At 62.7% G+C, this 55,233-nt stretch carries 54 protein-coding genes (1 of these 54 only partly in view); 23 read left to right on the plus strand and 31 right to left on the minus strand.

Annotation, left to right across the window (positions count from 1 at the left end; translation table 11 throughout):
* Positions 1–97 precede the first annotated feature (97 nt).
* From dapE to ACF8GF_RS23515, 3 genes are read left to right on the plus strand one after another with little or no spacing between them, the layout of a single operon-like run.
* Entirely contained in the window at positions 98–1,249 is a 1,152-nt protein-coding gene (gene dapE / locus ACF8GF_RS23505) for a succinyl-diaminopimelate desuccinylase (protein WP_176682747.1), read from the plus strand.
* Positions 1,249–2,061, plus strand: coding sequence for a putative RNA methyltransferase (locus ACF8GF_RS23510; protein ID WP_003252259.1), 813 nt, complete (start codon positions 1,249–1,251; stop codon positions 2,059–2,061). Before dapE ends, ACF8GF_RS23510 begins: the two co-directional genes overlap by 1 nt.
* Positions 2,062–2,077: 16 nt before the next feature.
* Entirely contained in the window at positions 2,078–2,455 is a 378-nt protein-coding gene (locus ACF8GF_RS23515; protein WP_176682746.1) for a hypothetical protein, read from the plus strand.
* A gap of 122 nt (positions 2,456–2,577) precedes the next feature.
* Here ACF8GF_RS23515 and ACF8GF_RS23520 read toward each other — a convergent pair whose 3' ends face one another.
* A complete protein-coding gene (locus ACF8GF_RS23520) occupies positions 2,578–2,787 on the minus strand; it encodes a cold-shock protein (protein ID WP_003252255.1) in 210 nt (69 codons plus the stop codon).
* 233 nt (positions 2,788–3,020) lie between these two features.
* On the opposite strand from ACF8GF_RS23520, the gene plsB reads away from it, so the two are divergent.
* From plsB to ACF8GF_RS23535, 3 genes are all read left to right on the plus strand, one after another.
* Positions 3,021–5,507, plus strand: coding sequence for a glycerol-3-phosphate 1-O-acyltransferase PlsB (plsB, locus tag ACF8GF_RS23525; RefSeq protein ID WP_392488378.1), 2,487 nt, complete (start codon positions 3,021–3,023; stop codon positions 5,505–5,507).
* A 76-nt stretch (positions 5,508–5,583) separates the two neighbouring features.
* Positions 5,584–5,982, plus strand: a complete 399-nt coding sequence (locus ACF8GF_RS23530) for a YbaY family lipoprotein (protein WP_103462968.1) — start codon at positions 5,584–5,586, stop codon at positions 5,980–5,982.
* A gap of 33 nt (positions 5,983–6,015) precedes the next feature.
* Positions 6,016–6,702, plus strand: coding sequence for a DUF4197 domain-containing protein (locus ACF8GF_RS23535; RefSeq protein WP_274147774.1), 687 nt, complete (start codon positions 6,016–6,018; stop codon positions 6,700–6,702).
* Between the two features lie 273 nt (positions 6,703–6,975).
* Here ACF8GF_RS23535 and ACF8GF_RS23540 read toward each other — a convergent pair whose 3' ends face one another.
* Together ACF8GF_RS23540 and ACF8GF_RS23545 are read right to left on the minus strand one after the other, a co-directional pair.
* The gene (locus ACF8GF_RS23540) at positions 6,976–10,041 is read right to left on the minus strand and encodes an efflux RND transporter permease subunit (protein ID WP_176682742.1); all 3,066 of its coding nucleotides are present in this window, start codon (positions 10,039–10,041) and stop codon (positions 6,976–6,978) included.
* Positions 10,042–10,047: 6 nt separating this feature from the next.
* Positions 10,048–11,148, minus strand: coding sequence for an efflux RND transporter periplasmic adaptor subunit (locus ACF8GF_RS23545; protein ID WP_209963930.1), 1,101 nt, complete (start codon positions 11,146–11,148; stop codon positions 10,048–10,050).
* 175 nt (positions 11,149–11,323) lie between these two features.
* Between ACF8GF_RS23545 and ACF8GF_RS23550 the strand changes: the two genes are divergently transcribed.
* Together ACF8GF_RS23550 and ACF8GF_RS23555 are read left to right on the plus strand one after the other, a co-directional pair.
* Complete coding sequence (locus ACF8GF_RS23550; RefSeq protein ID WP_176682740.1) at positions 11,324–11,989, plus strand: TetR/AcrR family transcriptional regulator; 666 nt, start codon at positions 11,324–11,326, stop codon at positions 11,987–11,989.
* Between the two features lie 288 nt (positions 11,990–12,277).
* Positions 12,278–13,168, plus strand: coding sequence for an RHS repeat-associated core domain-containing protein (locus tag ACF8GF_RS23555; RefSeq protein WP_176682739.1), 891 nt, complete (start codon positions 12,278–12,280; stop codon positions 13,166–13,168).
* Here the strand turns inward: ACF8GF_RS23555 and ACF8GF_RS23560 are convergent.
* Positions 13,165–13,941 (minus strand): class I SAM-dependent methyltransferase, encoded by a 777-nt coding sequence (locus ACF8GF_RS23560; RefSeq protein WP_176682738.1) that lies wholly within the window; start codon positions 13,939–13,941, stop codon positions 13,165–13,167. The genes ACF8GF_RS23555 and ACF8GF_RS23560 overlap by 4 nt on opposite strands.
* A 104-nt stretch (positions 13,942–14,045) precedes the next feature.
* On the opposite strand from ACF8GF_RS23560, the gene ACF8GF_RS23565 reads away from it, so the two are divergent.
* Entirely contained in the window at positions 14,046–14,666 is a 621-nt protein-coding gene (locus ACF8GF_RS23565; RefSeq protein WP_176682737.1) for an energy transducer TonB, read from the plus strand.
* A 2-nt stretch (positions 14,667–14,668) separates the two neighbouring features.
* Here the strand turns inward: ACF8GF_RS23565 and ACF8GF_RS23570 are convergent, their stop codons facing one another.
* From ACF8GF_RS23570 to ppc, 7 genes are all read right to left on the minus strand, one after another.
* Positions 14,669–15,358: an extensin family protein gene (locus ACF8GF_RS23570; protein ID WP_176682736.1), complete on the minus strand. Its 690-nt coding sequence runs from the start codon at positions 15,356–15,358 to the stop codon at positions 14,669–14,671.
* Positions 15,358–16,188, minus strand: a complete 831-nt coding sequence (locus tag ACF8GF_RS23575; protein ID WP_392488379.1) for an oxaloacetate decarboxylase — start codon at positions 16,186–16,188, stop codon at positions 15,358–15,360. The genes ACF8GF_RS23570 and ACF8GF_RS23575 overlap by 1 nt, the downstream gene beginning before the upstream one ends.
* Positions 16,189–16,216: 28 nt before the next feature.
* Positions 16,217–17,086 carry a DUF72 domain-containing protein gene (locus ACF8GF_RS23580; RefSeq protein WP_176682734.1) on the minus strand — a complete coding sequence of 290 codons (870 nt, stop codon included), beginning with the start codon at positions 17,084–17,086 and terminating at the stop codon, positions 16,217–16,219.
* A 3-nt stretch (positions 17,087–17,089) separates the two neighbouring features.
* On the minus strand, positions 17,090–17,380 hold the full coding sequence (locus tag ACF8GF_RS23585) for a hypothetical protein (RefSeq protein WP_392460520.1): 291 nt from the start codon (positions 17,378–17,380) through the stop codon (positions 17,090–17,092).
* Positions 17,381–17,511: 131 nt separating this feature from the next.
* On the minus strand, positions 17,512–18,186 hold the full coding sequence (tsaB, locus tag ACF8GF_RS23590; protein WP_209963907.1) for a tRNA (adenosine(37)-N6)-threonylcarbamoyltransferase complex dimerization subunit type 1 TsaB: 675 nt from the start codon (positions 18,184–18,186) through the stop codon (positions 17,512–17,514).
* Between the two features lie 140 nt (positions 18,187–18,326).
* Positions 18,327–18,977: an adenylate kinase gene (gene adk, locus ACF8GF_RS23595; RefSeq protein ID WP_004575467.1), complete on the minus strand. Its 651-nt coding sequence runs from the start codon at positions 18,975–18,977 to the stop codon at positions 18,327–18,329.
* 257 nt (positions 18,978–19,234) lie between these two features.
* Positions 19,235–21,862, minus strand: coding sequence for a phosphoenolpyruvate carboxylase (gene ppc, locus ACF8GF_RS23600; RefSeq protein WP_392488380.1), 2,628 nt, complete (start codon positions 21,860–21,862; stop codon positions 19,235–19,237).
* Positions 21,863–22,123: 261 nt separating this feature from the next.
* On the opposite strand from ppc, the gene ACF8GF_RS23605 reads away from it, so the two are divergent.
* The 3 genes from ACF8GF_RS23605 (at position 22,124) to ACF8GF_RS23615 (ending at position 24,000) form a co-directional block, all read left to right on the plus strand.
* The gene (locus ACF8GF_RS23605) at positions 22,124–22,468 is read left to right on the plus strand and encodes a pilin assembly protein (protein ID WP_176682732.1); all 345 of its coding nucleotides are present in this window, start codon (positions 22,124–22,126) and stop codon (positions 22,466–22,468) included.
* Between the two features lie 276 nt (positions 22,469–22,744).
* On the plus strand, positions 22,745–23,158 hold the full coding sequence (locus ACF8GF_RS23610) for a DUF4398 domain-containing protein (RefSeq protein WP_020190164.1): 414 nt from the start codon (positions 22,745–22,747) through the stop codon (positions 23,156–23,158).
* 50 nt (positions 23,159–23,208) lie between these two features.
* The gene (locus tag ACF8GF_RS23615; protein WP_176682731.1) at positions 23,209–24,000 is read left to right on the plus strand and encodes an OmpA family protein; all 792 of its coding nucleotides are present in this window, start codon (positions 23,209–23,211) and stop codon (positions 23,998–24,000) included.
* Positions 24,001–24,177: 177 nt separating this feature from the next.
* Here the strand turns inward: ACF8GF_RS23615 and ACF8GF_RS23620 are convergent, their stop codons facing one another.
* The 15 genes from ACF8GF_RS23620 to ACF8GF_RS23690 form a co-directional block, all read right to left on the minus strand.
* The gene (locus ACF8GF_RS23620) at positions 24,178–24,504 is read right to left on the minus strand and encodes a hypothetical protein (protein ID WP_003252219.1); all 327 of its coding nucleotides are present in this window, start codon (positions 24,502–24,504) and stop codon (positions 24,178–24,180) included.
* A complete protein-coding gene (locus tag ACF8GF_RS23625) occupies positions 24,501–25,424 on the minus strand; it encodes an alpha/beta hydrolase (protein WP_274147765.1) in 924 nt (307 codons plus the stop codon). The genes ACF8GF_RS23620 and ACF8GF_RS23625 overlap by 4 nt, the downstream gene beginning before the upstream one ends.
* The gene (locus ACF8GF_RS23630; RefSeq protein WP_028698370.1) at positions 25,396–26,673 is read right to left on the minus strand and encodes a flavohemoglobin expression-modulating QEGLA motif protein; all 1,278 of its coding nucleotides are present in this window, start codon (positions 26,671–26,673) and stop codon (positions 25,396–25,398) included. The genes ACF8GF_RS23625 and ACF8GF_RS23630 overlap by 29 nt, the downstream gene beginning before the upstream one ends.
* Positions 26,674–26,808: 135 nt before the next feature.
* Positions 26,809–27,357 carry a hypothetical protein gene (locus ACF8GF_RS23635; protein ID WP_014592169.1) on the minus strand — a complete coding sequence of 183 codons (549 nt, stop codon included), beginning with the start codon at positions 27,355–27,357 and terminating at the stop codon, positions 26,809–26,811.
* A 30-nt stretch (positions 27,358–27,387) separates the two neighbouring features.
* Complete coding sequence (locus ACF8GF_RS23640) at positions 27,388–28,092, minus strand: TetR/AcrR family transcriptional regulator (protein ID WP_209963896.1); 705 nt, start codon at positions 28,090–28,092, stop codon at positions 27,388–27,390.
* Positions 28,093–28,282: 190 nt separating this feature from the next.
* Complete coding sequence (gene lysS / locus ACF8GF_RS23645; RefSeq protein ID WP_209963893.1) at positions 28,283–29,785, minus strand: lysine--tRNA ligase; 1,503 nt, start codon at positions 29,783–29,785, stop codon at positions 28,283–28,285.
* 93 nt (positions 29,786–29,878) lie between these two features.
* A protein-coding gene (gene prfB, locus ACF8GF_RS23650) for a peptide chain release factor 2 (RefSeq protein ID WP_061405587.1) occupies positions 29,879–30,974 on the minus strand; the annotation gives its coding sequence in 2 pieces (ribosomal slippage) (positions 29,879–30,901 and positions 30,903–30,974; 1,095 coding nt in all).
* A gap of 144 nt (positions 30,975–31,118) precedes the next feature.
* Positions 31,119–32,123, minus strand: a complete 1,005-nt coding sequence (wspR, locus tag ACF8GF_RS23655) for a Wsp signal transduction system regulator diguanylate cyclase WspR (protein ID WP_176682728.1) — start codon at positions 32,121–32,123, stop codon at positions 31,119–31,121.
* Between the two features lie 51 nt (positions 32,124–32,174).
* A complete protein-coding gene (wspF, locus tag ACF8GF_RS23660) occupies positions 32,175–33,188 on the minus strand; it encodes a Wsp signal transduction system protein-glutamate methylesterase WspF (protein ID WP_176682727.1) in 1,014 nt (337 codons plus the stop codon).
* Positions 33,185–35,482 (minus strand): hybrid sensor histidine kinase/response regulator, encoded by a 2,298-nt coding sequence (locus ACF8GF_RS23665; protein ID WP_392488381.1) that lies wholly within the window; start codon positions 35,480–35,482, stop codon positions 33,185–33,187. The genes wspF and ACF8GF_RS23665 overlap by 4 nt, the downstream gene beginning before the upstream one ends.
* The gene (locus tag ACF8GF_RS23670; protein WP_209963886.1) at positions 35,479–36,144 is read right to left on the minus strand and encodes a chemotaxis protein CheW; all 666 of its coding nucleotides are present in this window, start codon (positions 36,142–36,144) and stop codon (positions 35,479–35,481) included. Before ACF8GF_RS23670 ends, ACF8GF_RS23665 begins: the two co-directional genes overlap by 4 nt.
* On the minus strand, positions 36,141–37,415 hold the full coding sequence (locus ACF8GF_RS23675; RefSeq protein WP_176682724.1) for a protein-glutamate O-methyltransferase CheR: 1,275 nt from the start codon (positions 37,413–37,415) through the stop codon (positions 36,141–36,143). Before ACF8GF_RS23675 ends, ACF8GF_RS23670 begins: the two co-directional genes overlap by 4 nt.
* The gene (locus ACF8GF_RS23680; protein ID WP_176682723.1) at positions 37,412–37,915 is read right to left on the minus strand and encodes a chemotaxis protein CheW; all 504 of its coding nucleotides are present in this window, start codon (positions 37,913–37,915) and stop codon (positions 37,412–37,414) included. The genes ACF8GF_RS23675 and ACF8GF_RS23680 overlap by 4 nt, the downstream gene beginning before the upstream one ends.
* A 5-nt stretch (positions 37,916–37,920) precedes the next feature.
* Positions 37,921–39,543, minus strand: coding sequence for a methyl-accepting chemotaxis protein (locus ACF8GF_RS23685; protein WP_176682722.1), 1,623 nt, complete (start codon positions 39,541–39,543; stop codon positions 37,921–37,923).
* A 170-nt stretch (positions 39,544–39,713) separates the two neighbouring features.
* Positions 39,714–40,397, minus strand: coding sequence for a tellurite resistance TerB family protein (locus tag ACF8GF_RS23690; protein ID WP_176682721.1), 684 nt, complete (start codon positions 40,395–40,397; stop codon positions 39,714–39,716).
* Positions 40,398–40,613: 216 nt separating this feature from the next.
* On the opposite strand from ACF8GF_RS23690, the gene ydcS reads away from it, so the two are divergent.
* The 7 genes from ydcS (at position 40,614) to ACF8GF_RS23725 (ending at position 46,810) form a co-directional block, all read left to right on the plus strand.
* Positions 40,614–41,765 carry a putative ABC transporter substrate-binding protein YdcS gene (gene ydcS, locus ACF8GF_RS23695; RefSeq protein ID WP_176682720.1) on the plus strand — a complete coding sequence of 384 codons (1,152 nt, stop codon included), beginning with the start codon at positions 40,614–40,616 and terminating at the stop codon, positions 41,763–41,765.
* 150 nt (positions 41,766–41,915) lie between these two features.
* The gene (locus tag ACF8GF_RS23700) at positions 41,916–42,947 is read left to right on the plus strand and encodes an ABC transporter ATP-binding protein (RefSeq protein WP_176682719.1); all 1,032 of its coding nucleotides are present in this window, start codon (positions 41,916–41,918) and stop codon (positions 42,945–42,947) included.
* Between the two features lies 1 nt (position 42,948).
* Entirely contained in the window at positions 42,949–43,860 is a 912-nt protein-coding gene (locus tag ACF8GF_RS23705) for an ABC transporter permease (protein WP_021784211.1), read from the plus strand.
* On the plus strand, positions 43,850–44,656 hold the full coding sequence (locus ACF8GF_RS23710) for an ABC transporter permease (protein ID WP_176682718.1): 807 nt from the start codon (positions 43,850–43,852) through the stop codon (positions 44,654–44,656). Before ACF8GF_RS23705 ends, ACF8GF_RS23710 begins: the two co-directional genes overlap by 11 nt.
* Positions 44,657–44,673: 17 nt before the next feature.
* A complete protein-coding gene (locus ACF8GF_RS23715) occupies positions 44,674–46,098 on the plus strand; it encodes a gamma-aminobutyraldehyde dehydrogenase (protein ID WP_392488382.1) in 1,425 nt (474 codons plus the stop codon).
* Between the two features lie 128 nt (positions 46,099–46,226).
* A complete protein-coding gene (locus ACF8GF_RS23720) occupies positions 46,227–46,481 on the plus strand; it encodes a type II toxin-antitoxin system HicA family toxin (RefSeq protein ID WP_209963865.1) in 255 nt (84 codons plus the stop codon).
* Positions 46,478–46,810 carry a type II toxin-antitoxin system HicB family antitoxin gene (locus tag ACF8GF_RS23725; protein WP_176682715.1) on the plus strand — a complete coding sequence of 111 codons (333 nt, stop codon included), beginning with the start codon at positions 46,478–46,480 and terminating at the stop codon, positions 46,808–46,810. The genes ACF8GF_RS23720 and ACF8GF_RS23725 overlap by 4 nt, the downstream gene beginning before the upstream one ends.
* Positions 46,811–46,930: 120 nt before the next feature.
* On the opposite strand, the gene ACF8GF_RS23730 is transcribed toward ACF8GF_RS23725, so the two are convergent.
* Positions 46,931–48,037 carry an NADH:flavin oxidoreductase/NADH oxidase gene (locus ACF8GF_RS23730; RefSeq protein ID WP_392460527.1) on the minus strand — a complete coding sequence of 369 codons (1,107 nt, stop codon included), beginning with the start codon at positions 48,035–48,037 and terminating at the stop codon, positions 46,931–46,933.
* Between the two features lie 445 nt (positions 48,038–48,482).
* Here ACF8GF_RS23730 and ACF8GF_RS23735 point away from each other — a divergent pair, with 445 nt between their 5' ends.
* Entirely contained in the window at positions 48,483–48,743 is a 261-nt protein-coding gene (locus tag ACF8GF_RS23735) for a DUF3077 domain-containing protein (RefSeq protein ID WP_176682713.1), read from the plus strand.
* 766 nt (positions 48,744–49,509) lie between these two features.
* Positions 49,510–50,067 (plus strand): hypothetical protein, encoded by a 558-nt coding sequence (locus ACF8GF_RS23740; protein ID WP_392488383.1) that lies wholly within the window; start codon positions 49,510–49,512, stop codon positions 50,065–50,067.
* 95 nt (positions 50,068–50,162) lie between these two features.
* On the opposite strand, the gene recJ is transcribed toward ACF8GF_RS23740, so the two are convergent.
* A complete protein-coding gene (gene recJ / locus ACF8GF_RS23745) occupies positions 50,163–51,872 on the minus strand; it encodes a single-stranded-DNA-specific exonuclease RecJ (RefSeq protein WP_020192999.1) in 1,710 nt (569 codons plus the stop codon).
* 8 nt (positions 51,873–51,880) lie between these two features.
* On the minus strand, positions 51,881–52,423 hold the full coding sequence (locus tag ACF8GF_RS23750) for a YaeQ family protein (protein ID WP_003252169.1): 543 nt from the start codon (positions 52,421–52,423) through the stop codon (positions 51,881–51,883).
* A 130-nt stretch (positions 52,424–52,553) separates the two neighbouring features.
* Between ACF8GF_RS23750 and ACF8GF_RS23755 the strand changes: the two genes are divergently transcribed.
* Together ACF8GF_RS23755 and ACF8GF_RS23760 are read left to right on the plus strand one after the other, a co-directional pair.
* A complete protein-coding gene (locus ACF8GF_RS23755; RefSeq protein WP_010952569.1) occupies positions 52,554–53,753 on the plus strand; it encodes a CaiB/BaiF CoA-transferase family protein in 1,200 nt (399 codons plus the stop codon).
* A 19-nt stretch (positions 53,754–53,772) separates the two neighbouring features.
* Positions 53,773–54,648 carry a TIGR02285 family protein gene (locus ACF8GF_RS23760; protein ID WP_392460530.1) on the plus strand — a complete coding sequence of 292 codons (876 nt, stop codon included), beginning with the start codon at positions 53,773–53,775 and terminating at the stop codon, positions 54,646–54,648.
* A gap of 188 nt (positions 54,649–54,836) precedes the next feature.
* Here the strand turns inward: ACF8GF_RS23760 and ACF8GF_RS23765 are convergent, their stop codons facing one another.
* Positions 54,837–55,118: a DUF3509 domain-containing protein gene (locus tag ACF8GF_RS23765; protein ID WP_176682709.1), complete on the minus strand. Its 282-nt coding sequence runs from the start codon at positions 55,116–55,118 to the stop codon at positions 54,837–54,839.
* Between the two features lie 79 nt (positions 55,119–55,197).
* Positions 55,198–55,233 carry the final stretch of a response regulator gene (locus tag ACF8GF_RS23770; protein ID WP_121162130.1) on the minus strand. It continues 384 nt past the right edge of the window, so only the last 36 of its 420 coding nucleotides appear in the window; the start codon falls outside the window, past its right edge; its stop codon occupies positions 55,198–55,200.

Consider the following 55,233-nt stretch of genomic DNA (forward strand, 5'->3'; position numbering starts at 1 on the left):
TCGCGATAGGGCCGCAAAGCGGCCCCATTGGCCCTTCGGTTTGATATAAGATAACGCCCCTCAGATTTCCCAGCCTTGCCTTGCCCCGGAGTTCCCCATGACGGCCCCTGCCGAGCTCTCGCCTACCCTTCAACTGGCCTGCGACCTGATCCGTCGTCCCTCGGTCACCCCCGTCGATGCCGATTGCCAGGCGCAGATGATGAACCGTCTGGGCGCCGTTGGTTTCCAGCTGGAGCCGATGCGCATCGAAGACGTCGACAACTTCTGGGCCACCCACGGCAACCAGGAAGGCCCGGTGCTGTGCTTTGCCGGCCACACCGACGTGGTGCCCACCGGCCCGGTCCAGCAATGGCAGCATGAACCGTTCGAGGCGCTGATCGACGCCGACGGCATGCTCTGCGGTCGTGGCGCCGCCGACATGAAGGGCAGCCTGGCGTCCATGGTCATCGCCAGCGAGCGCTTTGTGCAGGACTACCCGGACCATCGCGGCAAGGTCGCGTTTCTGATCACCAGCGACGAGGAAGGCCCGGCCCACCACGGCACCAAGGCGGTGGTCGAGCGCCTGAAAGCGCGCAACGAGCGCCTGGACTGGTGCATCGTCGGCGAACCGTCCAGCACCACCTTGCTGGGTGACGTGGTCAAGAACGGCCGCCGTGGTTCACTGGGCGCCAAGCTGACCATACGCGGCAAGCAGGGCCATGTGGCCTATCCGCACCTGGCGCGCAACCCGATCCACCTGGCCGCCCCGGCCCTGGCGGAACTGGCTGCCGAGCACTGGGACGAAGGCAACGCGTTTTTCCCGCCAACCAGCTTCCAAATCTCCAACGTCAATTCCGGCACCGGCGCCACCAACGTGGTCCCGGGCGAGCTGACCGCGCTGTTCAACTTCCGCTTCTCTACCGAGTCCACCGTCGAAGGCCTGCAGGCCCGAGTGTCGGCGATTCTCGACAAGCATGAACTGGACTGGTCGGTCGATTGGGCACTGTCGGGCCTGCCATTCCTGACCGAACCAGGCGAGCTGCTCGACGCCGTGGCGGCCAGCATCAAGGGCGTCACCGGTCGCGAAACCCAGCCCTCCACCAGCGGCGGCACCTCCGATGGCCGTTTCATCGCAACCATGGGCACCCAGGTAGTCGAACTCGGCCCGGTCAACGCCACCATCCACCAGGTTGACGAGCGGATCCTTGCCAGCGACCTCGATCTGCTGACCGAAATCTACTACCAGACCCTGGTCCGGTTGCTCGCCTGATGCTTGCCTGCCCGCTTTGCCAGGCGCCGCTGAGCCGGCTCGACAATGGTGTGGTGTGCCCGGCTGGCCACCGCTTCGACCGCGCCCGCCAGGGTTACCTGAACCTGCTGCCGGTGCAGCACAAGAACAGCCGCGACCCCGGTGACAACCAGGCCATGGTCGAAGCACGCCGCGACTTTCTCGACGCCGGCCATTACGCGCCAGTCGCCCGCCGCCTGGCCGAGCTGGCCGCCGAGCGCCAGCCTGGCGCCTGGCTGGACATCGGCTGCGGCGAGGGTTACTACACCGCACAGATCGCCCAGGCCTTGCCGGCCGCCGACGGCTATGCGCTGGACATCTCCCGCGAAGCGGTCAAGCGTGCCTGCCGCCGAGCACCGGCGGTCACCTGGATGGTCGCCAGCATGGCCCGCGTACCGCTGACCGACGCCAGCTGCCAGTTCATCGCCAGCGTTTTCAGCCCGCTGGACTGGGCCGAGGCCAAGCGTTTGCTCAGCCCCGGCGGCGGCCTGATGCGGGTCGGCCCGACCAGCGGCCATCTGATGGAACTGCGTGAAGTGCTCTACGATGAAGTACGCCCTTACGCCGACGACAAGCACCTGGCCCTGGTCCCTGAAGGCATGGCCCATGCCCACAGCGAAACCCTCGAGTTCCGCCTGAGCCTGGCCGCGCCCAAGGCCCGCGCCGACCTGCTGGCCATGACCCCACACGGCTGGCGCGCCAGCGCCGAAAAACGTGCCCGGGTGATCGACCAGCCCGAGCCGTTCGAGGTCACGGTTTCCATGCGTTATGACTATTTCGTGCGCCAAGACTGAGCACACCGGAGCCCTTATGCGTCAACCTGATATCGAGATCTACCTGAAGGACGCCGACGTCGACCACAAGCAGATTGCCGAGTGGCTTGCCCAGGCAATCGGCCCGTGCACTGAATGGAAGCAGAAAGGCCAGACCTTCAAATGCCATGCCGGTAACATTCCGGTCACTTGGTTACCCAAGGCTGTAGGGAAATGGAACAGCCTGTACCTGGAAAGCGACCAGACGCCGTGGGCCGATGACGTTGCCTGCGCCAGGGCTGCATTTGCCGCGCTGGGTGTGGAAGTGCGCTGTGCGCCGGGTGGCTGGGTTGAGGAAGACGGGGAAGAAGATGCCGACCGCTGGGTCCGCATCAGCGCCGACGGTGAGGAGGAAATCACCTGGCGTACATCATGAAACGGCAGCCTTGCTCGTTTCTGTAGGAGCGGGTTTACCCGCGAACACGGGCCATGCCCGTGGCAGCCACCGTGGTGGCTGCTTCGCGGGCAAGCCCGCTCCTACGGCTTGAAACCAGAGGCTCAGAGGCCCACTACGTCTTCGGCTTGCAGGCCTTTCTGGCCCTGCACGCAGGCGTACTCCACCCGCTGCCCTTCGACCAGGGTACGATGCCCCTCACCGCGAATCGCCCGATAGTGGACGAACACATCTGCACCACCTTCGCGCTGAATGAAGCCGTAACCCTTGGCATCGTTGAACCACTTTACATTCCCAGTCTCACGAGACGACATCTGAACTACTCCGGATTTTTATTGTGAAGATCGCCTTGCAGGCATGAGGTCACCTGCCCCATGCCAACGCCGCTTGCCGAAATATCCTGCAAGTGGCAGGCCGAGTATATGACACAGAACAAAAAAAATTGATGACGGCCCCGCTGTTGGCCGAATTTTGCTGAACTTACGCCGATACGGCAGACTAAATAGCAGGATACTCACCTGATAATCACACCCAGGGCACACACCCCATGACCCGTTCCCCCCTGCGCCGCCTGATCTTCGGCGGCCTGCGTCGCCTGTTGTACCTGTGGGTGCGCTCCGAGACCATCAACCAGTCTTCCATGACCCTCAACCTGGACCGCAGTCGGCCGGTGTTCTATGCGCTGCCCTCGCCCGCGCTCACCGACCTGGCCGTGCTCGACCACGAGTGCACCAAGGCGGGGCTGCCGCGCCCGGTGCTGCCGGTAGCCGTCGGCCCACTGCAGGAACCCGCCGCGTTCTTCTACCTGACCCCCGACCCGGACTGGCTCGGCCGGCAGGACAAAAGTGGCGCCCCGCCCACGCTCGAGCGCCTGGTGGCTGCCGTCAGCCAGCATGCCGAAGAAGATGCGCAGATCATTCCTGTCAGCGTGTTCTGGGGCCAGACCCCGGCCAGCGAGTCCAGCCCCTGGAAGCTGCTGTTCGCCGACAGCTGGGCGGTAACCGGGCGCCTGCGCCGGCTGCTGACCGTACTGATCCTCGGGCGCAAGACCCGGGTACAATTCTCCGCGCCAATCCACCTGCGCGAACTGGTGCAGCACAACAAAGGCCACGAGCGCACCGTGCGCATGGCCCAGCGCCTGATGCGCGTGCACTTTCGCAACCTCAAGACTGCTGTCATCGGCCCGGACATCTCGCACCGACGCACCCTGGTCAAAGGCCTGGTCCATGCTCCGCAAGTGCGCCAGGCGATTGCCGACGAAGCGCAGCGCGAGAACCTGCCGCTGGCCAAAGCCGAGGCCCAGGCACTGCGCTACGGCAACGAGATAGCCTCGGACTACACTTACACCGCCATCCGCTTCCTCGAAGTGGTGCTCAGCTGGTTCTGGAACAAGATCTACGACGGCATCAAGGTCAACCACATCGAACAGGTACAGGGTATCGCCCCTGGCCATGAAGTGATCTACGTGCCGTGCCACCGCAGCCACATCGACTACCTGCTGCTGTCGTACCTGCTGTTCCGCAACGGCCTCACCCCGCCGCACGTGGCGGCGGGCATCAACCTCAACATGCCGGTGGTGGGTAACCTGCTACGCCGTGGTGGCGCCTTCTTCATGCGCCGCACGTTCAAGGGCAACCCGCTTTACACGGCAGTGTTCAACGAGTACCTGCACACGCTGTACACCAAGGGTTTCCCGGTCGAGTACTTCGTCGAAGGCGGCCGCTCGCGCACCGGGCGCATGTTGCAGCCGCGCACCGGGATGCTGGCCATTACCCTGCGCAGCTTCCTGCGTTCGTCGCGTACACCAATCGTGTTCGTGCCGGTGTACATCGGCTACGAGCGCGTGCTCGAAGGCCGTACCTACCTGGGCGAACTGCGCGGCGCCAGCAAGAAGAAGGAGTCGGTGTTCGACATCTTCAAGGTGTTCGGCGCACTCAAGCAGCGCTTTGGCCAGGTCTACGTCAACTTCGGCGAACCCATCCGCCTGGCTGGTTTCCTCGACCAGCAGCAGCCCGGCTGGCGTGACCAGGATCACGGTCCGCAGTACCGTCCGGACTGGCTCAACGCTACCACCGCTCGCCTGGGAGAAACCGTGGCCCGTCACCTCAACGAGGCAGCCGCCATCAACCCGGTCAACCTGGTGGCCCTGGCACTGCTGTCCACCAGCCGCCTTGCCCTGGACGAACGCGCCCTGACCCGCGTACTCGACCTGTACCTGGCGCTCCTGCGCCAAGTGCCCTACTCGCCGCACACCACCCTGCCCGAGGGCGACGGCCAGGCATTGATCGAACATGTACGCAGCATGAACCTGGTGGCCGAGCAGAAGGACGCCCTGGGCCGCATCCTCTATCTGGATGAAGGCAATGCGGTACTGATGACCTATTACCGCAACAACGTGCTGCACATCTTCGCCCTGCCGGCGCTGCTGGCCAGCTTCTTCCTCAGCAGTTCACGCATGAGCCGCCAACTGCTGGGCCAGTATGTGCACGCGCTTTACCCCTACCTGCAGGCCGAACTGTTCCTGCGCTGGACACCAGAACAGCTGGACGAGGTCATCGACCAATGGCTGGTCGCGTTGGTGGAACAGGGCCTGCTGCGCCAGGACAACGACCTGTACGTGCGCCCGGCGCCCAGCTCGAGGCAGTTCGTTTTGCTGACCCTGCTTGCCCGCACCATCACCCAGACCCTGCAGCGCTTCTACATGGCCACCTCGCTGCTGATCAACAGCGGGCAGAACAGCCTGAGCGCCGAAGCGCTGGAAGACTTGTGCGTGATGATGGCCCAGCGCCTGTCGATCCTGCATGGCCTGAACGCGCCGGAGTTCTTCGACAAGACGCTGTTCCGCCACTTCATCCAGACCCTGCTTCAGCAAGGCGTGCTGCACGCCGACGCGCAAGGCAAGCTGGGTTATCACGACAAGCTCGGCGAGCTGGCCGAGGGCGTGGCCAAGCGTGTGCTGTCGGCCGAGCTGCGCCTGTCGATCCGCCAGGTGGCCCTGCACCGTGACGATGGGCTGGAAACTTCGGCACTCTAACGGTTCATCGGTCGGGAAAATCCGCTAAAGTCCCTGGGGTTGGCCACAAGCCAGCTCCAAGGACACCGGAGATTCCATGAAAAAGCTCTTTATGCTGTGTTGCGCATCCCTGCTTGCAGCCTGTTCCAGCCAAACCCCACACAGCCAGGCCAGCCTGGACGGTGAAGTCTTCTACCTGCAGCGCATTGCCCTGCCGCCTGCCGCCACCCTGAGCGTGGAACTGCAGGATGTGTCGCTGATGGACGCCCCTGCCGTAACCCTGGCGCGCCAGGCCGGCCCGGTCAAAGGCAACGTACCACTGCCGTTCCATCTCACCTATGACCCCGCGCAGGTCAAGCCTGGCCACCGCTATGCGGTGAGCGCGCGCATCGAGCTGAATGGCAAGTTGCTGTTCATCAATACCGAACACCACGCTGTCGCGCTCGATGGCAGTGACCCGCAATCTGTACGCATCAAGGTAGACCAGGTTCGCTGATACCCGTACTCATCCGTTTACAAGGAAAGCTTCATGATCCGCACTTCCCTGCGCTTCACCACCCTGTGCGCCGGCCTGCTGCTGTCGGCCAGTGCCCTGGCCCTGTCGCTCGGCGACCTCAGCCAGAAAGACGCCACCGGCGGCCTGAAGGACGCCCTGACCCAAGGTGCGCAACTGGCCGTCAAGCAACTGAGTGCCCCAGGCGGCTTCAGCAACAACCCGGACGTGCGCATCGAGCTGCCAGGCAACCTGGGCAAAGCTGCCAAGGCGATGAAAATGTTCGGCAAGGGTGAACAGGTCGAAGCCCTGGAAACCAGCATGAACAAGGCCGCCGAGGCTGCCGTGCCGCAGGCCCAGGCGATTTTGGTGGATGCCGTGAAGAACATGAGCGTGACCGATGCCAAGGGCATCCTCAGCGGCGGTGACGACTCGGCCACCCAGTACCTGAACAAGAGCAGCCGCGAGCAGATCCGCGCCAAGTTCCTGCCAATCGTCAAGCAGGCCACCGACAAGGTCGGCGTGGCCCAGCAGTACAATGCCTTCGCTGCCCAGGCCAAAGGCCTGGGGCTGGTCAAGGATGACGCCAATATCGAGAACTACGTGACCGAGAAGGCGCTGGATGGCCTGTTCGAGATGATCGGCAAACAGGAGCAGAGCATTCGCCAGAACCCGGCAGCCGCGGCTACCAGCCTGGCCAAGAAGGTCTTCGGCGCGCTGTAGGAGCGGGTTCACCCGCGAAAGGGCCGGGCCTGCTGGCCAATTTTCACCAGCCGTTCACCGTTGCTGCCGCTACCGTATTCGCGGGTAAAACCGCTCCTACAATGATCGAAAAGCCTGCGCGGTCCTCTGTAGGAGCGGGTTCACCCGCGAAAGGGCCGGGCCTGCTGGCCAATTTTCACCAGCCGCTCACCGTTGCTGCCGCCACCGTATTCGCGGGTAAACCCGCTCCTACACGGCGGCGGGGTTGGACACAGGCCGTTGTAGGAGCGGCCTTCAGCCCTTCTTCACCCTGAACCACGCCGCATACAACGCCGGTAGGAACAGCAGTGTAAGCACCGTGGCCACGATCAGCCCACCCATGATCGCCACCGCCATCGGTCCATAGAACACACTACGTGACAACGGGATCATGGCCAGCACCGCCGCCAGCGCGGTCAGCACGATCGGCCGGAAGCGCCGCACCGTAGCCTCGATGATCGCCTGCCAGCGCTCCATCCCCGCTGCGATGTCCTGCTCGATCTGGTCCACCAGGATCACCGAGTTGCGCATGATCATCCCCGCCAAGGCAATGGTGCCGAGCATGGCGACAAAGCCGAACGGCTGGCGGAACACCAGCAGGAACAGGGTCACACCAATCAGCCCCAGCGGCGCGGTGAGGAACACCATCACCGTGCGCGAGAAACTGCGCAGCTGGATCATCAGCAAGCTCAGCACTACCACGACGAACAGTGGCATGCCGGCATTCACCGATTTCTGCCCCCGTTCGGAGTCCTCCACCGTGCCGCCCACCTCCAGCAGGTAGCCATCGGGCAGCTTGGCGCGGATGTCCTGCAGGGTCGGCAGAATCTGTTTCACCAGCGTCGCCGGCTGCTCCTGGTCGTAGATATCGGCACGCACGGTCACCGTCGGCAAGCGGTTGCGGTGCCAGATAATGCCTTCTTCAAAGCCGTACTCCAGGGTCGCCACCTGCGACAGCGCCACGCTCTGGCCATTGTCGGTGGGCAACGCCAGGCTACCCAGGTTGCCCAGCTCACTGCGTTCCTGGGGGGTGCCGCGCAGCAGGATCTCGATCAGCTCGTTGTCCTCTCGGTACTGGCTGACCGTGGTGCCGATCAGCGAGCTTTGCAGGAAGCTCGCCAGGTGCGCGGTGCTCACACCCAGCGCCCGGGCGCGGTCCTGGTCGATTTCGAGGAACACCGCCTTGCTGGGTTCCTCCCAGTCCAGATGCACGTTCACCACATGCGGGTTCTCGCGTACTTTGTCAGCCACTTCACGGGCCAGTGCACGGGCCTTCTCGATATGCTCGCCAGTGACCCGGAACTGCACCGGGTAGCCCACGGGCGGGCCGTTTTCCAGGCGCGTGACCCGGGCACGCAGGTCGGGGAACTGCTGGTCCACAGTGCTGATCAGCCAACTGCGCAGGCGCTCGCGGTCTTCCATCGACTTGGCCAGCACCACGAACTGGGCAAAGCTGGCTGCCGGCAGTTGCTGGTCCAACGGCAGGTAGAAGCGCGGCGAACCGGTGCCCACATAGGCCACGTAGTTGTCGATACCGTCCTGCTGCTTGAGCAGCGCCTCCAGCTGCTTGACCCGCTCGGCGGTATTGGCCAGCGAGGCGCCTTCGGCCAGCTTCAGGTCAACCATCAGCTCCGGGCGCCCGGAAGCAGGGAAGAACTGCTGGGGTACGAAGCGGAACAGCAGGATGCTGCCGACAAAGGCAGCGATGGTCAGCAGGATTACCGTCTTGCGCCGCCGTACGCACCACTCCACCAGCCGTCGCACGCGCTGGTAGAACGGGGTGGCGTATGGGTCTGGCGCATGGCCGTCCTTGCCATGGCGCGCGGCATGCAGCTTGGCCAGGTCGGGTAACAGGCGCTCGCCCAGGTAAGGCACGAACACCACGGCCACCACCCACGAGGTCAGCAGAGCGATGGTTACCACCTGGAAGATCGACCGGGTGTATTCGCCCGTGCTGGAGGCCGCGGTGGCAATCGGCAGAAAACCTGCTGCCGTGATCAGCGTGCCGGTAAGCATCGGGAAGGCCGTACTAGTCCAGGCATAGCTGGCCGCCTTGAGCCGGTCGTAGCCCTGCTCCATCTTGATCGCCATCATCTCCACGGCAATGATCGCGTCATCCACCAGCAAGCCCAGGGCCAGCACCAGTGCGCCGAGGGAAATCTTGTGCAGGCCGATGCCGAAGTAATGCATGGCGGCAAAGGTCATGGCCAACACCAGCGGAATGGCCAGCGCCACCACCAGGCCGGTGCGCAGGCCCAGCGAGAAGAAGCTCACCAGCAGCACAATGACCAGCGCCTCGACCAGCACCTGGACGAACTCCCCCACGCCAGCCTTCACCGCCGCCGGTTGATCCGAGACCTTGCGCAGCTCCATGCCGGCCGGCAGGCTGTGCGCCAGGCGCTCGAACTCGCCTTCCAGGGCCTTGCCCAGCACCAGGATGTCACCACCGTCTTTCATCGACACTGCCAGGCCAATGGCATCCTCGCCCATGAAGCGCATGCGTGGTGCGGGTGGGTCGTTGAAGCCACGGTGCACCTCGGCGACATCGCCAATCCGGAAGGTGCGATCACCCACGCGAATGGGGAACTGGCGGATCTGCTCGACGCTGTCGAAACGCCCGCTCACCCGCAGATGCAGGCGCTCGCTGGGCGTCTCGAAGAAACCGGCGGTGCTCACCGCGTTCTGCTCTTGCAACGCCTTCTGCACAGCTTCCAGGGGCACCCCGAGGGTCGCCAGCTTGAGGTTGGACAGCTCGATCCAGACTTTCTCGTCCTGCAGGCCGATCAGCTCGACCTTGCCCACATCCTTGACCCGCTGCAGCTGGATCTGGATACGGTCGGCGTAGTCCTTGAGCAGCGCATAATCGAAACCCTCACCAGTCAGCGCATAGATATTGCCGAAGGTAGTGCCGAACTCGTCATTGAAGAACGGGCCCTGGATCTCCGGTGGCAAGGTATGACGAATGTCCGCAACCTTCTTGCGGATCTGGTACCACAGCTCAGGGATGTCTTGGGAATGCAGCGAGTCGCGGGCCATGAAAGTGACCTGCGATTCACCGGGGCGAGAGAACGAGACAATCTTTTCGTACTCGCCGGTTTCCATCAGCTTCTTCTCGATGCGCTCGGTCACCTGGCGCGACACTTCTTCGGCGCTGGCGCCTGGCCACAGGGTGCGGATGACCATGGCCTTGAAGGTGAATGGCGGGTCCTCGCTCTGGCCAAGCTTGGTGTACGACATGGCGCCAATGGCGGCCAGCAGGATCATCAGGAACAGGACGATCTGGCGGTTGCGCAGCGCCCAGGCAGAAAGGTTGAAACCCATCGGGACTTACTCCTTGGCCGCCAGGTTCACTACACGGTTGCTGCGGTCCACGGGGCGTACCTCCTGGCCCTCGCGCAGTACATGGCCACCAGCGGCAACCACCCAGTCACCTGGGTCCAGGCCTTCGAGCACCGGCACACTGTCGCTGCCATATGCCCCCAGCCGCACGGTCGCCCGCTCCAGGCGGCTTTCCTTGTTCACCCGCCAGACATAGGCCTGACCGTTTTCCGCAGTCACTGCCGACAGCGGTACCGACAGCGGGATCAGCCCATCCTTGGCGATGAACACCCGGGCGCTCTGGCCCAACTCAGCCGGAACGGCGGCCGTGGTAAAGGCGACGCGCGCCGCGAACGTGCGCGAGCGCGGGTCGGCAGCCGGTGACAGCTCGCGAATGCGCCCCTGGAAACGTGCCTGCGGGTGCGACCACAGCTCCACGCTCACCGGTTGACCCACAGCGAAGCGAGCGAACTGCTGTTCCGGCAGGCCGATGACCACTTCTCGCTCGCCATCGGCGGCGAGGGTAAACACGGTCTGCCCGGCGGCGACCACCTGGCCCACTTCAACCTGGCGCTTGGCGATCACCCCGGCCTGCGGCGCACGCAATACGGCATATTCGGCCTGGTTGCCAGCCACATCGAACTCGGCTTTGGCCTGCTTCAGACGGGCAAGGCCTGCGCGGTAGAGGTTTTCGGCATTGTCGTACAGGGAATGGCTGACCATCTGCCGCTCCAGCAGCTTCTGGTAGCGGTCGCGCTCGGCGCGCACCAGCGACAGATTGGCCTGCGCAGCGGCCACCCGGGCGCGGTTGGCTTCCAGCTGCAGATGCACGTCCTGCGGGTCCAGTTCGGCCAGCGGCTGGTCGGCCTTGACCCGCTGCCCTTCCTCGACCAAACGGTTGCTGACCTTGCCGCCAATGCGGAAGGCCAGCTCCGGTTCGAAACGCGCACGCACCTCACCGGGGTAACTGTCGGCAGCGGCTTCGGCCGGCTGTGGCTGAACCACCAGTGCCGGGCGCGGTGCTGCGGGTGGGGCGGCTTCCTGGCCACACGCCGCCAGAAGCAGGGCAGCAGCGGCGGGCAGAGCGATGGACAAGGCATGGCGCAACATGATGAATCCTTTCGCGGAGTGCACATTTAATATTTGTACTGACGGGTATATTAAGTCAGCGAAAGGATGGCGGGAAGGGTGTGCGCTGGTTTTTCAAGCGTGCGGTGAGCAGGTAATGCAGCCTGGCTTTCGCCGGATGGCGCCTGACCCGTTAAGATGGTGATCCTTCAACCAGATGCAGACCACAATGTCCAACGACGCACCCATCGGCCCGGGCCGGCCCAAGGACCTGGCCAAGCGCGAGGCGATCCTCGAAGCGGCCAAGACGCTGTTCCTCAGCCTTGGCTACGCCAACACCAGCATGGATGCGGTCGCTGCGGCGGCAGGTGTTTCAAAGCTCACCGTGTACAGCCACTTCACCGACAAGCAGACCCTGTTCTGCTCGGCGGTCATGGCCACCTGCCAGATCCAGTTGCCTGACCTGCTGTTCGAGTATCCCGAGGGGGTACCGGTGGAAGAAGTGCTGCTGACCATTGCCCGCAACTTCCAGGCGCTTATCAGCAGTGACGAAGCGATCAAGCTCAGCCGCCTGATCATGGCCCAGGGCAGCCTGGACCCGAGTTTTGGCGAGTACTTCTACGAGGCCGGGCCCAAGCGCGTGCTGGCCGGGATGGAAGCCCTGCTGCGCGGGGCCCACGAGCGCGGGCTGCTGCGCATCGACAACCCATTGAGGGCGGCGGAGCACTTCTTCTGCCTGGTCAAGGGGGCGCCAGATTACCGCTTGCTGCTGGGTTGTGCGGGGCCGCTGGAGGGGGATGAGGCCGAGGCGCATGTGCGAGAGGTGGTAGCAGTATTCTTGCGGGCTTTCCACCCTGAAAACACCTATCACGTCCCCCTGTAGGAGCGGGTTTACCCGCGAAAGGGCCGGGTCTGCCGGCCAATTTCTACCAGCCGTTCACCGTTGCTGCCGCCACCATATTCGCGGGTAAACCCGCTCCTACACACTGATCGATGTTGGACACAGGCCATTATAGGGGGCCTTGTGTCGCGATAGAGGCGCACAACGGGCCATATTCGCCAATCAGCCGAACCTGTTTAACCAATGCGCCTACCTAGCATTTCTGCCAGTAGCCAAACAGAAAAACTCCCGGTAGGTTCATATCTAACTCATTAACATGAACGCATCACCATGCCAGCGCACACACTGATTTTTTTCTATAAGGATAATAAGCTTTCAACCTGGCATACAGGGAGTACTCACCAGACATTGCTCAGCGCCAATAACCGGAATCTAAGCGAATCGACAAATACCCCTCCACAAGTACGTCTATTGGCCACCGACGCACAAGAATCAACAGTCAGCATTGGCTCGAAAAGCCAGAGGAACATTAACTACAGCCCTTACGGCAATGACAATTGCCCGCCTACCAACCCCTTACTATCTCGATTCACAGGCCAGAGCTGGTTACCCTCTGCCATAGGTTACTTGCTAGGTAATGGTCACCGTCTGTTCAATTCAAGACTGATGCGCTTTCACAGTGCGGACAGCTTTTCCCCGTTCGGAAAAGGTGGTCTCAATGCCTATGCCTATTGCGGTAACGACCCCATCAACAGAGTGGACCCTAGCGGCAGATTTTTCGGAAGGCTGTACAAAAAGCTCAATGGTGGCTATTCATACAAGAAGCTTGCTCCACGTCTGGATGAGCGCAGACCTAACCTATCTAGAAATGAATACAATAAGCTCTCAAAATCCATCAGCAAGCGCCAACTCAGATCTGAAAAAAAACTAGAACTTGGACTTAAATATGACGCTCCTCATATAACGGAAAATGCGCTCCAAGAATTAAGCACGCTTGATCGGCAACACGCAACATTGAAAAAGTTGTCAGCTGACCAGAACGGTCGTTTTAACTTTACACTTACTCAAGAGCTACATGGTGAAATTCCAGTCTACTCCGGCCCTAGCCGTAAAACCGCTGAAGATATACTTGGCGGCCCTTCAACCATTGACCCTTCAATCCCGGAAGACTTTGTAGACCAAGAGTTGAAAGAACGCCTGAGGCGCCTGCGTGGAGACTAGGCCTTCAACGCCTTCTTCGGATAAATGTCATAGCGGCTCGACTTACCCTCAAGGCTATGGCTCGGCTTCGGCCCGTCGATGGTCGGCGCCTTGCGCGGGCGCTTCACCACCACCCGGTGGCTGGCCAGCGCCAGGGCGGCTTCGAGCAGGGCCGGGGCATCCAGGTCATCGCCCACCAAAGGCCGGAACACGCGCATTTCCTTTTTCACCAGGGCGCTCTTGTCGCGGTGCGGGAACATCGGGTCGAGGTAGATCACCTGCGGCGCCTCCCCTTCCCAGGCGCGCATGCGCTCGATGGCGTTGCCGGTCAGCAGGCGCATGCGCCCGACAATCGGGCCCACTTCTTCGTCCGCTCGCGCCCGCGCCAGGCCGTCCTCCAGCAGCGCGGCAATGAGCGGCTGGCGCTCGATCAGGGTCATCTGGCAGCCAAGGCTGGCCAGCACGAACGCGTCCTTGCCCAGCCCCGCCGTGGCATCCAGCACCTGCGGCCGGATACCTTGGGCAATGCCCACGGCCTTGGCGATCATCTGCCCGTTGCCACCGCCAAACTGGCGGCGATGCGCAGCCTGGCCTTCGACGAAGTCCACGCGCACCGGCCCGGGCGCCTGCGGGCCCAGTTGCTGAATCTGCAAGCCGTCGGCGCCCACCTGCACAGCGAAGCCGGCGGTATCGTCCTGCAGCGGCAGGCCCAGGCGTTCAGCCCACGCCCTGGCCTGTTGCGCATACTCAGCTGTCATTGCCTCGACCCTGATACCCGTGCCTTGCTCTTCCATCGTTCACACCCGAAAAATCAAACCAAGCCCTTAATGAATCGGCAACCACGGCCGATACAGGCAATATCCCGCTATTCTGCCAGAGCACAGCGCGCACGACTGCCATGTCAGATACTCTTCCCATCGGCTTGACCTATTTGTCGCCTGTCGGCAACTACAGTCAGCACAACACCCAGGCACTCGGGGGCGTCAGCCACCTGTGGCAGGATTTCTTTGCCCGGGCCATGGCCGAGCAGCAGGAAGAGCCCGTAGACGGCGTCAGCCAGTCGTTCGTGCAGTACGATCAGGACAGCGGCGAACCCATCGGCGGGGCCCGTGCCCTGGCCCTGATCGACGCCCAGCGCGCCTGCCCGGTGCAAGACACCGTGGTGGCACCGCCCGAGCCGCTTTTCCTGCCCAAGGCCGAGCTCGAGGCCAAGCTGCTGCCACCCGCGCCCGAGCCGTTCAGCGCCATTGAACTGATCGAGCAGCAGCGTCAGCTCGACATCAACAACAGCTGGCTGCGTCCGGTGGTAATGAGCCAGGGCCAGCCCATTGCCGAGCCTGGCCCGGGCCCCACACCACGGTCATTGTTCCTGCCCATTGCCGAGTTCGAGACCAACCTGCTGGACCCGGCGCCCGAACCGTTCGACGAAGCCACCCTGGCCAAGCAGCAGAATGACCTGGAGTTCGACATCCACTGGGCGCGCCCAGTGGTGCTGAACAACGTGCGCGCGTACGCCTGAAGCTAACGACAGATCTGCCAGCGCCCCATGTCCAGATGGAAGTGGTTGCGGTGCGCAGCGTTGTAGTCCGGCCCCAGTACCGTGCTGAAGCTCTCGCAAGCTGCCCGCTGCACCCGGTGCAGGAATTCCGCCTTCTGTCCACCTGCCTGCCAGTCACGCGCCAGAATAATGCGCCGGCCGTCCTTCAGGCGAAATCCGCTGATGTCCAGCGCATTGGCCGTGGCGTGCTGGCTCAATCGGCCCTGCTTGCGATGGTAGACATTGCGGCAGGCAAAGCTGCCCAGGTGATCGACCTGCGTCACCGATTGCCCAAACACTTCCTGCGCCGCCGGCTGCAAGCCATGGTTCTCGAACAGTGCATAGGCCACCGCCAGCGGGCAACTGGCCAGAAAGCTGCTGCTCAGCCGCGCCTGGCCGCCCTCGATGCGCCAGACGTTCTGCAGCGGGCAGTTGGCCGACGCCGGGCTGTCGGCTTGTGCCCGGTAACGCAGGTGGCTGGTTTCCAGCGCCTGCCGGCACAGCGCCGGGTCATTGCGCAGGCGCGACAGTTTGTAGGGGGTCAGCAGGTTGGGCGGCTGGCTTACGTCCAGCGGTGCCCAGGGGTTCCACATGGCAGGCAGGCGCCAGCCGAAGTGCCAGGCCAGGCCGGCCACCGTCAGCAGGCCGGCCAATATCGCCAGCAATGCCCGCATCAGCGGCGGAACAGGTCGTTCAGTTGGGCAAACGGCATGGCCTGCTCACCGTAGCCGAACGTGCCCTCATCGCGAATTTCCAGCGCGGCTCGGTGAAAGGCCCCGAGTGCAGCACGGGCCAGCGAGGAGCCCACACTGATGCGACGCACGCCCAGGTCCTGCAACTGGTTGACGTTGAGCTGCACGCCCGCCATGCCCATCAGCACATTCACAGGGCGCGGTGCGACTGCCTGCACCACGGCACGGACTTCCTCCACAGTGCGCAGCCCGGGGGCGTAGAGCACGTCGGCACCGGCTTCGGCATAGGCTTGCAGGCGCAGGATGGTGTCATCGAGGTCCATGCGCCCGTGCAGCAGGTTTTCTGCCCGGGCGCACAAGGTGAACGGGAATGGCAGGCTTCGCACAGCCTGCACAGCGGCGCGCACGCGCTCCACGGCCAGCCCGAAGTCATAGATGGGCGCATCACTGCGGCCACTGGCATCTTCGATGGAGCCGCCTACCAGGCCGACTTCGGCGGCACGCAGAATGGTCTGGGCACAGTCTTCGGGCAAATCGCCAAAGCCGTTTTCCAGATCGGCGGCCACCGGCAGCGCGGTGGCATCGACGATCTCGCCGGCATTGTCCAGCGTATCGTCCAGGCTCAAGGCGCCTTCGGCGTCTGGCCGGCCCAGGCTGAAGGCCAGGCCTGCACTGGTAGTGGCCAGTGCCTCGAAACCCAGGCCGGCGAGCAACTTGGCGGAGCCGGCATCCCACGGGTTGGGGATGACGAACGCGCCGTCGCGCTCGTGTAAAGCCTTGAAGGCCTCAGCTCGCAGGGTTTGCACATCCATGGTTCAACCTCCGGCAGTCAGGGAAAGGTCAGAGTAGCCCTAATTGTTCGACCTCAGGGGCGCGCGGCAATTCCGGCAAAGGTGCCAGGCCCGGCAGCCGTGCCATCAGCCGCTGATGGAAACACTGGGCCAGCGCCGCAGCCAGGCGATTGTCCGAGGTGTGCAGGAAGATATAGGGATTGCGGCCTTCTTCGATCCAGGCGGCGACTTTTTCTACCCAAGGGCTGAGGAAGGTGTGGTTGGCCTCCAGTTCCGGATGGCCGATGAAGCGAACCTGAGGGTGCTGGCTGAAGGCTGCCGGACGCGGTGGCACCCTGGGCTTCTTCGACTGCGCATGCAGCACGGCAGGGTCGCGCGAGGTGCAACTGAACAGCGCGCGCGGGTCGAGGCAGATGCGCTCCACGCCGCGTTCGTGCAGCAGGCGATTGAGCAGGCGTTCTTCCTCACCCTTGGCAAAAAAGGCCTGGTTGCGCACTTCCACGGCCACGGGCACGGCGATCTGATCGAGGAAGTGACAAAGCTCACCCAGGCGCGCCGGGCCAAACTGGGCCGGCAACTGCAGCCAGTAGGGTGACACGCGCTGGCCCAGCGGGGCCATCAGCCGGGTGAAGTCGAAGGCAGGCTCAAGCTGGTCACGCAGGTCGCCCTCATGGCTGACATCCCGCGGAAACTTGGCAGTGAAGCGAAAGTGCTCGGGCATGACTTGCGCCCAGCGGGCAATGGTACCGGGCGCGGGACGTGCATAGAAAGTGGTGTTGCCTTCGACGGCGTTGAACACCTGGCTGTAGAAGCCAAGCATTTGATTACTGCTGGCGTCGGCGGGGTACAGGTAGTCGCGCCAGGCGTTTTCGCTCCACGACGGACAACCGAGAAAGTAAGGCAGTGGTGACGGATTCATCCATCAAATGTACAGGTCGAGCCCCAGTACTTCCATTTCCCAGTCGGTAAAACCGGCAGTGCTCAGGTAACTGGCCAGTGCGGTGGCGGTGCGGCGGTCACGGGCACGAGGGAAAACCATGTCCTGCTGGCGGGCTGGCAGGCCACCGCCAGGGCGGCGGGCGGTGGTTTCCTGCGGGGCGGCTTCTGCCTCCTCGATCACCTCGGCATCGTCGATGGCCTGGTCACGCACCGCTGCTTTGCGCGAGGTGCGCTTGAGCGGGTAGGACTGCGATGAGAAACCGTCGATACGCATGGCATGAGCACTCAGGACCAATGATGGCAATTTAGCAGCATCAGGGTTCCGTCGCTAATGCTTGAGTGATAACTGGACCACAGATCGCGCAAAAGGTTTTAGCGTGTTCGGCGATAACCGACGAACAGCACTCAGTGCTTCTTGGGCGTGGCTACATTATCGCGCAGATAAACCGGCTGCGCCTGCTCGGCGACGATTGCCTCGCCACGCGCCCAGGCGAAGGTGGCCAGGCTGAGGACGTCCAGGGCATTGGGCAAGGCGCCAGGGTTGCTCGCGGCCACCTGAACCGCCAGGCGCTCGGCATAGCCCCATCCGGTACCGGCACCGAACCACTCGCCATTGCTGCCTGCCGGCAGCGCCACCTGCTCGGGCGGCAACACGGCTTCACGGCCGACCAGGCGCATTTCGCCCGCCGTGGCCTGGTAGCAACCCCAGTACACTTCATCCATGCGTGCATCAATGGCCGCTGCCACCTGCTGCACGCCATGCTCGCGCAATGCACCCTGGGCCAGTGCGGCCAGGTTGGACACCGGCAGCACCGGGCGTTCGAGGGCAAAGGCCAGGCCTTGCACCACACCGATGGCAATACGCACGCCAGTGAACGCGCCCGGGCCACGGCCAAAGGCAATGGCATCCAGCGCATTCAGTGCCACGCCAGCGTCAGCCAGCAGGTGCTTGATCATCGGCAGCAGCTTCTGGGCATGCATGCGCGGGATCACCTCGTAGTGGCTGGTTACCTTGCCGTCATGCAGCAGCGCGACGGAACAGGCTTCGGTGGCGGTATCCAGGGCCAGCAGGGTGGTCATCGAACGGGTATCCAGGTGCGAATGAAAAAGAGCGGCAGTATAGAGCAGCAGCGGCGTTGTGTCCCGAGGGGGCCGCTGTGCGGCCTACAAACGACAACGGCCCGCAAGCGGGCCGTTGTCGAGGTGCGTCAGGCGCCGGTTCAGCTCAGGGCTGCCAGGACCTTGGCGGTGATGGCTTCAACCGAGCCGACACCTTCAATGTGGCTGTACTTCGGCTTGCCGCCATTGGCAGCCGACAGCTTCTGGTAGAAATCCACCAGCGGCTTGGTCTGGCTGTGGTAGACCGACAGGCGATGGCGAACGGTTTCTTCTTTGTCGTCGTCACGCTGGATCAGGTCTTCACCGGTCTCGTCGTCCTTGCCTTCCACTTTCGGCGGGTTGTACTGAATGTGGTAGGTACGGCCCGAGGCCAGGTGCACGCGGCGGCCCGCCATGCGGCCGACGATTTCTTCGTCGTCCACGGCAATTTCAACCACGGCATCAATGTCGACACCGGCAGCGACCATGGCTTCGGCTTGCGGGATGGTGCGTGGGAAGCCGTCGAACAGGCAACCGTTGGCGCAATCAGGCTGAGCGATGCGCTCCTTCACCAGGCTGATGATCAACTCGTCGGAGACCAGTTGGCCGGCATCCATGACTTTCTTCAGCTCCAGGCCCAGCGGGGTACCGGCCTTGACGGCGGCACGCAGCATGTCACCGGTGGAGATCTGTGGAATACCGAACTTCTCGGTGATGAACTTTGCCTGAGTACCTTTACCGGCCCCGGGAGCTCCCAGCAGAATTACGCGCATCTTGTGCTCCTCAAATTTTTTTATGAAATTCAATGGATTCGGCAACCAGGGCCAAGTCCGGAAAATCGGGTATGACCATAAATCGGTCAGAAGGCTGCTCAAGATACACAGCGCCCGGCAGCCAGACAAGCGTCCCAAAGTTGCAGGAATGCGCCACTTGCGACTGACCGGGCAGGCGGTTGCGCCCGGCGCAACCACCCTCCCCGTCATTGTGCCGGGCCTGTATGACACTCGCCAGACATGACCCGGGCTTGCCCTTAGCCAGTGTTGCGCAGCCCGGCAGCAATACCCGCCACGGTCACCAGCAAGGCCTGCTCCAACGGGCTGTCCAGAGCGGCTTCGCGGCTGCGCGAGCGGGCCAGCAACTCTGCCTGCAGGCGGTGCAACGGGTCCAGATAGGTATTGCGCAGGCTAATGAATTCCAGTGTCTCGGGGCTGTGCGCCAGTAGCACCGGCTGCCCGGTCAGGCCCAACACCACCTGGCATGACTGCGACAATAGGTCGCGCAGGTGCGCACCTAAAGGGAGCAAGTGCGGTTGCACCAGACGTTCGTCGTAGGCCTCGGCAATTTGCGCATCGGCCTTGGCCAGCACCATTTCCAGCATGTCGATGCGGGTGCGGAAGAACGGCCATTGCTCTCGCATCTGCGCCAGCAACTCACCCTGTCCCCGGGCCAAGGCATTCGTCAGCGCGGTTTCCCAGCCCAGCCAGGCCGGCAGCATCAGCCGGGTCTGGGTCCAGCCGAAGATCCACGGGATGGCGCGCAGGCTTTCGATGCCCCCGGCGCGACGCTTGGCCGGGCGGCTGCCCAGCGGCAGGCGCCCCAGCTCCTGTTCTGGCGTCGACTGGCGGAAGTACTCGACGAAATCGGGATTATCCCGCACCACGCCGCGGTAGGCCTGGACACCATCGGCAGCCAACTGGTCCATCACCTCACGCCAGGCCGGCTGCGGGGGCGGCGGTGGCAACAGCGTGGCTTCAAGCACGGCAGCCAGGTACAGGTTGAGGTTTTGCTCGGCGATGCCCGGCAAGCCGAACTTGAAGCGAATCATTTCACCCTGCTCGGTGGTGCGGAAACGCCCCGCTACCGAACCCGGTGGCTGCGACAGGATCGCGGCATGGGCCGGGCCACCGCCTCGCCCGACCGTACCGCCACGGCCGTGGAACAGCAGCAGCTCGACCTGATGCTCGGCACAGATACGCACCAGGTTTTCCTGAGCCCGGTACTGCGCCCAGGCAGCAGCCGTGGTGCCGGCGTCCTTGGCCGAATCGGAGTAACCAATCATCACTTCCTGCGGGCCGCGCAGGCCCGCACGGTAGCCCGGCAGGCCAAGCAGGCGCTGCATGACCGGGCCGGCGTTGTCGAGGTCGGCCAGGGTCTCGAACAGTGGCACCACACGCATGGGGCGGGTCAGGCCGGCTTCCTTGAGCAACAGCTGCACCGCCAGTACATCCGAGGCGGCCCCCGCCATGGAGATGACGTAAGACCCCAGCGAGGCGGCCGGTGCAGCGGCCACTTCCCTGCAGGTCGCCAGCACTTCGGCGGTGTCCGCTTGCGGCTTGAAATGCGCAGGTAGCAGGGGCCGGCGGTTTTTCAGCTCGGCCTGGAGGAACGCGATGCGCTGCTCCTCATCCCAGTCGGCGTAACGCCCCAGGCCCAGGTAATCGGTAATCTCGGTCAGCGCATCACGGTGACGGGCAGCGTCCTGGCGCACGTCCAGGCGGCCCAGGAACAGGCCGAAGGTGACCGCACGACGCAAGCAATCAAGCAGCGGGCCTTCGGCGATAACGCCCATGCCGCATTCATGCAGTGACTGGTAGCACAGCTCCAGCGGCGCGATCAGCTCGCGGTTGTCCACCAGCACGTCGGCACCGGCCGGTTGGTTGCTGGTCAAGGCCGACTGCGCCCAAGCGCGTGTCGCACGCAGGCGGTCACGCAGTCGCTTGAGCACTGCGCGGTAGGGTTCGGCACTGTCGCCGACCTGTTTGTGCAGGGCGTCGCTGGCCTGCTGCATGGACAACTCGGCGGCCAGTGCATCGATGTCGCGCAGGAACAGGTCGGCGGCCATCCAGCGCGCCAGCAGCAGCACTTCGCGGGTGACGGCAGCCGTCACATTGGGGTTGCCATCACGGTCGCCACCCATCCACGAGGCAAAGCGGATCGGCGCGGCCTCCAGCGGCAGGCGCAGGCCAGTGGCATCCAGCAGGGCCTTGTCGACCTTGCGCAGGTGGCTGGGGATGGCGTGCCACAGTGAATGCTCGATCACTGCGAAACCCCACTTGGCTTCGTCTACCGGCGTAGGCCGAGTACGGCGGATTTCTTCGGTGTGCCAGGCCTCGGCGATCAGCCGACGCAGGCGTTCGCGCACTTGCTGGCGTTCTGCCGGGGTCAGGTCACGATGGTCCTGTGCGGCCAGTTGGCCGGCGATCGCGTCGTACTTCTGGATCAGCGTGCGGCGGGCCACTTCGGTGGGGTGTGCGGTGAGCACCAGCTGGATATCGAGCTTGGCCAGTTGCCGGGCCAGGGCGTCGTTGCTGTGGCCGGCCTGCTTCAGACGCCCCAGCAGCTCGGGCAGTACCCGCGCTTCGAAAGGTTCGGGTTGGTCAGCGTCGCGGCGGCGGATCAACTGGTACTGCTCGGCCATGTTGGCCAGGTTGAGGAACTGGTTGAAGGCCCTCGCTACAGGCAGCAGGTCTTCTTCGGCCAGGTCCGCCAGGGTTGAACTCAGTTGCTCACCAGGGCCGCGGCGGTCGGCCTTGGCACTGTGGCGGATGTCCTCGATTTTCTGCAGGAACGCATCGCCATGCTGCTGGCGAATGGTTTCGCCAAGCAGTTCACCCAACACATGGACATCTTCACGCAAACGCACATCGATATCGGTCATTGGCGCTCTCTCCGTTGCATCCCTATCAGCCTCAGCGCGCCCTGTGCAAGCGCGGGTTAACCCGTGAACAACCCAAGGCGGTGCCTGGCACCGGCGTTGCCGGTGTTCGCGGGTAAACCCGCTCCTACAGGGGGGGCGGTATCCCCCAAGAGTGCCCACAGCCGGGCGACGATGGCAAGCCGTGATCAGCCAAACCAAACTAAAGTGAAAGCACAGCACTCCCATGCAGTGCAGCCTTTCCAGGCGTCAACAGAGGTCATCATGAAAATCCGTGAACTCGCCCAGCACTGGGAACAGAATGCCGCCGGTACCCTTAGCCGTACCGGCCATGTCCTGCACCTGGACCTGGAGTCAGAAGCGCGCCTGGCCGCGCTGATCGACATGTACCCCAAGCGCACCGCTGAAGAACTGCTCGGCGAACTGGTCGCAGCCGCCCTTGAAGAATTGGAGGCCAGCTTCCCCTATGTGCAGGGGCGCCAGGTCATCGCTACCGACGAAGAAGGCGACCCGCTGTACGAGGACGTCGGTCCTACGCCGCGCTTTCTCTCCCTGTCCCGCCAGCACCTGCACAACTTGAGCAACGCTACAGTCGACAGCGAAAAATAATCCTGCGCTCCTGCGTTCCGGGCCTGCTGAAGGCCCGGAATACAGCTCCAGCCTGAGAAAGTTCCAGGCAAATCGCACTGACCGATCAGTCAGAAATAGTTATCCGATTACAGCGTTTTTTTCTGAACTATTCGAAAAACGTCCGAGTCGGAGCCAATAGCCATCACGCTAAAACCCTGCACACTGCCCTCGTGCACCGTTGAGCTGAAGCGCGCGGTTTTGTCAGGGATTGAGCGATGGACTGCTACGGACATCGTCGTTATCAGGAGTGATCCAATGGAGCTGACCACCATGAAGACCCGCACTAGCAAACTGTCATCCACTCATGTGCGCGGGTTCAAGCTGGCCGCGCTGGCACTGGGCAGTAGCCTGGTCCTGGCCGGCTGTGCGGGCAATCCGCCCACCGAGCAGTATGCCGTTACCCAGTCCGCCGTGAACTCCGCCGTCAGCGCCGGCGGTACAGAGTTCGCCGCCGTGGAAATGAAAGCGGCTCAGGACAAGTTCAAGCAAGCCGAAATCGCCATGCACGACAAGAAGTACGACGAGGCCAAGCGCCTGGCCCAACAGGCCGAGTGGGATGCCCGCCTCGCCGAACGCAAGGCCCAGGCAGCCAAAGCCCAGAAGGCCGTGCAGGATGCCCGCCAGGGCGTTCAGGACGTACGTGAGGAAGGCCTGCGCAGCGTTCAGTGAGCCCTGCCCCGCCAACCTTAGCCTTCGCACACGATCAAAGGATGAACACTATGCGCAAACACGTCATGATTCCCGCCCTGCTGGCCCTGAGCGTCGGTCTTGCTGCCTGCTCGCACGATCCGAATGCCAATCTGGAAGCGGCCCGCACCAACTTCTCTTCGCTGCAGAGCAACCCGCAAGCGAGCAAGGTCGCGGCACTGGAGACCAAGGACGCCCAGGACTGGCTGAACAAGGCCGACAAGGCGTACATGGACCGTGAAGACGAGAAGAAAGTCGACCAACTGGCCTACCTGACCAACCAGCGCGTCGAAGTGGCCAAGCAGACCATTGCCCTGCGCACCGCCGAAGCCGAGCTGAAGAACGCCTCGGCCCAGCGCGCCCAGGCCAAACTGGATGCCCGCGACGCGCAGATCGCCAAGCTGCAGGACAGCCTCAACGCCAAGCAGACCGACCGCGGAACGCTGGTGACCTTCGGCGATGTACTGTTCGACTTCAACAAGGCCGAACTCAAGAGCAGCGCTTACCCGAACATCACCAAGCTGGCGCGGTTCCTACAGGAAAACCCGGAACGCAAGGTGATCGTCGAGGGCTACACCGACAGCGTCGGCTCGGCCAACTACAACCAGACACTGTCCGAGCGCCGCGCCAACAGCGTGCGCATGGCACTGGTACGTGCCGGGGTAGATCCGGCGCGAATCGTTTCCCAGGGCTATGGCAAGGCGTACCCGGTAGCGGACAACTCGAGCAACTCGGGCCGTGCGCAGAACCGTCGGGTGGAGGTGACCATCTCCAACGACAACCAGCCGGTGGCACCGCGCTCGGTGAGCCAGGCTCAGCAGTAAGGCTGGTTAGCTGAAATGACAAGCCCCGCGATTGATGCGGGGCTTTCTTTTGCCTGTTCTGGCCTCTTCGCGGGCAAGCCCGCTCCCACAGGTACGGCGCCAGTCTCGAGTTTTGCGCGACCCTGTGGGAGCGGGCGTGCCCGCGAAGAGGCGAGTTCAGGCAGCAGGGATAATGGCTCACTGCACCTGCTGTGGTGTTTCCTCGCCCATGCAGCGCACCGCACGCTTACGGTTGTCCACCAGCACGCCGGTCAGGCCTTTTTGCTGGGTGTCGAACAGCACCAGCACGCCATCGACGCACTGGGCCACTTGCGGCGCCGGGTCCAGCGATACCTTGTAGTCCTCGCCGGGGATGGTCTTGAGCATGGTGAAATCCTGCAGCAGCAGGGCATCTTCGGGCTTGGCGAAATGCAGGTAACCGTAGTACCACAAGGCCCCCACCGTCACGATGATGCTGCCGACGCCGGTCAGGATCAGCGGGATGGCGTTGCGTTCTTCACTCATTGCTTGTTCTTCTCGTCAGGGTAATTGGGCACTTCGGCTAGCCGCCGCAGGCCGTTGAAATGGCTGGGGTCATCGAGGAACCGCAGCATCACCTGGCGCCAGGTAGGGTCGGCGAAGGTCTGTACGTGCCCACCTCGGGTCAGTTGCAGCACCCGAGGGGGTGGCGCGTGCTGATACAGGCGGATGCCGTTGTCCATCGGGACCAGGTTGTCGTCGATGCTGTGGAAAAACAGCTTGGGCGGGCTGCTCAGTCGCTCGATCGAGTGGATCGCGCTGTCGCCGTCCGGCACCAGCCACGACAGCGGAACCTGCAGTGGCCAGGTCATCCAGGAGGTGCTCAGAGCAAAGCGCCCCACCGCGCGGTAACTGGCCGGCACGCCATCGAACACCAGGGCGCTGAAGCGCTGGCGCTGCTCCGGGTGTGCCGCCAGGTAATGAATGGCCATGGCACCGCCCAGGCTCTGCCCCAGCAGTACCAGCGGCTTGCCCCTGACCTCGGGGGCCTGCTCCAGCCAGGCCATGGCTGCGGCAATGTCCTCGTACACTTGCGGCAGGCTTGGCTGGCCCTGAGACAAGCCATAGCCGCGGTAATCGATCATCAACACCTGGTAGCCCTGCTCCGGCAGCCAGTAGCTGCCCCCCAGGTGCCCAGGCAGGTTACCGCCGTTGCCGTGCAGGTGCAGCACCGTGCCCTTGACCTCCACCCCGGCCTTGGCCGGCAGCCACCAACCGTGAAGGCGGATGCCATCAGCAGTGGTCAGCGTGACGTCGCGGTATTCCAGCTTGGCCCGCTCAGGGGTGAAGGCCTGACCACGCTCGGGGTAGAACAGCAGGCTGCTGCAGCCCCCAAGGCTCAGCAGGACCAGGCCCAGGACCAGCAGACGGCAGTGCTCAGAGAATGTTCGCGTAGTCGGCTTCAATACGGTCCAGGCTCAGGTGGTTGAGGAAGTTGGAGAAACACATCCAGGCCGATAGCGCGTTAAGGTCACGGAACTGTTCGGGCAGGTACTTGGGCGGCTCGACCAGCCCTTCCTCGACGAGTTGGCGCAGGGTGCGCATGTCTTCCAGGGTGGTCTTGCCACAGAACAGCAACGGGATCTGTTCCAGTTTGCCCTTCTTCACGGCCAACTGAATGTAGTTGTAAACCATGATGAAGCCCTTGAGGTAGGACAAGTCCTTGGTGAATGGCAAGCCGTTGGGCACCGACCCGCGGAACACCCGGCTGGCGTTGCTGTAGCTCTGCGCCATCTCGAAGCCCTGCTCGCGGAAGAAACCGTAGACCTGCATGAAGTCTGCGCCCTCCTCAACCATGTGGATGGCTCGGGTGCGGTTGGTGAGCTTGCGCAGGCGGCTGGGGTAGGAGGCAAAGGCGATCACCTCCATGAGGATGGCCAAGCCCTCCTGGGTTACCGTCGACGAGGGCGGGCCCTTGGCCAGGAAGGTGCAGATCGGCTGGTTCAGGCCATTGAGCGTGGTCCCGACATGCACCAACCCTTCGTGCACCTCCAGGGCGCGCACATCGCGGGTGTTGAACATGGCATCGGCACGCACCTTGATGTAGTCGGCACCGGCTGCGGCGTCAGCGACGATGCCGTCTGACTCGAACACACGAATGGTTCCCTCGGCCTCGCCGAACACTTTGTTCAGCCGATGCTGGAGGATCTCCACGGCTTCCTTGGCGGTGAGGTTCTTTGGCTCATCCTTGAGGTCACCACGGCCATCGATGTTGTTCAGGTAGTCCGACAGCATCAGCCCAAGGTCGGCCAGCGTCGGGTCACCGGCGTGGAAGGCATCCGAGGCGGCGCCGTACAGCTCCTGGGAGATCAGGCCGAAATCCTCGGTGCCGCGCGCCTCGAGCATGCGCACCACCATGCGGTACTCGCGGCACATGCGCTTCATGATCTGCCCGACCGGGTTGAACTGGCCCAACTGGCGAATGATGTCGCGCTCGATGCCCTGGAACTCGGCCTTGACCGCGCTGGAGTCGAACGACAGCGGGCGCGATTGGTAGTAGGCGCGATCAACCGCCGGCGGCTCCTTGCCCTTGGCCTTGAGAAAGCCCTGGCGGATGTTGTCGTCCCACTTCACCGCGTCCAGGACCCGAATAGGCGTCTGTGCCGCAACGATGCGGTCGGACAGGGCGCGGATGGTTTGCTGGTATTCGTCCACCGGGGACTCCTTTCTAGTACACGAAACCTGTACCGGCGTCTTCGCGGGCAAGCCCGCTCCCACAGGGACACCACAGGATCAGATACCTGTGAAATACCTGTGGGAGCGGGCTTGCCCGCGAAGACGCCAACACGGTCATTTGCCCGAGCGCTGGAACCGCGCCACTTCGACGAACAGGTCGGAGTTGGCCGGGTCGTCCAGGTAGGCCAGCACCCGCGCCGCCGGGCTGTCGATCAGCACGCCGTCGCCGTTGTCCTCCGGCACTTCGGTACTACGACCGCTCAGTTCCTTCTTGTCCACCGCCTGCTGCACCTGCTCGACATCCAGGTTGTAGACCACCAGTTCCTTGCCATCGACGATGTCGAAGCCGCCAATCAGGAAATTGCCACCCAGCCGCTTGGGCACGCCAGCCGACAAATACCAGCGGTTGCCGTGGCGTGACACGGTGAACACGTATTCTTCAGGGGCCTTGCCCTTGGCCGTGGCCACCGCCTTGTAGGCATCGCCGCCGCTACGGCTGATCACCAGTTTCAGCGGCTCTCCCCAGGCGTCCTTGCTGCTCCACTTGCCGAGCAGGGCCTTGGGCGCTGCCTGGTTGCTGGGCAAGGGCTCATGGAAGGTCACCAGACAACCGCCCAGCAGCAGGAATGACAAAGTCAACAACACCACACGCCAGGCTTTCATCAGGTTCTCCTTGAAAAGGTCGTTCTCGCCTCAGGCCGATGCCAGCACCAGCTGCAGGTATCGGGTAAGCATAGCGAGCATCTGCCCATCGGCTTGCGCATTCGCATCCTTGAGCAGGCCTTGATATTCCAACTGCTCGATAATCGCCGTCAACATCTGTGCGTCCTGCTCCGGCTGCCGCGAGCCTACTACCTGCAGCAATTGCCGGGTGCCGTGCAGCAGGATCTGTTCATGGGCGCACACCAGCTCTGCCAGCCGTGGGCACAACAACGCCTCCTGGCGGAAGGCCTGCTCGGCCATCAGGAAGTCACGGCGGTTCAGCAGTTGCCGCTGAACGTAGTCGGCGGTCATGCGCGCCACGTCGTCAGCCAGCCGCGCACGTGACTGCGGGCTGCCATCGCCCTGCGCCAGCAACTGGCGCAACACCACCTCGGTGTTGGCCCACAGCTTGGCCATGTAGGCCGCACTGCGCTCGACGTACTGGGCAAAGGTATCGGTGAGCAGGTCCTCGATGTCCTTGAAATAGTAGGTGGTGGCCGACAATGGCACGCCGGCCTCGGCGGCCACTGCCCGGTGGCGCACACCGCGCACGCCATCGCGCACGACAATGCGCATGGCGGCATCGAGAATCAACTGGCGACGCTGTTCGCTGCCTTGGCGGGCAGTCTTGCGGCCTTGGTATTGCACGCTTTCGGCGACGGCGGTGGCGATGCCGGCGGCGCCTTGGTCAGGCATGGCGGGTGTCACGGGGGATACCTCATGGGCAGTGTTTCGTCAGTACCGGCCTCTTCGCGGGTAAAACCGCTCCTGCAAGGGCCTGCTGAGGCCTTTGCAGGAGCGGGTTCACCCGCGAAGGGGCCAGCCCTGACAACATAAAGCTTCAGGCAAGAAAAAGCCGCCTCGAAAGGCGGCTCGTTCAGCTCACTCAGGCCTGCGGACGCATGTGCGGGAACAGGATGACGTCGCGGATCGACGGCGAGTTGGTCAGCAGCATCACCAGGCGGTCGATGCCGATGCCTTCACCGGCGGTCGGCGGCATGCCGTACTCCAGCGCACGAACGAAGTCGGCGTCATAGTGCATGGCTTCATCGTCACCTGCGTCCTTCTCGGCCACCTGGGCCAGGAAGCGCTCGGCCTGATCTTCGGCATCGTTGAGCTCGGAGTAGGCGTTGGCGATTTCGCGGCCACCGATGAACAGCTCGAAACGGTCGGTAACGGCCGGGTTGTCGTCGTTGCGACGGGCCAGCGGCGACACTTCGAACGGGTACTCGGTAATGAAGTGCGGCTGTTCCAGCTTGTGCTCGACCAGCTCTTCGAAAATCATCACCTGCAGCTTGCCCAGGCCTTCATGGCCCAGCACCTTGGCGCCGGCCTTCCTGGCAATCTCGCGGGCGCGGTCGACGTCCTGCAGGTCGGCAGCGGTCAGCTCCGGGTTGTACTTGAGGATCGAGTCGAACACCGACAGGCGTGCGAACGGCTCGCCGAAGTGGAATACCTTGTCGCCGTACGGCACGTCCGTAGAACCCAATACCAGTTGCGCCAGCTCGCGGAACAGTTCCTCGGTGAGGTCCATGTTGTCACGGTAGTCGGCATAGGCCTGGTAGAACTCGAGCATGGTGAATTCAGGGTTGTGACGAGTCGAAACGCCTTCGTTACGGAAGTTGCGGTTGATCTCGAACACTTTCTCAAAACCACCAACCACCAGACGCTTGAGGTACAGCTCCGGCGCGATACGCAGGAACATGGCCATGTCCAAGGCATTGTGGTGGGTTTCGAACGGCTTGGCAGCGGCGCCGCCCGGAATGGTCTGCAGCATCGGCGTCTCGACTTCGAGGAAGTCACGCTCGATGAGGAACTTGCGGATGTGCGAGATCACTTGCGAACGCACACGGAAGGTGTGGCGGGTTTCTTCGTTGACCATCAGGTCGACGTAGCGCTGGCGGTAGCGCTGCTCGGTGTCGGTCAGGCCGTGGTGCTTGTCGGGCAGCGGGCGCAGCGACTTGGTCAGCAGGCGTACGTTGGTCATCTCGACGTACAGGTCGCCCTTGCCGGAACGGGCCAGGGTGCCTTCGGCGCTGATGATGTCGCCCAGGTCCCAGGTCTTGACCGCGGCCAGGGTTTCTTCCGGCAGGGTCTTGCGGTTGACGTAGACCTGAATACGGCCAGTCATGTCCTGGATAACCATGAACGAACCACGGTTGAGCATGATGCGGCCGGCGACCTTGACCGGGATCGCGGCTGCTTCCAGCTCTTCCTTGGTCTTGTCCGCATACTGCTTCTGCAGGTCGTTGCAGTAGCTGTCGCGACGGAAGTCGTTGGGGAAGGCATTGCCCTTGGCACGCTCGGCGGCAAGTTTTTCCTTGCGCAGGGCGATCAGGGCGTTTTCTTCCTGTTGCAGGTCTTGCGATTCGGTCTTGAGGTCGCTCATGTCGTCATTCTTTCCATCAGGTATTCGTTGCCCGTTCCGGGCAGGGCACGCGCTACCGGCGGCTGGCCAGGTAGCGCGGCATGGGGGTGCCAATTACAGGCCCTGCTTGAGGCTCGCTTCCAGATACTGGTCGAGGTCGCCGTCCAGGACTTTCTGGCAATCGCTACGCTCGACACCGGTACGCAAGTCCTTGATGCGCGAGTCATCCAGTACGTAGGAGCGAATCTGGTGACCCCAGCCGATGTCCGACTTGCTGTCTTCCAGCGCCTGCGAGGCGGCATTGCGCTTCTGCATTTCCAGCTCGTACAACTTGGCCCGCAACATTTTCATGGCGGTGTCCTTGTTGGCGTGCTGGGAACGTTCGTTCTGGCAAGCCACCACGGTGTTGGTCGGCACGTGGGTGATACGGACCGCCGAGTCGGTGGTGTTCACGTGCTGACCACCGGCACCGGAGGAGCGGTAGGTGTCGATGCGCAGGTCGGACGGGTTGATCTCGATTTCGACCTTGTCGTCGATCTCGGGCGATACGAATACCGCCGAGAACGACGTGTGGCGACGGGCACCGGAGTCGAACGGGCTCTTGCGCACCAAGCGGTGCACACCGATTTCGGTGCGCAGCCAGCCGAAGGCGTACTCGCCCTTGATGTGCACGGTTGCACCTTTGATACCGGCCACTTCACCTTCGGAAAGCTCGATGATGGTGGCGTCGAAACCACGCTTGTCGGCCCAGCGCAGGTACATGCGCAGCAGGATGTTGGCCCAGTCCTGCGCTTCGGTACCACCGGAACCGGCCTGGATGTCCAGGTAGGCGTTGTTCATGTCCATCTCGCCGCTGAACATGCGACGGAACTCAAGCTGGGCCAGGTTTTCTTCCAGGCTTTCCAGCTCGGTCACGACGTCGCCGACGGCGCCTTCGTCATTTTCTTCGACGGCCATGTCGAGCAGGTCCTGGCAGTCACCCAGGCCGTTGGACAGTTTGTCCAGGGTCTCGACGACCTGGGCCAGCATGGCACGCTCGCGGCCCAGTGCCTGGGCGTACTCAGGCTTGTTCCAGACGTTGGGGTCTTCCAGCTCGCGGTTGACTTCGATCAGGCGGTCATGCTTGTGATCGTAGTCAAAGATACCCCCGAATTGACTGGGAACGCTCGGTGAGGTCCTTGATGGTGTTCAGGATCGGTTGGATTTCCATGGGCGGGCTACTCGTGCGAATTCGGTGAAAAGCCCGCGAGTATAACTGAGTCCGCAGCATGGCGGCAGACCCGCCGGGCGGTCGTATGTATTTAGGGCAACCTGCGCGGTCTCATGTGAGAGCGGCCGCGCCCTCTCCAAGTGCTTAGGCGATGCCGACTTGGTTACGCCCACCGTTCTTGGCCAGGTAAAGACCTTTGTCGGCCGCCGAAATCAGCTGCCGGCAGTGGCTGCCGATAGCAGGCGTCTGGGTGGCCAGGCCGATGCTTACGGTCAAAAATGCATCAGCCGTTGGCGCAGTATGCGGGATACCCAGGCCCAGCACGGTCTGGCGCAGCTTCTCGGCCACCAGCCGCGCCCCGCCTGGCGAGGTGTTGGGCAGCACCAGGGCGAACTCTTCACCGCCATAGCGCGCCGGAAGGTCGGTCGGCCGCGAACACGAGCCGCGAATGGCTTCGGCCACCTGGCGCAAGGCCTCGTCGCCGGCCAGGTGGCCAAAGCTGTCGTTGTAGACTTTGAAGAAGTCCACGTCGATCATCAGCAAAGACAACTGCTGCTGTTCACGCATCGCCCGCCGCCACTCCAGCTCCAGGTATTCATCGAAGTGGCGGCGGTTGGACAGCCCAGTCAGGCCATCGGAGTTCATCAGCCGCTGCAGCATCAGGTTGGAATCCAGCAACTGCTGCTGGCTGACGCGCAAGGCACGGTAGGCCTCGTCGCGCTGCAACAGTGTCAGGTAGGAGCGCGAGTGGTAGCGAATGCGCGCCACAAGCTCGATGGTGTCAGGCAGCTTGACCAGGTAATCGTTGGCCCCGGCAGCAAATGCCGCACTCTTGACCAACGGGTCTTCCTTGGTCGACAGGACGATGATCGGGATGTCCTGGGTCACCGGGTTGTTGCGGTACTCGCGCACCAGGGTCAAGCCGTCCAGGCCTGGCATGATCAGGTCTTGAAGAATGACCGTGGGCTTGATGCGCATGGCCTGGGCCACCGCCTGGTGCGGGTCGGCACAGAAGTGGAAGTCGATGTTGTCTTCATCGGCCAAGCCACGCCGCACCGCTTCGCCGATCATTGCCTGATCGTCAACCAACAGCACCATCGCCGAGTTCTCGTTGGTGGTCGCGAAACCTTCGATCGGTAAATCATTCATCATTGTTCACCCGATCACTACCGGCCTGGCGGCGTGATTCAATACATTTCGTCATTTTGCGAAAAATTCAGTCAGGCGCCCGGCAATGCGTTCCAGCGGGCGGATTTCCACGGCGGCATCAATAGCCGCAGCAGCCTTGGGCATGCCATACACCGCGCTGCTGGCTTGGTCCTGGGCAATGGTCAGAAAGCCCTGCTGACGCATCAGCTTCAGGCCCTGGGCACCGTCGCGGCCCATGCCGGTGAGCAACACGCCCACGGCTTCACCATTCCAGTAACGTGCCACGCTCTCGAAGAACACATCGATCGAGGGCCGGTAGATTTCATTCACAGGTTCGGCAGTGTAGGCCAGTTGGCCGCTCTGTAGCAGGCGAATGTGGTGGTTGGTACCGGCCAGGAGTACCTGCCCTGGCCGCGGCGGTTCGCCTTCACGGGCCAGTCGCACCGGCAGGCCTGCTGCGCTGCTGAGCCATTCGGCCATGCCTGCGGCAAACACCTGGTCCACATGCTGGACCAGCACGATGGCCGCCGGAAACGCGACCGGCAAGCCCTTGAGCAACACTTCCAGTGCTGCTGGCCCCCCCGCCGAAGACCCGATTGCCACCAACCCGCGGCGCTGGGAAGCCTCGCGCAGTGGTGCCGCCACCGACCTTGCGGCAGGTGTACGCTGCTGGCCGACCAGCCAGCCGATATTGAGAATCTTGCGCAGCAATGGCGCCGCCGCTTCGCGGGCATCGCCAGCCCCCAGCGCAGGGGTGTCGACCACATCGAGGGCGCCATGGCCCATGGCCTCGAATACCCGGTGTACGTTCTGCTTACGGTCGACCGTGACGATGACAATGGCGCACGGGGTTTCGGCCATGATCCGTCGGGTCGCCTCGACACCGTCCATCACCGGCATGATCAGGTCCATGAGTATCAGGTCCGGCAACAACTCGGTGCAACGCTGCACCGCCTCGGCACCGTTGCTGGCTACCCACACGACCTGGTGCGCGGGCTCCAGGGCGACCGCACGGCGCAACGCTTCGACGGCCAGGGGCATGTCATTGACGATGGCGATCTTCATCCCTGAGCACCTCCGATCAGCTCCACCACAGCATCCAGCAACGCATCGTCGTGGAAACTGGCCTTTGCCAAATAGTAGTCGGCGCCGGCATCCAGGCCTCGCCGTCGGTCTTCCTCACGGTCTTTATAGGACACCACCATCACCGGCAACGACTGCAGGCGCTGGTCGCGGCGCACCAAGGTAACCAGCTCGATACCGTCCATGCGCGGCATGTCGATGTCGGTGATCAACAGGTCGAAGTCCTCGCTGCGCAGGGCGTTCCAGCCATCCATGCCATCCACCGCCACCGCCACGTCGTAGCCACGGTTGCCCAGCAGCTTGCGCTGCAGTTCACGCACGGTCAGCGAGTCGTCGACCACCAGGATGCGTTTGCGAACCACACCACGGGCTCCGCTGCTGCCGCGTTCGATACGCTCCAGGCTGCCGGTACTGAGCAGTTTTTCCACCGAGCGAAGCAAGTCTTCGACATCGACAATCAGGACCACCGAGCCATCATCGAGCAAGGCACCGGAGGAAATGTCCTGCACTTTCCCCAGGCGCGGGTCGAGTGGCATCACGACCAGCACCCGCTCCCCCACCAACCGCTCCACGGCCACGCCGTACAGTTGCTCGCGCTCACGAATCACCACTACCCGCAGACTGGTTTCGTCGCTTTGCCCGGCCGGTCGATTGAGCAACTGGCTGGCCGCCACCAGGCCAATATGCCGGCCTTCGTGCCAGAAATGCTGCCGCCCTTCGATCTGCACGATCTGCTCGGCGGTCACTTCCAGCGTGCGTTCGATATGGGCCATCGGGAAGGCGTAAGCCTCACCACCCACCTCGACCACCAGACTGCGAACGACCGAGAGGGTCAGCGGCACCTGCAGATGGAAGCGACAGCCCTGCCCTGCCGCCTGAGTCAACTCGATCGAGCCGCGCAGCTCGCGGATCAAGTGCTGCACCGCATCCAGCCCCACACCGCGCCCGGACACTTCGGTAACCTTGTCACGCAGGCTGAAACCGGGCAGGAACAGGAACGTCAGCAGCTCCGCCTCACTCATCCGCGCCACCGTATCAGCAGGCGACAGGGCGCGCTCGACGATGCTGCTGCGCAGGCGCTCCAGGTCGATACCGGCGCCATCGTCGATCAGCTCCAGGCTGAGCATGCCCGCCTGGTGCGAAGCCCGCAGTCGGATCACCCCCTCGTCCGGCTTGCCTGCCAGCAGGCGCCGCTCGGGCAATTCGATGCCGTGGTCGACAGCATTGCGCAACAGGTGGGTCAGCGGTGCTTCGAGCTTTTCCAGCACATCGCGGTCGACCTGGGTCTTTTCCCCTTCCACCACCAGCCGCACCGGTTTGCCCAGCGAACGGCCCAGGTCGCGGACCATGCGGCTTTGCCCGGTCAGCACGTCGGCAAACGGCCGCATCCGGCAGGCCAGGGCAGTGTCATACAACAACTGTGCACGCTGACTGGCCTGCCAGCCGAACTCATCCAGATCGGCCGCCTGCTGCTGCAGAATCTGCTGGGTCTCTGCCAGCAGGCGCTGGGTCTGTGCCAAGGCTTCGAGCACCTCGCCGCCCTGACCACTGTCTTCCAGTTGCATGCGCAAGCCGTCAAGTGCCTGCATGCCTTGGCCGTGCATGCGTTTGAGGCGCTGCAGGGTAGCCAGGTACGGTTTGAGCCGCTGGGTTTCCACCAGCGACTTGCTGGACAGGTCAAGCAGGCTATTGAGGCGGTCGGCGGTGACACGCAGAACCCGCTCGGCACCTTCGCCAGCGCGCTTGCCAGCCTTGCGCCGCAGGGCTGGTTCGGGCTCTGGTTCCGGCGCCTGGGCTGGCAATGGCAAGGGTGCAGGCGGCAGGGTTGCCGGCGGCGGCTCCGGCAGCACGGGTGCAGCCAGCGGCACTGCAGGCATGGCGGAAGCGCCCACGTCGAGCAGGCTGGCCATTTGCGCAAGAAACACCGGCAAGGTCGCCTGCGCCCCGGCATCGCCGGGTGTGGCAATACGCATCAGCAGGTCGGTACCTTGCAACAACGCGTCAATATGCTCGGCGGTCAGCCGCAGTCGGCCTTCCTGGGCCGCTACCAGGCAATCCTCCATGACGTGGGCGACACTGACGCCAGCATCCACCCCGACAATGCGCGCTGCCCCCTTGAGCGAGTGCGCTGCGCGCATGCACGCCTCGAGCTGGTCGGCTTGGGTGGGGTTGCGTTCCAGTGCCATCAGGCCAGCGCTGAGCACTTGGGTCTGCGCCTCGGCCTCCAGGCTGAACAGTTCGAGCAACGATGCGTCGCGCATTTGCTCTGGGGTCATGACAGGCTCCGCTGCAGGGCAGACAGTAAGTGTTGATCGTCCAGAACCCGCACGCTGCGGCCGCGCCACTGCAGGACTGCGGCGGTAAAGCGTGTGGCGTCCCGGCCACTGCCCAGCAACTGCGGGTCGAGCCGGTGAATACCGTCGATTTCCTCGACAGCCATCACCACCGGCCCACCTTCGGCGGCCAGAATCAGCATACGTGGCATCGCCCGTACGCTGCGTTGCTCGGGGGCGCCGCCCTGCACCCCCAGCAAGTCAGCCAGTGACAGGCACGGCACCAACGCGCCGCGCACATTGGCAACCCCATGCAGCAGCCGCGAGCGCTGGTGCGGCAAAGAATGCACCGCCTGCAAGGGGGCGATCTCGACCAGGCAAGCGGTAGCCAGCGCCAGCCATTCTTCGCCCAGACGGAACAGCAGCATGGAATGGCCGGTGTTTTCCTCGTCCGGCTGCACCGCTGCAGCCTGGTGGTCCTGCGTCAGCGCATAACGGTCGAGCAAACGCGTGGCCGCAGCGGCATACACCTCGCAATTGCGGCAATGAACATGCCGCTCCAGCAGTGGGCACTGCTTGTCGCCGCGCACACCAATGCGGTTCCAACAGTCGTCGATGTGCGCGTCATCCTCGGCGAGCAACTGCATCGCGGATTCACTGTTCATCGTTCAGACTCCCGGCCAGCCCGCGCCGCGCGCGCCTGAAGGCGCCGAGCGCCGGCCATGTCACCCTGGGCCGCCAGCAAGGCGGCCAGGTGCACCAGCGCCTCGGGGTGCTGTGGATCCAGGTACAGGGCCTTGCGATAGTGGTTCAGCGCCTGCTGCGCATCGCCTTCGGTATCACTGAGCAAACCCAGCCAGTAGTACACCTGTGCCGACGGCGGGTACTGGCTCAGGTAGCGCTGGCATGCGCTACGGGCCTGCTCGCTGGCGCCGGCATTGGCCAGCCGGGCAATGTCGGCCAGCAACTCGCTGGCCCCCTCGTGCCTGTGCTCGCGGACTGGCGCTGGCCTGGCCGCCACCGGCAGCACACGCAGCGGACGAGACAACGGCACACTGGGCTGCGAAAAACCCGGTGCCGGCAAGCTGGTGAACGTACGCTTGGCGGGTTGGGCAGGTGCCGCCGCCAAGGGGGGGCTGTCGCCTTCGTGACGCACATAGGCAAACGACTGGGCGATCCCCAATGGGCGCATGCCCATGCGCGCCAACAAGCTGCCTTCAGCCGGGCCGATGAACAGCACACCCTGCGGATGCAGCAAGCGCTTGAGCACTTCGAACACACGCTGTTGAGTCGGGACGTCGAAATAGATCAACAGATTGCGACAGAACACGAAGTCATACAGGCCATCGCGGCTGGCCAGCGCCGGGTCAAGCACATTGCCCACCCGCAGGCTGACTTGCTGGCGTACCCGTTCATGCAGGCGGTGGCCTTCGCCCTGAGCATCGAAGTAACGCTCGCGAAAGCCCAGTTCGCTACCCCGGAACGCATTGCGCCCATATACCGCCTGCCCGGCCTTGGCTACCGAGCTGGGGCTGATGTCCATTCCATCGACAAGGAATGCCCCTGGCCCCATCCCGGCGTCAAACAAGGCCATGGCCAGCGAATAGGGCTCCTCGCCGGTAGAACATGGCAGGCTGAGTAATCGCAGCGGGCGCGCGCCAGCCAGTTGAGCAAGCCGTTTATGGGCCAGGCTGGCCAGCGCAGTGAAGGATTCGGGGTAACGGAAAAACCAGGTTTCCGGGACGATCACCGCTTCGATCAGCGCCTGTTGCTCATCTGCCGACTGCTGCAGGCGCAGCCAGTAATCGTCCAGGTCCATCGCGCCCGCAGCCACGCAACGTTGACGCAGCGCGCGTTCGACCATGGGCGCCCCCACCGACTCCACGTCCAGGCCAATACGCTCGCGCAAGAAGCGGAAGAAACGCTGTTCGTTCATGTGGGCATCCCTGTCGGGTCTTGCGTGTACAGCAATTGGTGCACGGTGTCGGGCAGCAGGTCATTGACTTCGATGCGCTGCAGCAGGCCCTGGGCATCCTGGCGCACCGGGCCCAGATAAGGCGCTTCGCCTGTGTCCACCCCGTAGGGCTGGAACTCGTCGGGTTGGCAACGCAGGGTTTCGGTGGCCTGCTCAAGGATCAGGCCAAGCTGCAGACCGCCTCGATAGTGGACCAGCACCAGGCGGGTGCTGGTGCGTTGCACCGCTGCCTGGCCGAAGCTCAGTGCGGCAAGGTCGATCACCGGTACCAGTTGGCCACGATGGGCGAGGATACCCGCGACCCAGGCAGGTGCCTGGGCGATGGGCTTGAGCGGCTGACGCGGCAGCACTTCGATCACCTCGTGCACGCTCAGGGCAAAGCGCTGCTCTCTGATGCGAAACTGCAGGTACAGCGTCCCCTTGGTGTTCTCCGCCGCGTTGCGCAGTAGCAAGTCGTTCATCGCGGTCAGACTTTGAAGCGCGACACGCCGCCACGCAGGCCCGCAGCCACCTGGCTCAGCTCATCGATGGCATAGCTGGCCTGGCGCAGCGACTCGACAGTCTGGGTGCTGGCATCGCTGAGCTGGGCCAGCGCCTGGTTGATCTGTTCGGCACCAGTGGCCTGGGCCTGCATGCCTTCGTTGACCATCAACACACGCGGCGCCAAGGCCTGTACCTGGTGAATGATCTGGCTGAGTTGCTCGCCCACCTGCTGCACCTCGAACATGCCGCGGCGCACTTCTTCGGAGAACTTGTCCATCCCCATGACACCGGCCGACACTGCCGACTGGATCTCGCGCACCATCTGCTCGATGTCGTAGGTGGCCACGGCGGTCTGGTCGGCCAGGCGGCGCACTTCGGTAGCAACCACGGCAAAGCCGCGGCCATATTCGCCGGCCTTTTCCGCTTCGATGGCGGCGTTGAGCGACAGCAGATTGGTCTGGTCCGCAACCTTGACGATGGTTACCACCATCTGGGTGATGTTGCTGGCTTTCTCGTTGAGGATACCGAGCTTGGCATTGACCAGGTCGGCAGCGCCCATCACCTGATGCATGGTCTCTTCCATGCGTGCCAGGCCCTGCTGCCCGGAGCCTGCCAGACTGGATGCCTGATCAGCAGCCGTAGTCACTTCGGTCATGGTGCGCACCAGGTCCCGCGAAGTGGCGGCGATTTCCCGCGAGGTGGCGCCGATTTCGGTGGTGGTGGCGGCCGTTTCGGTGGCGGTGGCCTGCTGCTGCTTGGACGTGGCGGCAATCTCGGTGACCGAAGTGGTCACCTGCACCGACGAACGTTGGGCCTGGGCCACCAGGTTGGCCAGTGCCTCGGCCATTTCGTTGAAGCCGCTTTCGATGGCGCCGAATTCGTCCTTGCGGTCCAGGCTCAGGCGCATGCTCAAATCACCCGAGCGCAGTTTGTCGAGGGCATGCACGATACGCTGCATGGGCGCCGTGATAGCACGTAGCAGCAGCAGGCCGCAGATGCCGGCAGCGACGATTGCCAACAACAGCGAAACCAACATGCTGCCCTTGGCCGTGTTGACGGCATTGACGATCTCGTTGGTGGCGGCACCGGCAGAGGCCCGATTATTCTCGATCACGTCATTCAGGTGCTCGCGCCCATCCATCCAGGCCGGGGTGAGGACCTCGGTGATCAGCCGTTGGGCTTCGTCGTAGTTGTGCTGAGCGTACGCATCCAGCACCTGGTTGACGATCTTGAGGTAGTTTTCTTCCAGTTGCACGAAGCTGTCAAATCGGGCCTGGTCGTCCTTGTCCTTAATGGTGGTCTGGTAGCTGGCCATGAATTGCTTTAGCCGGTTATCGAAGTTTCTGAACAGTTCCAGGTCGGCCGAAGTGATTTCACGATGGTTGGACAGGCCCACCAGTTGCTGGCTGGTGACGTAGCTGTCGACCCAGGCGCTGCGGATCATCGAGCTGTAGTAGACGCCGGGAATGCTGTCGGTCCCCACCGCCTCTTCGGCGGTTTCGATAGTCACCAACCGCGAGTAGGCGGCCACGATCATCAGCAGCATGATGGCGATGATCACGGCGAAACTTGCCAGGATCCGTTGGCGCAAGGTCCAGTTCTTCACATTCAGCCCTCAGGAATTCACAACGAGCGGGAAAAATCGCCGAAGTATAGCCCAGAGGTCTTACGGTTTATCGGGCGAAATGCGCGGATTGGGTAAAAGCTGGCAAGTGCTTGTCGTGACATTTTCGGCGCTCGGCTTGACGAACGCAGAAAATGTCGTGACAAACGCTGCTACTGCGCAACGGCCTCCCTCACCTGGGTCTCCAGCGCCTGGCGCAAGCCCGGGTCCAGCCGCAGCTGGCGGGCCAGCTCATCCAGGTAGGCACGCTCCATGAAGTTATCCTCATCGACCATCATCACGCTGGCCAGATACATCTCGGCAGCCATCTCCGGCGTTTGCGCCGCGCGGGCCACTTCGGCCGGGTCCAGCGGCTTGTTCAGCTCGGCATGCAGCCAGTGCTGCAATTCGCGGTCGCTGTCCAGGCGTGTGAACTCGCCCTCGATCAGCGCCCGTTCGCGCTCGTCGATATGCCCATCGGACTTGGCGGCCGCCACCAGCGCGCGCAGTACTGCCTGGCTGTGCTGCTCGGCCTGGGCTGGCGGCAGGCGGTCGATGGTTTGAGGCTCGGCGGCGGCCACCCGCTGGTTTGCCTGCCAGTTGCCGTAAGCTTTATAGGCCAGCACCCCCAGCGCGGCGAGGCCACCGTACGTCAGGGCTTTGCCACCGTACTTGCGGGCCTTCTTGCTACCCAGCAACAGGCCAAGAGCGCCTCCACCCAACAGGCCGCCCCCTGCTCCGGACAATAGCCCGCCAAGCCCGCCTGACGCGCTGCCAGGCTTGGTGGCGCCTCCCTGCTTCTCGAGCAATTGCTGGCCAGATTTGAGGAGTTGATCAAGCAAGCCCCGGGTATTCATTCGCGCGTCTCCACGTAAGAAGATTCAAACGCCAGAGTAAGGCTTGGCGGAGCACACGCCATGCAGGGATTTGCTTCCGGATGTTGCATTAGCTGGCAAAAAGCCAACTAGACTCGATATCGCCAATACCTCACACCCACGCACTACGCTTATAACGATTGCTTCACTGCTTGCCTCATGACTGCCAGAACAGGATCGCCAAGAAGAGGGAACACCATGTCAGTGCACAAGACCGCATTGCTCGGCGCCACCACCTGCGCCTTGCTGGCCGGCACCAGCCTGCAGGCCGCCGAAGCGCCCAAGGCCCTGGGAGCCGGCGAGGGGCGCCTGGACATCATCGCCTGGCCCGGCTACATCGAGCGCGGTGAAAGCGACAAGGCCTACGACTGGGTAACCGGCTTCGAAAAGGAAACCGGCTGCAAGGTCAGTGTGAAAACTGCCGCCACCTCGGACGAGATGGTCAGCCTGATGGCCAAGGGCGGCTATGACCTGGTCACCGCCTCGGGCGATGCATCGTTGCGGCTGATCGCAGGCAAACGCGTGCAGCCGATCAACACCGCCCTGATCTCGAATTGGAAGACCATCGACCCGCGCCTGCAGAACGGTGACTGGTATGTGGTCGACAAGCAGGTGTACGGCACGCCGTACCAGTGGGGGCCAAACGTGCTGCTGTACAACACCAACACCTTCAAGCAGGCACCGACCAGCTGGAGCGTGGTGTTCGAGCCGCAGAACCTGCCCGACGGCAAGCCGAACAAGGGCCGCGTGCAAGCCTATGACGGGCCGATCTACATCGCCGATGCAGCGCTGTACCTCAAGTCGGCCAAGCCCGAACTGGGCATCAAGGACCCGTACGAACTGAACGAGGCACAATACAAGGCCGTGCTGGAACTGCTACGCCAGCAACAACCGCTGATCCACCGCTATTGGCATGACGCCACGGTCCAGATGAGCGATGTGAAAAATGAAGGCGTGGTTGCCTCCAGCTCCTGGGGCTACATGGTCAATGGCCTCAAGGCCGAGAACCAGCCAGTGGCCTCGACCATCCCCAAGGAGGGCGCGACCGGCTGGGCTGACACCACCATGTTGCACGCCGAGGCCAAGCACCCCAACTGCGCCTACAAATGGATGGACTGGTCGTTGCAACCTAAGGTGCAAGGCGATGTGGCAGCCTGGTTCGGCTCGTTGCCGGCTGTGCCGGCGGCGTGCACCGGCAGCGAACTGCTGGGGACCGAGGGCTGCAAGGCCAACGGTTTCGACAACTTCGACAAGATCGCCTTCTGGAAAACACCGCAGGCCCAAGGGGGCAAGTTCGTGCCGTACAGCCGCTGGACCCAGGACTACATTGCGATCATGGGTGGTCGCTGAGGTTGTCTGAATGCCTGTGCTGGCCTCTTCGCGGGCAAGCCCGCTCCCACAGGTTCTTCACCTGATGCAAGGGTGGCGCTCCACCTGTAGGAGCGGGCTTGCCCGCGAAGAGGCCGGTACAGGAGAAATATTCGTTCCTGGAGTCCACGCATGCCCCTAGCCGTCCAGTTCACCCAGGTTTCCCGCACCTTTGGCGAGGTCAAGGCCGTCGACCAGGTCAGCATCGACATCATCGATGGCGAGTTCTTTTCCATGCTCGGCCCTTCCGGCTCGGGCAAGACCACCTGCCTGCGCCTGATCGCAGGCTTCGAGCATCCCTCCAGCGGTTCGATCCGCATCCAAGGGATCGAGGCCGCAGGCATGCCGCCCTACCAACGTGACGTCAACACAGTGTTCCAGGACTATGCGCTGTTCCCGCACATGAACGTGCTGGACAACATCGCCTATGGCCTGAAGGTAAAAGGCGTGGGCAAGGCCGAACGCCACAGCCGTGCCGAAGAAGCCCTGGCCATGGTGGCCCTGGCTGGCTATGGCGCGCGTAAGCCGGCACAGCTGTCTGGCGGCCAGCGTCAGCGCGTGGCCCTGGCCCGGGCGCTGGTCAACCGGCCGCGGGTGCTGCTGCTGGATGAGCCACTGGGCGCGCTGGACCTGAAATTGCGCGAACAGATGCAAGGCGAGCTGAAAAAGCTGCAACGCCAACTGGGCATCACCTTCATCTTCGTCACCCACGACCAGACCGAAGCGCTGTCGATGTCAGACCGGGTCGCGGTGTTCAACCGCGGGCGTATCGAACAGGTCGACACCCCGCGCAACCTGTACATGAAGCCTACCACCACCTTCGTCGCTGAATTCGTCGGCACGTCCAACGTGGTGCGTGGCGAGCTGGCCATGCAGCTCAACGGCAGCCTTGCGCCCTTCTCCATCCGCCCCGAGCATATCCGTCTGGGCGACCCGGTAGTGACCAGCCATGAGGTACAGGTCAGCGGCGTGCTGCGTGATGTCCAGTACCAAGGCAGCGCCACACGCTACGAACTGCAGCTGGACAACGGCCAACTGCTGGCAGTCAGCCAGGCCAATGACCGCTGGCAGAAGCAGGTGCAGGCCTGGCAGCCCGGGCAACGGCTGCAGGCGCACTGGCCCCGCGAGGCCATGACGGTGCTGCAGGAAACCGAGGACCGCTGAGATGAGCACACTGCGCAGCTTGTCCAACCTGCTGTACCGGCGCCCCAACCTGTACCTGGCACTGCTGTTGATCCCGCCGCTGACTTGGTTCGGCGCGATTTACCTGGGCTCGCTGCTGAACCTGCTGTGGCAGGGCTTCTATACCTTCGACGACTTCACCATGGCGGTGACCCCGGACCTGACCCTGGGCAACTTCGCCGCGCTGTTCAACCCATCGAACTTCGACATCATCCTGCGCACCCTGAGCATGGCGGTGGCGGTGTCGCTGGCCAGCGCGGTGCTGGCCTTCCCCATCGCCTACTACATGGCGCGCTACACCAGCGGCAAGACCAAGGCGTTTTTCTACATCGCGGTGATGATGCCCATGTGGGCCAGCTATATCGTCAAGACCTATGCCTGGACCCTGCTATTGGCCAAGGGCGGCGTGACCCAATGGTTCGTCCAGCAGCTGCACCTGGATGGCCTGCTGCAAGCAGTGCTGGCCGTGCCGGGCGTGGGCGGCAGCACGCTGTCGACTTCGCATCTGGGGCGTTTCCTGGTGTTCGTGTATATCTGGCTGCCGTTCATGATCCTGCCGATCCAGGCCTCGCTGGAGCGCTTGCCACCGTCGCTGCTGCAGGCTTCGGCGGACCTGGGCGCCCGGCCAGGGCAAACCTTCGTGCAGGTGATCCTGCCGCTGTCGATCCCCGGTATCGCCGCCGGCTCGATCTTCACCTTCTCGCTCACCCTGGGCGACTTCATTGTGCCGCAACTGGTTGGCCCGCCCGGCTACTTCATCGGCAGCATGGTCTATGCCCAGCAAGGAGCGATAGGCAACATGCCGATGGCCGCCGCGTTCACCTTGGTGCCCATCGTGCTGATCGCGGTGTACCTGGCCATCGTCAAACGCCTGGGGGCTTTCGATGCACTCTGAAAAAGCGTCTGCGGGGCTGCGCCTGGCGGCCTGGGGCGGGTTGCTGTTCCTGCACTTCCCGATCCTGATCATCTTTCTGTACGCCTTCAACACCGAAGACGCCGCGTTCAGCTTCCCGCCCAAGGGCTTTACCCTGAAGTGGATCGACGTCGCCTTCGCCCGGCCCGATGTCCTTGAGGCAATCAAGCTTTCGCTGCAGGTGGCTTGCCTGGCCACATTGATCGCACTGGTGCTCGGTACGCTGGCCTCGGCGGCGCTGTACCGGCGCAGTTTTTTCGGCAAGGAGAGCATTTCGCTGGTGCTGATCCTGCCCATCGCCCTGCCAGGCATCATCACCGGTCTCGCCCTGCTCTCGGCGTTCAAGACGTTAGGGATAGAGCCCGGGGTGTTCACCATCGTAGTCGGCCACGCCACGTTCTGCGTGGTGATCGTCTACAACAACGTGATCGCCCGCCTGCGGCGTACCTCGCAAAGCATGATCGAAGCCTCGATGGACCTCGGCGCCGACGGTTGGCAGACCTTCCGCTACATCGTCCTGCCCAACCTCGGCTCGGCACTACTGGCGGGCGGCATGCTGGCCTTTGCCTTGTCGTTCGATGAAATCATCGTCACCACGTTCACCGCCGGCCACGAGCGCACCCTGCCGATCTGGCTGCTCAACCAGCTCAGCCGCCCGCGCGACGTACCCGTGACCAACGTTGTCGCCATGCTGGTGATGCTGGTGACCATGCTGCCGATTCTTGGCGCCTATTACCTGACCCGTGGCGGCGATAGCGTCGCGGGCGGTGGCAAATGACCCTGGAGGAGCCCCCGATGCAAACGCAGATGCTGATCAATGGCCAACTGGTCGCTGGCCAAGGCCCGGCCTGGACCGTGCTCAACCCGGCGCTGGGCACTGCCCTGGCGCAGATCAACGAAGCCACTGAGGCACAGGTGGACAGCGCCGTACGCGCTGCCGACCAGGCCTTCGACAGCTGGTCGCAAACCAGCCCTAAAGAACGTTCGCAAGCATTGCTGGCGCTGGCCGACGCCATCGAAGCCCATGGCGATGAACTGGCCCGGCTGGAATCGCAAAATTGCGGCAAGCCCCTGAGCGCTGCACTGAACGATGAGATCCCGGCGATTGCCGACGTGTTCCGCTACTTTGCCGGTGCGGCGCGCTGCCTGGGCGGCTCGGCGGCAGGCGAGTACCTACCGGGCCACACCTCGATGATTCGCCGCGACCCGTTGGGCGTGGTGGCTTCCATCGCGCCGTGGAACTACCCGCTGATGATGCTGGCCTGGAAGATCGCCCCGGCCCTGGCCGCCGGCAACACGGTGGTGATAAAGCCGTCCGAACTGACGCCGCTGACGGCCCTGCGCCTGGGCGAGCTGGCCCAGGACCTGCTCCCGCCGGGCGTGCTGAACATTCTCTTCGGCCGCGGCCAGACGGTCGGCAACCCGTTGATTACCCACCCCAAGGTGCGCATGGTATCGCTGACCGGCTCGATCCCCACCGGCGCGCACATCATCAGCGCCACCGCCGACAGCGTGAAACGCATGCACATGGAGTTGGGCGGCAAGGCGCCGGTGCTGGTGTTCGATGACGCTGACATCGATGCCGCCATCGACGGCATCCGAACCTTCGGCTTTTACAACGCCGGCCAGGACTGCACCGCAGCCTGCCGCCTGTATGTGCAGGACGGGATCTACGAGCGCTTCGTCGAGCGCCTGGGTAAAGCCGTAGCCAGCCTCAAACCGGGCCTGCAGGAGTCTGAAGAAACCGAACTGGGGCCGCTGATCAGTGCCCAGCACCGCGACAAGGTCGCCGGTTTGGTGCAGCGGGCCATCGCCCAGCCGCACATTCGTCTGGTAACCGGTGGCAAGGCAATAGAGGGCGATGGCTATTTCTTCGAGCCTACCGTGCTGGCCGATGCCCTGCAGGACGACGAGATCGTGCGCAACGAAGTGTTTGGCCCGGTGGTTTCGGTCACCCGCTTCACCGATGAAGCGCAGGCGCTGGAATGGGCCAACGACTCCGATTATGGACTGGCCTCATCCGTATGGACCCGTGACACCGGCCGCGCCCACCGCCTGGCGGCGCGCTTGCAGTACGGCTGCACCTGGGTGAACACCCACTTCATGCTAGTCAGCGAAATGCCCCATGGCGGGCAGAAGCATTCAGGGTATGGCAAGGACATGTCGATGTATGGGCTGGAGGACTACACCTGTGTGCGGCATGTGATGATCAAGCACTAAGTGCTCGCGTTGACCGAGGGTCTTGAATGCCCCTCGGTCAACGCCTCAGAATTTTCCTTCAACCGTGATCTACTCCCTCCTACTGCACATCCATTGAGCCCTCATGCTTGGTATCATAATCTGATACCATGAATAATCATCAGAAAGCCACACTTGAAGCATTACTTGAAAGGCCGGTGCCCAGAACACTGGAGTGGGCGCGAGTGGAGTCTCTATTGGTATCGCTGGGTGCCAGGGTCATAGAAGGAAGAGGATCGCGGGTTCGCTTTGAACTCAATGGAGCAGTGGCAACCTTCCACCGCCCTCATCCGGACAGGCACGCCAAGCCCTATCAACTCAGAGACGCCCGCCAGTTCCTTGAGCAGGCAGGAGTATTACCATGAATGTAATGACTTACCGCGGCTACGCCGCTCGTATCGAATACAGCGACGAAGACCAGTTGCTGATCGGCCATGTCGCCGGTGTTCGCGACGTGATTGGTTTTCATGGCGAATCGATCAGTGAGTTGCGCCAGGCATTTGAAGAAGCCGTTGACGATTATCTTGAGACTTGCCAACGCCTCGGGCGGGAACCGCAGAAAACGTACTCCGGCAAGCTCAGCCTACGCCTTGAGCCTACCCTTCACGCCAGTGTGGCGGCCCAGGCAGAGCTGGCCGAAAAGAGCATCAATCAATGGGTGAGCGATATTCTCAGCAAGGCTACCTATAGCTGAACCCAGCTACCAACGCCGGCGTTGCAGGAGCGGCCTTGTATCGCGATGGGCTGCGCGGCAGCCCCGGCAACTGTTGCCGGGACACAGGGCCGCTCCTGCAAGGGCCGCGCAAGGCTTGGGTCAGTCGCGCAAATCGGACTCGTGAATCGGGTTGGCGCGGCTGGTCGCGCGCTGGTATTGCGCCGGCCAAGTGGCCTTGTTGCCGCCCAGGTCGTCGTCGGCATGCAGTGGCCAGTACGGATCGCGCAAAAGTTCGCGGGCGAGGAAGATGATATCGGCCTGGCCGGTGCGCAGGATGTGCTCGGCCTGGGCCGGTTCGGTGATCATGCCCACGGTGCCGGTGGCAATTTCCGATTCCTTGCGCACGCGCTCGGCAAAGCGGGTCTGGTAGCCGGGGCCGGTAGGGATCTCGGCGTTGACCGAGGTGCCGCCTGAAGAGACATCCATCAGATCCACGCCCAACTCCCGCAGGCGGCGTGCCAGTTCGACGGTTTCATCCGGGTTCCAGCCATCCTCTACCCAATCGGTAGCCGATACACGCACGAACAGCGGCAATTCGGCAGGCAAGGCCTTGCGCACGGCCTCGACCACCTGCAGGGTCAGGCGAATACGGTTTTCAAAGCTACCGCCATATTCGTCACGGCGCTGGTTGCTTAGCGGTGACAGGAACTGGTGCAGCAGATAGCCATGGGCAGCATGGAGTTCCACCACCTTGAATCCAGCCTTCAAGGCGCGCTCTGTCGAGGCGACGAAGGCGGCGATCACCTCCTGGATCTCGTCCTGACTCAACTCGCGTGGAGGTGTGTGCTGCGGATCGAAGGCGATCTTCGACGGCCCCACCGGTTGCCAGCCGCCCTCCTCCAGCTTGACGCTGCCCTGTTTGCCAAGCCATGGGCGGTAGGTACTGGCTTTGCGCCCGGCGTGGGCCAGCTGGATGCCAGGCACGCCCCCCTGTGCACTGATGAAGCGGGTGATGCGCTGCAACGGCGCGATCTGGGCGTCGTCCCACAGGCCCAGGTCTTCGGCGGTAATACGGCCACCGGCGGTCACTGCCACGGCTTCAGTGATTACCAGGCCGGCGCCACCGACGGCGCGGCTACCTAAATGGACGAGATGCCAGTCGTTGGCCAAGCCATCGACGGCGGAATACTGGCACATTGGTGACACGGCGATGCGGTTGGGCAAGGTTAGCTGACGCAGGGTGTAAGGCTCGAGCAGCAGGCTCATGAGGGCACCTCCCAAGGACTCCAATGGTGATCCGGCCTGGACACTCAATTACACGTCCCTGGCCCAAGTCCGGTCATAACCTCAGACTAGACCAGAATGGGTGGGGAGGAGGTTCCATGGGATTTTGGGTGGGGTGCGTTTTTTTGTCTTGAGAGTATGTCGCCTTTGCTGGTTGCTGGCATTCAGCGTCCGGGCGTGGAATCCGATCAATTACCGAGTAACTGTCGTCATGGCCGTTGTGCGCGGAAGGTCACAAACCTACCGGTTTAACTCGTAGCCTGGATTCCACACCGCGTACAGCTGCCACCCTTCGTGTGGAATCGGAGAAGCAGTCAATCAGTAAGCCTACGAGTGATTGATATGAAAATGACAGCCCCTGATCCCCCCCTCATTTCGATTAGAACTTTCATTCATTGTCACTCGAAATGATTCAGGAGAAGGATCAATGAGCACAGTCGACACCCAATTCACCGTCGGCAAAACCACTTTCTTCCAAGGTGAAAACCAGACCCACCCACTGTTTCGCATCGAAGCAGGCATTCCGTGCCGGGACGCCCGTGATCAGGCATCCGAATTGATGGGTTATGTGCGCGAGCTGGCCATCCTCGGCCTGATGGATGAGAAACCCATGATGATCTGGGCTGCCCACTACCTCAGTGCGATGACCAAGGCGTTGATGGATGATGCCGAGTTAGGCTCTGTATGAAATCCCTTGATACTCAGTAACGCTGCGTTGAAAACAGCCTCGGAATGCTCATTTACGGCCCATAAACTGCGCTTCTTCGGCTGTTTTCGCCTTGCCTGACTTTCGTCTCAAGGCATTTCATACAACCCCTAGGTATGTCGCGTTGAGGTTGGCGCCACTGCTACTCGGCTAAGGGCAGTAATTACTCCATACATGAATGGGTCACTTCCCCCATGTACACCTTCTTGCCCCGACACACCGGGGCAACGGAAGATTTCCCACAGCCAATTACCTCAAGAGCCACATCAGCTTCGGAAAATCTTCTCAATCAGTAACCCCCATATCTTATCGAACCCACTACACCAAGCGACTAATGTCTCCTAGCGCCAACCACCACTATCTGGCTAACAGCCTTTAAGGCATTGTACAAAACTTGAGGCATAGCCAATGCAAAGACAATTCGCTCCAAGTGACATTAGCATTCTAGACAATGCCATTACACTGGATGAACAAGCCAAACAAGAAGATTAGAGTTATTCCAAGTGAACACCTGGGGGCAACCAGTTATTTATGGCGGTGTGAATCCCCCCATTCAGCCGCCGCCATCTACTAGTGACGGCGCTACGATCACCGTTGGAATTGACAGCATTAATGGACAACCGCCCGCAGGTCCTCGTCCATCAATCACCACCGTCATAGGTGGCGGCCAGGACAAGTACGCTTGTTGCTCTGCCCCACAGCAAGACAAATATCGTTAGAAGGCTTCATTCCTAGGAGGGATTTGCTGATGTTAACTTGGCGTGCCTGGATCGAAATCATGCAGGCTTTGGAACCCCATAAGCGAATGACATCCATGTTACTTATCGGCTTCATTTTCTTATGTTTTATTCCGATCTACCTAACGAACTGGAACAGCAGCACACAACCAGTAACAGCTCCCTGGGTACGCGTTCCAGCCACTCTTACATCAAAACCTGAACTTTGGGAGCATGACAAGTCGATCTACAGTTTTGGCATTGCTTACACCGAACCAAGCGGCCATCTGATCAAAACATGGGTTTATGCAGAAAAAGCCCGCTTCGACGCCGCCAACCTTAGCAAGGCAACGCCCCTGTTTGCAGATATCGAAGATGCTTTAGCCGGCTCAATCGTCAGACAATTATCGACCAGCGATGAGATTCTGTACGATCAAACAATCAAGAAGTATGTGAGAGAGACTTACAACCGGGAAGCAGTCGAGGGGATGGTGTTCTTCTCACTGCTGAGCCTGGCTTCGTTCGTCGCAGCAGGCGTCATGCACTGGCAGAACCGGAAGCGCAAAAGGCAATCCGAGATCCGCCACTAACAGTTGCATGTGTGGGAGCGGGCATGATTTGAGGTCAATGCGGGCGAGGGGGCTGGCTTGCCGGCGATGGGCTGCAAAGCAGCCCCCATTTACAGTCAGCGCGGCTCCATATGCGCAATCATCAACTGCACACTCTCATTACCGCGAAACTCGTTCACATCCAGCTTGTACGCCAACTCCACCCAGCGCACCGTCGGGTTTGGCCACACTTCGCGGTCAATGCCGAAGGCAATGCCATCCAGCCGCACCGAGCCACATTCGCTCTTGAGCACCACTTTCAGGTGCCGTTCGCCAACCACACGCTGCTCCACCAACTGGAACACGCCATGGAACAGCGGCTCCGGGAAGTGCTGGCCCCAAGGCCCGGCGTGGCGCAGGGCCTTGGCCAGGTCGAGGTGGAATTCCTCGACCGCCAGGCTACCGTCGGATAACAGCCGGCCGGTCAGGTCTTCTTCGCGCAGTTGACGCCGCACCTCTTCATCGAACGCCTCGGCAAATGCCGGGAAATTGGCCTCGGGCAACGATAACCCTGCCGCCATGGCGTGGCCGCCGAACTTGCTGATCAACTGCGGGTGGCGCGCGGCCACGGCATCCAGCGCATCGCGAATATGGAACCCCGGCACCGAGCGCGCCGAACCTTTGAGCATGCCGTCGCCAGCATCAGCGAACGCAATGGTCGGCCGGTGGTAACGCTCCTTCAAGCGCGAAGCCAGAATACCGATCACGCCCTGGTGCCAGTCGGCATCGAACAGGCACAACCCATACGGCATCGACTCGACCGGCAGGTCCTTGAGTTGGGCCAGGGCTTCGCGCTGCATGCCCTGCTCGATGGACTTGCGGTCCTGGTTCAGGTCATCCAACTGCTGGGCCATGTCCTGGGCCAGCGCCGCGTCCTCGCACAGCAGGCATTCGATGCCCAGGCTCATGTCGTCCAGGCGCCCGGCGGCATTCAACCGTGGGCCGAGGATGAAACCAAGGTCAGTCGAAGTGATGCGCCGGTGATCGCGCCGCGCCACCTCAAGGATGGCCTTGAGGCCGGGCCGGGCGCGGCCGGCGCGGATGCGCTCGAGGCCTTGGTGCACCAGGATGCGGTTGTTGGCATCCAGCGGCACCACGTCAGCAACACTGCCCAGCGCCACCAGATCGAGCAGCTCGCCAATGTTCGGCTGTGGCTGCGCCTCGTAGCGCCCAAGGCTGCGCAAGCGAGCGCGCAGGGCCATCAACACATAGAAGATCACCCCTACCCCGGCCAGCGACTTGCTCGGAAAGCTGCAGCCCGGCTGGTTGGGGTTGATGATGGCATCGGCGTCGGGCAACTGCTCGCCCGGCAGGTGGTGGTCGGTGACCAGCACCTTGAGCCCGGCGGCCTTGGCCGCCGCCACCCCGTCGACACTGGAAATGCCGTTGTCCACGGTAATCAGCAACTGCGGCTGGCGCTGCAGCGCCACCTCGACGATTTCCGGGGTCAGGCCGTAGCCGTACTCGAAGCGGTTGGGCACCAGGTAATCAACATGGGCCGCACCCAGCAGGCGCAGGCCCAGCACCCCGACGGTGCTGGCAGTGGCACCGTCGGCATCGAAGTCGCCGACGATGAGGATGCGCTGGCGCTGGTCGATGGCTTCGACCAGCAGGTCCACACCGGCCTCGATCCCCTTGAGCTGCTGGTACGGCAGCAGGCGTGCCAGGCTTTTGTCCAGCTCGGCCTCGCTCTGCACGCCACGCGCGGCGTAAAGGCGGGTCAGCAAGGGTGGCAGGTTACCCAGAAATGGCAGGGTAGGCGGCAGCGGGCGAGGTTCGATACGCATGGGTTGCTTCAACCACGCTCACCGAGCAGCCACTGCAGTTGGACTTCATGCTGGCCACGGTCGTCAGTCACGAATACCGTACCTTCACTGATCATCACGTCCCACTTGATGCTACGCGGCATGTCGGTCGCCAGGGTTTCCAGCACCTCTTGCGGCACAGCGGCAATGCTCAGGTTTTTCAGGTTCTTTACCGCGCTTACCACTTTACCCTCCCACACTCGCAGGCTGCCGTAAGCCAGCAAGCTGGTGCGTTCGGTACGACGCGAGCACCAGGTGAGGCGATCGGCATCGGGCTGGCCAACTTCAATCCAGTGCAGCACGCGGTCGTCCAGGCTCTTTTCCCACAGCGCCGGCTCATCGACATCCGACAGGCCGCGGCCAAACGACAAGTTCTCGTTGTACCAGAGCGCGTACGCCAACAGACGAACTGCCATGCGCTCTTCGGTTTCCGAAGGGTGCCGAGCGATAGTCTGTTTGACGCTTTCGTAGACGTTGCGATCAAGGTCGGTGAGATTCAATTCGAACTTGTAGGTGGTGGACGGCTGGGCCATGGTCAACGGGCTTCGTGCAAAAGAAAGTGGCACAGTCTACCCCATCCGCACCTTCCATGCCCCGCAGCAGTACCCGGCGAAACCGACGTGTGATAAAACCACGGCTCTGCCCAACAGCCACGGATACCCCATGTCGACGCCCAGCAAACCCCTCGCCGGCCTTAAAGTTGTCGAACTCGGTACCCTTATCGCCGGGCCGTTCGCCTCGCGCATCTGTGCCGAATTCGGTGCCGAAGTGGTCAAGGTCGAATCGCCCGACGGCGGCGACCCGCTGCGCAAGTGGCGCAAGCTGTACGAGGGCACCTCGCTGTGGTGGTTCGTGCAGGCCCGCAACAAGCAGTCGCTCACCCTCAACCTCAAGCACCCCGAGGGCCGCGATATCCTCAAGCGCCTGCTGGCCGAGGCCGACATCCTGATCGAAAACTTCCGCCCGGGGGTGCTGGAGAAACTTGGCCTGGGGTGGGATGTACTGCATGCGCTGAACCCGCGCCTGGTGATGGTGCGCCTGTCGGGCTTTGGCCAGACCGGGCCGATGAAAGACCAGCCAGGCTTCGGTGCCGTAGGCGAGTCGATGGGCGGCCTGCGTTACATCACCGGTTTCGATGACCGCCCGCCGGTGCGCACGGGGATTTCCATCGGTGACTCGATTGCCGCCCTGTGGGGGGTGATCGGCGCGCTGATGGCGCTGCGCCACCGGGAGGTCAATGGCGGCCAGGGCCAAGTGGTGGACGTGGCCCTGTACGAAGCGATCTTTGCCATGATGGAGAGCATGGTCCCGGAGTTCGATGTGTTCGGTTTTATCCGCGAACGCACCGGCAACATCATGCCAGGCATCACGCCCTCCTCCATCCACACAAGCGCCGACGGCAAGCATGTGCAGATCGGCGCCAACGGTGATGCGATCTTCAAGCGCTTCATGCAGGCCATCGGTCGTGACGACCTGGCCAATGACCCCACCTTGGCCAGCAACGACGGCCGCGACCTGCGTCGTGACGAGTTGTACGGGGTAATCGACCGCTGGGCCAACAGCCTGCCACTGGAGCAACTGATGCAGGTGCTGACCACCGCCGAAGTGCCGGCCAGCCGTATCTATTCGGCCGAAGACATGTTCAACGACCCCCAGTACCTGGCGCGCGAGATGTTCCTGCAGGCCAAGCTGCCGGATGGCAAGCCATTCCACATGCCCGGCATCGTGCCCAAGCTGTCGGAGACTCCCGGCTCTAGCGAATGGGTCGGCCCGGCCTTGGGCGAGCATACCGAGGCGCTGCTCGGCAGCCTGGGCTACGACGCAGCGGCCATCGCCAGCCTGCGTGCAGCGGGCACGGTCTGACCCTGGCGCTTCCGTCTCCATGTACGCAATCCGCTGCCTACGCCTTCTGGTCCTGCTCTGCGGGCTTTTGCCCGCGTTGCTGATGCAGCCAGCGAGCGCCAAGGAGCACCTCTTCTGGCTGGTGCGTGACCTGCCACCGTTCACCATCTTTGATGGCCCGGAAGAAGGCCGGGGGGTGATCGACCAGTTGTTACCGCTGCTGATCAGGCAGATGCCCGAGTACGAACACAGCATCGTGCGGGTCAACCGCGCCCGCGGCCTGCAGATGCTGCAAGACCGTGACACCTTTACCTGCGACCCAACCGTGCTGTGGACCCCGAAACGGGCCGAGTATGTGCATTTTTCCGTTCCATCGCTGGGCGCGCTCAGCGGTGGCCTGGTGTTGCGCAAGGAAAACCAGGCGCTGGTGGCACCCTACCTCGACGGCCAGCAGGTGGACCTGCGTGGCCTGCTGAGCAAGACCCCGCTGAAGCTGGGGGTTGTCGCCGAGCGCAGCTACGGTACGCAGATTGACAGCATCCTGCGCCAGTTGCCCGACAGCGCGCTCAGCCGGCACTACGGCAACGAGGCCACCGCCAACCTGCTGCAGATGCAGCAGCTGGGGCGCCTGCGCCTGGTGCTCGGCTACTGGCCTGAAGTGCGCTACCTGATACAACAACAAGGCGGATCACTGGATGACTATCAGTTTCATACTGTGCAGGGCGTGAAGCGCTACCAGTTTCTGCACGTGGGGTGTACAGACAGCGAACTGGGGCGTGCGGCAGTTGCCCACATCGATCAGTTGCTGCCTGCCCTGCGCCGGGATGTGTTGCCTGGGTTGTATGCCCGCTGGCTGGACCAGGCATTGCGGGAAGACTACCTGCAAGAAAGCCGCCGTTTCTTTGAGGCCAGATAAACCCAACCGGCATGCACCGTGGTTGCAGGAGCAGCCTTGGGGATAGGTGCCTGCCCGGAAAAAGAAACCCCGGGCGCTGGGGAAGACGCCCGGGGCCAAGCGAAAGCCCTTGAGGACTTCCCGTGACAGCCTTGCCAGCGCTGGAGCAAAGCACTGGCTGGCTGCCCCTACACTGTCTGATAAGCCACTCAGGCAAAGGTTCCCTGCGGTTGCTGACGATGCTGCAATGCCGCGATCACACAAGGCTGCAACCGCCCCTCAGCTATCTGCAGGTCTCGGTGCAAGCCGTCCACGAGGTCGATCAGCAGGCGTTGCTCTTGCAATTGGCGCTCGCTGACCGTGCGCCGCAAGGTAATACCTGAGAGGGGATCGTGAACGGTCAGTTGACGATTACCGCCGGGATCGGCGATGCCAAGGTGGGTCTGATAGGGCGTCAGGGCTTCGTTGAGCAGGCTGCAGATTCTTTCCATCCGGATCACTCGCTGCGTGGTGGGACCTAAAGTGACTGACCAGCAGGCGCCGCAGAAAGTTCGTCAAACCGCGCCCGCTTCAATGAGCATGCGGGGCTGGCATGACAGTTTGAAT

It is taken from the genome of Pseudomonas sp. yb_5 (assembly GCF_043103865.1).
In the GTDB taxonomy this organism is placed as follows: domain Bacteria; phylum Pseudomonadota; class Gammaproteobacteria; order Pseudomonadales; family Pseudomonadaceae; genus Aquipseudomonas; species Aquipseudomonas putida_Y.

What these genes read in the sequence shown, in the direction of transcription:
- ACF8GF_RS23715 (WP_392488382.1), top strand. Translation starts at nt 44,674, where the DNA reads ATGCAAACGCAGATGCTGATCAATGGCCAACTGGTCGCTGGCCAAGGC.
- ydcS (WP_176682720.1), top strand. Translation starts at nt 40,614, where the DNA reads ATGTCAGTGCACAAGACCGCATTGCTCGGCGCCACCACCTGCGCCTTG.
- ACF8GF_RS23705 (WP_021784211.1), top strand. Translation starts at nt 42,949, where the DNA reads ATGAGCACACTGCGCAGCTTGTCCAACCTGCTGTACCGGCGCCCCAAC.
- ACF8GF_RS23680 (WP_176682723.1), bottom strand. Translation starts at nt 37,915, where the DNA reads ATGAACGACTTGCTACTGCGCAACGCGGCGGAGAACACCAAGGGGACG.
- ACF8GF_RS23610 (WP_020190164.1), top strand. Translation starts at nt 22,745, where the DNA reads ATGGAGCTGACCACCATGAAGACCCGCACTAGCAAACTGTCATCCACT.
- ACF8GF_RS23760 (WP_392460530.1), top strand. Translation starts at nt 53,773, where the DNA reads ATGTACGCAATCCGCTGCCTACGCCTTCTGGTCCTGCTCTGCGGGCTT.
- lysS (WP_209963893.1), bottom strand. Translation starts at nt 29,785, where the DNA reads ATGAGCGACCTCAAGACCGAATCGCAAGACCTGCAACAGGAAGAAAAC.
- ACF8GF_RS23765 (WP_176682709.1), bottom strand. Translation starts at nt 55,118, where the DNA reads ATGGAAAGAATCTGCAGCCTGCTCAACGAAGCCCTGACGCCCTATCAG.
- ACF8GF_RS23605 (WP_176682732.1), top strand. Translation starts at nt 22,124, where the DNA reads ATGAAAATCCGTGAACTCGCCCAGCACTGGGAACAGAATGCCGCCGGT.
- ACF8GF_RS23540 (WP_176682742.1), bottom strand. Translation starts at nt 10,041, where the DNA reads ATGGGTTTCAACCTTTCTGCCTGGGCGCTGCGCAACCGCCAGATCGTC.
- ACF8GF_RS23750 (WP_003252169.1), bottom strand. Translation starts at nt 52,423, where the DNA reads ATGGCCCAGCCGTCCACCACCTACAAGTTCGAATTGAATCTCACCGAC.
- dapE (WP_176682747.1), top strand. Translation starts at nt 98, where the DNA reads ATGACGGCCCCTGCCGAGCTCTCGCCTACCCTTCAACTGGCCTGCGAC.
- ACF8GF_RS23535 (WP_274147774.1), top strand. Translation starts at nt 6,016, where the DNA reads ATGATCCGCACTTCCCTGCGCTTCACCACCCTGTGCGCCGGCCTGCTG.
- ACF8GF_RS23690 (WP_176682721.1), bottom strand. Translation starts at nt 40,397, where the DNA reads ATGAATACCCGGGGCTTGCTTGATCAACTCCTCAAATCTGGCCAGCAA.
- ACF8GF_RS23510 (WP_003252259.1), top strand. Translation starts at nt 1,249, where the DNA reads ATGCTTGCCTGCCCGCTTTGCCAGGCGCCGCTGAGCCGGCTCGACAAT.
- ACF8GF_RS23585 (WP_392460520.1), bottom strand. Translation starts at nt 17,380, where the DNA reads ATGCGTATCGACGGTTTCTCATCGCAGTCCTACCCGCTCAAGCGCACC.
- ACF8GF_RS23520 (WP_003252255.1), bottom strand. Translation starts at nt 2,787, where the DNA reads ATGTCGTCTCGTGAGACTGGGAATGTAAAGTGGTTCAACGATGCCAAG.
- ACF8GF_RS23575 (WP_392488379.1), bottom strand. Translation starts at nt 16,188, where the DNA reads ATGGATGTGCAAACCCTGCGAGCTGAGGCCTTCAAGGCTTTACACGAG.
- ACF8GF_RS23545 (WP_209963930.1), bottom strand. Translation starts at nt 11,148, where the DNA reads ATGTTGCGCCATGCCTTGTCCATCGCTCTGCCCGCCGCTGCTGCCCTG.
- ACF8GF_RS23550 (WP_176682740.1), top strand. Translation starts at nt 11,324, where the DNA reads ATGCAGACCACAATGTCCAACGACGCACCCATCGGCCCGGGCCGGCCC.
- ACF8GF_RS23720 (WP_209963865.1), top strand. Translation starts at nt 46,227, where the DNA reads ATGAATAATCATCAGAAAGCCACACTTGAAGCATTACTTGAAAGGCCG.
- ACF8GF_RS23555 (WP_176682739.1), top strand. Translation starts at nt 12,278, where the DNA reads ATGCCAGCGCACACACTGATTTTTTTCTATAAGGATAATAAGCTTTCA.
- ACF8GF_RS23560 (WP_176682738.1), bottom strand. Translation starts at nt 13,941, where the DNA reads ATGGAAGAGCAAGGCACGGGTATCAGGGTCGAGGCAATGACAGCTGAG.
- ACF8GF_RS23620 (WP_003252219.1), bottom strand. Translation starts at nt 24,504, where the DNA reads ATGAGTGAAGAACGCAACGCCATCCCGCTGATCCTGACCGGCGTCGGC.
- tsaB (WP_209963907.1), bottom strand. Translation starts at nt 18,186, where the DNA reads ATGACCACCCTGCTGGCCCTGGATACCGCCACCGAAGCCTGTTCCGTC.
- plsB (WP_392488378.1), top strand. Translation starts at nt 3,021, where the DNA reads ATGACCCGTTCCCCCCTGCGCCGCCTGATCTTCGGCGGCCTGCGTCGC.
- ACF8GF_RS23710 (WP_176682718.1), top strand. Translation starts at nt 43,850, where the DNA reads ATGCACTCTGAAAAAGCGTCTGCGGGGCTGCGCCTGGCGGCCTGGGGC.
- ACF8GF_RS23740 (WP_392488383.1), top strand. Translation starts at nt 49,510, where the DNA reads ATGTTAACTTGGCGTGCCTGGATCGAAATCATGCAGGCTTTGGAACCC.
- ACF8GF_RS23725 (WP_176682715.1), top strand. Translation starts at nt 46,478, where the DNA reads ATGAATGTAATGACTTACCGCGGCTACGCCGCTCGTATCGAATACAGC.
- ACF8GF_RS23580 (WP_176682734.1), bottom strand. Translation starts at nt 17,086, where the DNA reads ATGAATCCGTCACCACTGCCTTACTTTCTCGGTTGTCCGTCGTGGAGC.
- ACF8GF_RS23530 (WP_103462968.1), top strand. Translation starts at nt 5,584, where the DNA reads ATGAAAAAGCTCTTTATGCTGTGTTGCGCATCCCTGCTTGCAGCCTGT.
- ACF8GF_RS23640 (WP_209963896.1), bottom strand. Translation starts at nt 28,092, where the DNA reads ATGCCTGACCAAGGCGCCGCCGGCATCGCCACCGCCGTCGCCGAAAGC.
- adk (WP_004575467.1), bottom strand. Translation starts at nt 18,977, where the DNA reads ATGCGCGTAATTCTGCTGGGAGCTCCCGGGGCCGGTAAAGGTACTCAG.
- ACF8GF_RS23565 (WP_176682737.1), top strand. Translation starts at nt 14,046, where the DNA reads ATGTCAGATACTCTTCCCATCGGCTTGACCTATTTGTCGCCTGTCGGC.
- ACF8GF_RS23755 (WP_010952569.1), top strand. Translation starts at nt 52,554, where the DNA reads ATGTCGACGCCCAGCAAACCCCTCGCCGGCCTTAAAGTTGTCGAACTC.
- ACF8GF_RS23670 (WP_209963886.1), bottom strand. Translation starts at nt 36,144, where the DNA reads ATGAACAGTGAATCCGCGATGCAGTTGCTCGCCGAGGATGACGCGCAC.
- ACF8GF_RS23615 (WP_176682731.1), top strand. Translation starts at nt 23,209, where the DNA reads ATGCGCAAACACGTCATGATTCCCGCCCTGCTGGCCCTGAGCGTCGGT.
- ACF8GF_RS23735 (WP_176682713.1), top strand. Translation starts at nt 48,483, where the DNA reads ATGAGCACAGTCGACACCCAATTCACCGTCGGCAAAACCACTTTCTTC.
- ACF8GF_RS23570 (WP_176682736.1), bottom strand. Translation starts at nt 15,358, where the DNA reads ATGCGGGCATTGCTGGCGATATTGGCCGGCCTGCTGACGGTGGCCGGC.
- ACF8GF_RS23515 (WP_176682746.1), top strand. Translation starts at nt 2,078, where the DNA reads ATGCGTCAACCTGATATCGAGATCTACCTGAAGGACGCCGACGTCGAC.
- ACF8GF_RS23665 (WP_392488381.1), bottom strand. Translation starts at nt 35,482, where the DNA reads ATGACCCCAGAGCAAATGCGCGACGCATCGTTGCTCGAACTGTTCAGC.
- ACF8GF_RS23675 (WP_176682724.1), bottom strand. Translation starts at nt 37,415, where the DNA reads ATGAACGAACAGCGTTTCTTCCGCTTCTTGCGCGAGCGTATTGGCCTG.
- recJ (WP_020192999.1), bottom strand. Translation starts at nt 51,872, where the DNA reads ATGCGTATCGAACCTCGCCCGCTGCCGCCTACCCTGCCATTTCTGGGT.
- wspF (WP_176682727.1), bottom strand. Translation starts at nt 33,188, where the DNA reads ATGAAGATCGCCATCGTCAATGACATGCCCCTGGCCGTCGAAGCGTTG.
- ppc (WP_392488380.1), bottom strand. Translation starts at nt 21,862, where the DNA reads ATGACCGATATCGATGTGCGTTTGCGTGAAGATGTCCATGTGTTGGGT.
- wspR (WP_176682728.1), bottom strand. Translation starts at nt 32,123, where the DNA reads ATGAATGATTTACCGATCGAAGGTTTCGCGACCACCAACGAGAACTCG.
- ACF8GF_RS23730 (WP_392460527.1), bottom strand. Translation starts at nt 48,037, where the DNA reads ATGAGCCTGCTGCTCGAGCCTTACACCCTGCGTCAGCTAACCTTGCCC.
- ACF8GF_RS23635 (WP_014592169.1), bottom strand. Translation starts at nt 27,357, where the DNA reads ATGAAAGCCTGGCGTGTGGTGTTGTTGACTTTGTCATTCCTGCTGCTG.
- ACF8GF_RS23700 (WP_176682719.1), top strand. Translation starts at nt 41,916, where the DNA reads ATGCCCCTAGCCGTCCAGTTCACCCAGGTTTCCCGCACCTTTGGCGAG.